Origin of the sequence: Campylobacter sp. CNRCH_2015_0338h (assembly GCF_025772785.1) — a bacterium.
Taxonomy (GTDB): Bacteria; Campylobacterota; Campylobacteria; order Campylobacterales; family Campylobacteraceae; genus Campylobacter_D.
The window spans coordinates 172,021-225,751 of sequence record NZ_JAKMST010000002.1 but is presented as its reverse complement, the minus strand read 5'-3'; the positions used below and the strand labels follow the sequence as shown (position 1 = coordinate 225,751).

The window sequence follows — 53,731 nt, the reverse complement described above, 5'->3', positions numbered from 1 at the left end:
GAAAATATAGAAGAAAATATAGAAGAAAATATAGAAGAAAATATAGAAGAAAACCCCGCCGAATTTGATTCTCTTGATGATTTACCTATGGTTGAAGAAATGAGCGAAAAAGAGATGAGTTTTGATGATTTACCTGAAGATGCTCAATTTATTGGTGAAGCAAAAGATGATGATAGTGTTACAGAAGAAAATGAACCTTTAGTAGAAGAGGTTTTTGAAGATGAAAGTATAGATGATTTTCAACCAGAAGAGGAGTTAAGCACTCAAGATAAAATAAAAGAAGAATTAGCTGCTATTGATGAATTAGATGAAGAATTTGGTGATATTGATGAGAATTTAATGAGTGATTTTGATATGCAGGATTTAAGTGAGGGTGAAAATTTACAAATGAAATCACAAGCCGATGTGAATGAGGAAAATATAGAGGAAAATATGAGTGAAGTTTTAGATGAAACGCAAGATGAATTTGCAAATTTAAACGAAAATGATATTATGTTAGCTTTAGGAGAAGAACTTGCTCCAGCTATTGTAGAAAAGAAAGAAGCAAGCAAGGTAAACACTGAAGAAAAAGCAGAGAATTTACAAGAAGATGAAATGGTAAATGAGCTTAGTAAAAGTATAGCTCAAACTATCACTTCGAGTATTACCGATGATACTTTAAAAGCAGCCTTAAAAGGCATGAAAATGAATATAAACATTAACATAAGCTTTGATGAGGATAAACATTGAGTGGTCAAATTTTAATCATCTCAGGGCCAAGTGGAGCAGGTAAGAGTACCTTGCTTCAAAGGCTTTTTAAAGAAAAAGATAATATTTATTTTTCTATTTCAAGTACAACAAGAGCTCCTAGAGAAAATGAAAAAAATGGAGTAGATTATTTTTTTATTAGCGAAGAAGAATTTAAACAAGGTATAGAAAAAGGTGATTTTTTAGAATGGGCTTTGGTACATAAAAATTATTATGGCACTTCGTTAATTCCTGTGAAAAAAGCATTACAAGAGGGTAAAAGTGTCATTTTTGATATCGATGTGCAAGGTTTTTGTATAGCTAAAGAAAAAATGCCTGAATATATTACTTCTGTTTTTATTACAACTAAAAATAAAAAAGAACTTGAAAAAAGATTGCTTAAGCGAAATACTGATAAAATAGAAGATATTAGCAAAAGATTGGAAAATGCTAGTGATGAAATGGCTTATTTGGATCGATATGATTTTTTAATCATAAATGATGATCTTGAAAAAAGCTATAGGGAGTTAGAAGCGGTTTTTGAAGCTTCAAAATTAAAAAGTACAAAACATGATTTAAAACAAATTCAAATTCAATGGAATAAAGGAGAATAAAATGCATATGCCAAGCGGAACTCAATGGTTGATTATATTACTTATAGTAGTGTTACTTTTTGGTGCAAAAAAAATTCCAGAGCTTGCTAAAGGCTTAGGAAAAGGTATTAAAACTTTTAAAGATGAAATGAATACAGAAGATGATAAAAAAATCGTTCAAGAAGATGCGCAAAAAATTGAAAAAATCAATGAAAAAGATGTTCTTGTAAAAGAAAATAACGAAGAAGTAAAAAAAGCTTAAGGCAATACATTGAAAACTTTAGTTTATAAAGAAATTAAAGAAAAATTAGGAAGAGATTTTATCTTAGAAAATCCCAAGAATAAAAATCTAGCTCATTTTGCCACGCCTTTGGCTTTTTCTTTGGCTAAAGAATTAAAGCAAAATCCTATGATAATTGCCAATGATATTGTTGCTAAGTTAAAAAATTGTGATTGTTTTGAAAGTGTAGAGGCTTTAAATGGTTATGTAAATTTTAAACTTTCAAAAACTTTTTTAAATTCTTTGGCTACGCAAGCTTTGGGCGATAGTGAAAATTTTGCAAAAGATGATAAAAAAGAGCAGAGTTTTTTACTTGAATATGTGAGTGCAAATCCGACAGGACCTTTACACATAGGACATGCTAGAGGGGCTATTTTTGGCGATACTTTAACTAGGGTTGCTAGGCATTTAGGGTATAAATTTGATATAGAATATTATGTCAATGATGCGGGTAATCAAATTTATCTTTTAGGTCTTTCTATATTACTTGCAGTAAAAGAGCATTGTTTAAAAGAGCAAGTTCAATATCCTGATGAGTATTATAAAGGCGAATATATCGTAGATGTAGCAAAAGAAGCTTTTGTTGATTTTGAAAAAGATTTCTTTGTAGAAGAAAACATTCCGCAATTAGCACTTTGGGCTAAGGATAAAATGCTTAAAATTATCAAGCAAAATTTGGCCGATGCTAAGATATTTATTGATACTTATGTGAGCGAAACAAGTTATTATAATGAATTAGAAAATACCTTAAAAGCTTTAAAAGAGCATGGTGGTACTTATGAACAAGATGGTAAAATCTGGCTTGCATCAAGTGCTAAAGGCGATGAAAAAGATCGTGTGATTATTAAAGATGATGGAAAAGGAACTTATCTAGCTGCTGATATAGTTTATCATAAAGATAAAATGAGCCGCGGTTATGATAAGTGTATTAATATATGGGGAGCTGATCATCATGGCTATATAGCTAGAATGAAAGCTGCTATGGAATTTTTAGGTCAGGATAGTCAAAATCTTGAAATTATCTTAGCGCAAATGGTTTCATTATTAAAAAATGGTGAGCCTTATAAAATGAGCAAAAGAGCAGGAAATTTCATCTTAATGGGTGATGTTTTAGAAGAGCTTGGCAGTGATGTGTTAAGATATATTTTTATTAGTAAAAAATGTGATACACATTTAGAGTTTGATGTAGATGAGTTTAAAAAAGAAGATAGCTCTAATCCTGTGTATTATATTAATTATGCTCATGCTAGAATTCATCAAGTATTTGCTAAAGCAGGTAAGAGTGTAGATGATGTTATGCATGCTAAATTTGAGAGTTTAAATGAAGATGGCATGAATCTTTTATTTGAAAGTTTAAATTTAAAAGCAGTGCTTAATGACGCATTTGAGTCAAGAGCCTTGCAAAAAATTCCTGATTATTTAAAAAATTTAGCTTCTTTATTTCATAAATTTTATAATGAAAATAAAGTAGTTGGCTCAGATAACGAAGATGAGCTTTTAAAACTTTTTGCCGTATGTGCTTTAAGTATTAAAACAGCTTTTGCGCTTATGGGAATAGAGGCAAAAAATAAAATGAATCACGATTAATTTTGGTCGTGATTTTTACTTTTTTTAATACTTCTTGTCATCATAAAGCTTTGCTCGAAAAACAAAAGCAAAGTCACACTTACTCCTACTGCTAAGGCTAGTGTTACTGAAAGTGTTGTAAAAAAATGATCAAAAAATTGAATCAAGAAATTAGTCTTTTCGCTAATATCTTCTGAGCGTATAAAAGAAATCAAATACAATATGGCCTTATATGCATAAATTCCAGGTATCATAGGAATGAGAGCGGGAAAAGCTATGATTTCAGCAGGTGTTTTAAAAATCTTAGCTAAAAATAAACCAAGACAGCCTATACTAAAAGAAGCTATAAAGGTTGCAATAGCCAAGGTTTGAAAGCCAAAATATCCCATCAAGGTAAAGCGCATGCCATGAGCTATAGCGGCTAATATGGCTGAGAGTATGAGTGTTTTAAAGGGTGGATTACACACATAAGCAAAACCAAAACCTGTTAAAGCTGCAAAAAACATATCCCAAAGTATAGAAGAATAATCAATCATCTTAAAATCCCAAAATCATTAATACCAAGAGTAGTGTAAATTCCAATGGCAATACAGCATACTAATATCGCCACACTAATAATACGACTAAGCCCCATAAGTATATGATCTTTTAAAATGTCTATAACGGAGTTTATAAAATAAACCCCAGGAATTAAATATAATATACTAGAACCCAAAGCAACATTAGCTTCTTGCACGAGTTTCAAATCCACCCCAAAAAATACAATAAAAGAAGATAAAAAAGAACAAATAATGTATTGAATTCTTAAATCAATTTTTATTCTAGTGAGTAAAACTCTTAAGCTAAAACCTACTAAAGTAGCTAAAAATACAAATAAGCAACCATAAAAATCTCCTCCAAATAGCTTGCAAAATGCTGAGTTTGCCACTGAAACTAAAAATAAATTCGCTAAAAAAGGATTTCTTGTGCTTTGTTTGAGTTTTATAAGAGAAAATTTAGCTTCTTCTAGGTTATATTTATGATCATGAATTTGCCAGCTTAATGCACTAAGTTCTAAAATAAGTTTAAAATTAATATGATTGTGCTTATTAGGTATGATATAGGTTCTTTGTATGGAATTATCATCTTTATCAAAAATATTTAGCGTGGTATGATGAAAGAAAAAATTCATGTTAATCTCATAACCATATGCATTAGCTATTCTTCCAACGCACTTTGCCACTCTTGCTGTGTAGGTTCCAGCACTTAGAAAAACACTGATGTATTCGATTAAAAAATCTGTTAAATTTTGAATAGATGGCTTTTGCATAACATTTTTCTTTGAAATAATTTTTATAAGATTTTATCAAAAATCAAATATAAAATCATATAAATTTAAATGTTTTTAGAAAATATATATTAAATTAAAGGAAATAATAAAATACCTAGCTAATGAAACTAGGTATTTAAAATTGAAATTTTAAGATATCTTTTTTCTTTTTTGGATATAGATATAAATAGCCACAATCATAGTAGCAAAAATAATACAAGCTACAATAACAAAATGCAAATATTCTTTGATTAAATCTTCATTTTTACCTAAAACATAGCCTAATATAAGCAAAATCAAACACCAAATTCCAGCCCCTAAACTAGTATAAAATATAAACTTTTTCAAATTCATTCTTGCTAATCCTGCGGGTAAAGAAATATACTGACGCAAACCAGGGATTAATCTACCACTAAAGGTTGATATCTCACCATGTTTGTTAAAAAAGGCTTCAAATTGAGCAAATTTTGCTTCATTAACTCCAAAATATTTGCATATTTTCAAAAGAACTTCCCGTCCTAAAAAATAACATAAATAATAATTAAGCAAAGCTCCTAAAAGAGCTCCAAAAGTCCCACAAAGCAGACATAGCCAAAAGTTAAGTTCGTTTTGATGGGCTAAATATCCAGCAGGTATCATCACTACTTCGCTGGGAAAAGGAAAAAAGGAACTTTCTACAAACATAAGAAAAATAATCCCCCAATAACCCCAATCTTTTGCAAGAGTGAGTAAAAAATCTATAATATCACCAAGCATAAATAACCTTTATTTTTTAAGCTAATGATATAAGCTTAGTTTTAATGTTTTAAAAATATAGCATGGCTTTTGCGCAAATGATTATTAAAATACATAAAATCAATGCAATCAAGTGAGATTTTAAAGGATCTTTTCTTTTTAAAACTTTTATAAAAAATAAAGAATAAAAAGTCAAAGCTAGCATTGTTATTAATAATAAAAGTTTGATAAATAAAAATATGCCAAAATTACTCGCAAAAAAATCCCAAAAAGAGTTAAATTCATAAAAGCTCAAAAGATAAAATCCACTTAGTAAAAGTAAGATAAAAATACCAGCAAAAATAAAAATACTTGATTTAGTATAAGCTTTTTTAATTTTATCACAATCTTCTTTGTTTGCGTGTTGATAAGCAAAGCGATAAACACATACATCAAAAAATACATAGGCTATAAAAAATACAGCGCAAATAAGATGAATACAAATAAAAATAAAATGCATAATTAATCTCCTTAAAAATCATAGCACAATTTTAAGGAGATGTAAAATTAAAGTTTTTCTAAAATTTGGATAGTTTTGATTTTATCTCCTGCTCTAATGCTATCTAGTACTTCCAAACTTTCTTTATCTTCAGGGTTAATTTGCCCAAAGATAGTATGCACTCCGTCTAAATGAGGCTGCGGGCTGTGACAAATGAAAAATTGCGATCCGCCTGTATCTCTGCCAGCGTGAGCCATAGATAAGCTACCTCTTAAGTGCTTGTGTTTTTGATCGTCACATTCACATTCTATCTCATAGCCAGGGCCACCTGAGCCTATACCATAAGGACAACCACCTTGTATCACAAAATTTGGAATCACGCGGTGAAAAACAAGCTCATCATAAAAACCATCATTGGCTAAGTTGGCAAAATTACACACAGTTTGTGGTGCTTCATCAGGAAATAATTCTAATTTCATATCACCTTTTTCGGTGCTAATGATAGCAAAATTGTATTTTTTTGCATTTTTTGTGTCGATTTTTTTAAGCATTTTTTGATCCTATTCTATATTAGTATAAACTGCTTGTACATCATCATCATCTTCTAATTTATCAAGCAATTTTTCAATATCAAGAAGTTGTTCTTCGCTAAAATTTACAGGATTGTTAGCAAGATATTCAAGTCCTGCTTTTTTAAGCACTAAACCTTTTTTTTCTATGGCATTGCTAAGCTCGCCAAAAGCAGTGTAATCACCTATAATTAGTAATTCCTCTTCATTTTGCTCAAGCTCTTCAAGTCCTGCATCAATGAGTTCAAGCTCAAGTTCTTCTAAATCTCCATCATATTTTTCAAGATGAAAAACAGCTTTATGTGAAAACATAAAAGTTAAAGAGCCATTTTGTAAAATTTCTCCACCATTTTTGCTAAAAATCGCTTTTACATTGGCCACTGTGCGTGTAGGATTATCACTCATACACTCAACAATGATTAAAGCTCCATGTGCTGCTTTTCCTTCATAGTGGATATTTTTAATATCAGCACTATCTTTTCCACTTGCTCTTTTAATAGCTGCATCGATATTGTCTTTTGGCATATTATTAGCTTTTGCAGTAGCTATGGCACTACGAAGCTTTGGATTCATATCAGGATCAGCTCCGCCTTCTTTTGCTGCTACTTGTATAGCCTTTGCAAGTTTTGGAAAAAGTTTGCTCATTTTATCCCATCTTGCTTCTTTAGAGGCTCTGCGATATTCAAACGCTCTTCCCATAAATTCTCTCTTTCTTATATTGTTTTAAAGTTAAAAGTATAAACTAAGAAGTCTAAATTTGATTTTAAAGGAGTAAAAGAGTGATCAGAAAAGCTAGAAAAGATGATGTTAAAAAATGCATACAATTGCTTGCTTTAGCAATGGATCATTTTATATACAAACTTAGTGGTTATAATGATCATCAAAAAGCCATAGAGGTTTTAGAAAATTTCTTCACTCAAGAAAATAATCGTTTAAGCTATGAAAATATATATGTTTATGAAGAAGATAGGGAAATTTTAGGTGCGATTTGTTGTTATGATGGGGCTTTGGCGGATGAGCTAGATAAGCCTTTAAATGATCATTTAGAATTTTTAGGAATCAAAGAAAAAGTTTTAAAAGAATGTGAAAATGAGTTTTATTTAGATAGTATTTGTGTGGATGAAAAAGCAAGAGGGAAAGGTATTGCTAAGAAATTGATTGAATGCGCTTTCAATGAAGCTTTGAAAAATGGTAAAAAGCTTTCATTAATCGTAGAAGATGAAAATATAAATGCAAAAATGCTTTATGAAAAAATGGGTTTTAAACTGATAAAAAATAAAATTTTTCACTCTCATAAATATGAATACAGAGAAAAAGGAGAATAAATGATTATAAAAACTAAAAATATTAATTGTCAAAGTTGTGTAAATTTAATCAAGGCTTCATTGGAAGATGAATTTGGTACTATGCAAATAAATGTTGAAACAAAAAGTATTGAGATTGATTTAAAAGCAGAGCAAGTTGAAGAGTTCAAAAAACAATTGCAAGATTTAGGTTTTGAGATAGATGAAGCATGAGTTAAAATTAAAAATAGGCAATATGACTTGTGTTAATTGCTCTAATGCTATAGAAAAAGTTTGTGCAAAAATTGATGGAGTCGAAGATGTAAGTGTTTCTTATGTCAATTCTAGCGGGGTGTTTTTGCTTAAAGATTTATCCTTGGAAGTAAAAATCAAAGAAAAAATCAAAGCTTTGGGTTTTGAGATATTACAAGAAGAGCAAAATTTATACGAGTTTAAACTCAAAGAGCTTAAAAATATGAAAACAAAGCTTATCATGAGTATAATTTTAAGCTCTATTGTGATGTATTTTGAAATGTTTGTTCAAGGAAATGTTTCTGCTTTAATTCAAATGTTTTTATCTATGGTAGCGATTTTTTATTGTGGAAAAGGTTTTTTTATCCACGCTCTTAAAGGATTAAGACATAAAAATTTAGATATGAACACTTTGATATCCTTAGGTGCCTTTACTTCTTTTGTATATTCTTTTTTTGTGTATTTTGAGGTATTTGGCAAAGATGGTTATTTGTATTTTAGTGGTGGAGCGATGATTATAAGCTTTGTTTTATTGGGTAAATACTTAGAAGAAAAGGCTAAATTTAAATCCTTAGAATATCAAAATAAATTAAAAAACATAGATATTAAAAAAGCTAATATAATCTTAGAAGATGGAAGTATAAAAAGCATACCCAGTGCTTTTGTAAAAGAAAATGATGTGATTTTAGTAAAAGAGGGCGAAAGCGTTGTTGCTGATGGGATGATTATAGCAGGTGAAGCTGAGGTTGATGTGAGTTTTTTAACAGGAGAGTTTTTGCCACTTTTAAAAAAGCAAGATGATGAGATTTTAGCAGGAACTGTGTTGATTAATGGAAGCTTAAAGATTAAAGCTAATAAAAAGGCGATTGAAAGTTCATTAGAACAAATCAAAGATCTTGTTTTTAAAGCAGGTAGTGTCAAAACACCTTTAGCAAATTTAGCTAATAAGATTTCAGCTTATTTTGTAGCTTGTATTATAATTTTATCACTTTTTGTGTTTGCTTTTTGGTATTTTAAAGAAGGAATTAATGCAGCGTTTTTACATGCTTGTGCTACGCTTTTAATCTCTTGTCCTTGCGCTTTGGGCTTAGCAACCCCTATAGCCATAGTTAGTGCTTTAGCAAATGGAGCAAGAAATTTTATCTTAGTGAAAAATCCAGCAGTGTTAGAGAATTTAGCTAGTATAAAACTTGCTATTTTTGATAAAACAGGTACTTTAAGTCAAGATGACTTAAGTGTTTATAAGCATGATCTAACTCAAGAAAATTTTCAAAAACTCACCCAAATTGAAAATTTAAGCTCACACCCAATCGCAAAGGCTTTTACTAAAGAATTGAATGTAAATTTAAATTTACAAGGAAAATTAAGTGTTTTAGTGGGTAGTGGTTTGCTTTATGAGGAAAATGAAGATAAATATTTAATAGGCAATGAAAAATTAATGTTTGAAAATGGCGTTGATATACAAAAAAGCAAACAATTTTTACAAGAATTTGAAGATCAAGCGCCTATATGCTTGTATTTTGCAAAAAATAAAATTTGTCTTGGCGGGGTTTGTTTAAAAAATGAACTTAAAAACGAAGCTAAAGACTTGATAGCAAATTTAAAACAAAAAGGTGTAAAAAGTATTATTTTAAGCGGTGATAATAAAAAAAGTGTTGCCAAAATAGCAAATGAGCTTAATATCGATGAGTATTATTCTGACTTAAAACCCGAGCAAAAGCTTGATTTTATAAAAGAAAAAATCAAAAAAGAAAAAGTGCTTTTTATAGGAGATGGTATCAATGATGCTCCTGCTTTAAATTTAGCTAGTGCAAGCATAAGTTTTTCCAAAGCAAGTGAGCTTGCTAAAAAAAGTGGAGATTTGATTTTAATAAAAGATGATTTATCTTTAATAGCTTATTGTTTTGAGCTTTCTCAAAAAACTAAAAATATCATCAAACTCAATCTTTTTTGGGCTTTTATTTACAATGCTTTGTGCATTCCTATTGCAGCAGGTTTTGTGCCATTTATAAGTCTTAGTCCGCATTTGGCAGCTTTAGCAATGTGTTTTAGTTCAGTAACAGTTGTGCTAAATTCTTTAAGATTACGTTAGGTAATTTTTAAGCAATATTTATAAGAGTTAATTCATCAAACTCCTGAAAAGGAGTTTGATTTTATAGTTCATTAACAGCACGATATGCTTGATCAATTGCTGCGTGCATATAAGCATCCCAATCAGCATCTGAATTTGCTATAACGATATTACCAAAAGGTTTTCTTGCAAGTTCTATAGTTTTTTGCGCTTCTTCACTATCATCAAAAAGACTGTTTTCTGTATATGAATAACAATGCCCCCAACGATTTACAACTATAGCCTTAATGTCTCTTTCATGGTCAAATCCAGCCGAGCCTAACATGCCTTGAAGTTGATCGCGAACGATTTTTTCATGTTCTTCAAAACTCATAGTGAATAATAAATTTCTACCCACTCTAGCTCTATCTCTTGCATCCATTCCTTCAAGGTCGATTCCTTGCATAGAAGCAAATACTAAAGGCGAGCATACCATATGAACACAAATAGGCTTTTTAGGATCTCTTGGGTGATGGTATCCTCCCATATCCACAGGATAATCAAGCTTGGTTCTAGCATAAGGCATTTTTGGTGAATAAATTTCATGTACTCCAAGTTTTATAAATGGTTCCCAGTTGCTTATAATAACATTTGTGTGTAAAAGAGAGGTTTTTACGTTTTTGCTTAAAGCATCTTTTTGATCTTGTGGCATGCTTGGTACTATGTATGGAATCATACTATTATAATTTGCCATTACAACTTTTTTAGCTTTTACTCTATAATTTTTGCCTTTATTAACATAAGTTACCAAAGCTCCATCTTTTGTGTTTTCTACATTGATAACAGTGCTGTTTAATCTTAAACGCACTTTGTTTTTAGCAAGATCAAGTTTAGAATAATCAAAATGAGCTAGAGTAACTTCATCCATATCTTTGCCTTTTTTAGATACATCAGGAATTAATCTTCTAACCATTAATCTAGCAACAGTGGCATTACCATCAGCGCAGTGGTGGATGTATGGTTCTTCCATTTCAGCTAATGCTTCTCCTTCGATTGGATCAAGACCAAGCTTGTCAAAACCAGGTAAAAATGAAGCTCTAGCATCTTCACAAGAAACAGCATCAATACCCAAAGCCAAAAAGTCATCTGTCATACCTTCAAAGAATTTTACAGCTTGTGGTGAAAGCTTAACTTTTTCTTCTAAGAATTTTTTATAGCTTGTTTTAGCCACATACTCATCTCTTTGCTCTTTTGTCAAACCTTTTAAATAGTCTTTTTCGCTTTTAAATAAAGCAATTAAATCTTTTTTATCTTTTTCATTAAGAGGAAAATCACCTATAAAAGCTTCAACACTTCTACCATTATGTCTTCCCTCAGGAATATCATCACAAATTACTTTTCTAGGGTTGCCACTTACGACTTTATCTACTCCAAATTCAGTCTTAGAAAAATACACACCCCTGCTAAGATTTAAATCAGGATAAAAATTTACATCAAAACGTTTAGCAAGCTCATCAATATCCACACCCAAAGATGATAATAAATCTACTACTTCTTTAGAATATAACGCTTTTGGTGATTGAAATGTTTCGCTACCACCATAACTTAAAATAGTACCATCTTCTAAATCTATTTCATTTCTTCTAGCATGTCCACCAAAATCATCATGATTATCAAGGATAAGAATTTTTTTATCTTTTCCAAATTTGTTTTGATAAAAACAGGCAGCTGCTAAACCACTAATTCCAGCTCCAACTACAACCAAATCATATTCTTGTTTAGGTTTGATAGCGCTAAAGTCAAATTTTTCACCATCTCTTAGCATATGTGCAAATTCATAACTTGCATTATTGCTACCCCTTAGTCCAAGCCATTTTGGAGGATAGTATTCTTTGGTAAAATCTTCGATTTTGGCTTCTTTACCATATAATACTTGCAAAGGAGTCATTCCTGCAAGTATAGTTAAAGCCATTCCATTTAAAAAATCTCTTCTTTGCATGATTGTCCTTAAAATAAGATATATCAAGTCTTATTTTAAGAATATATTTATATATTTACTCTTAAAAGTGTTTCATTTGAATACAAATTTTTATAAAAAAGTTACTTTTTTTCTCTTTTTATAATTTTTATATAGTTTAATAAGTAGAAAAATCAAGGCTAGACTTAAAGCTAAAAAATGTGGAATTTGTGGTATTTTTGCAGATAAAAAATAATGCCAAGCTACTAGCAAAAAGCAAAAATATCCAAGTTTTCTTATTTTACTCATTTTTTTAAAAAGCTTAAATGAGCTTATAAACATAAATGTGAGTATAAAAAAGCTTACAAAACCACTAAATTCTAAATTTTTACTAAAAGTATCTTTGAAAAAAAGTATTAAATTTAAATTTTTTCCAAAAGCAAAATAATTAAAAAAGTGAATCAAAGCCCAAAAAAACGCATAAAAACCTAAAAATTTAGGGTAATCTTTTGTGTGCTTATACTTTAAAAGTGAAAAAAACAGGCTCAATCCAAAAAAGATTAAGCCAAATATACCACTATAAAAATATACAGATTTTACAATATCAAATTCTTGCATGATTTGATAGATGCTAAAAACAATACTTAAAGCAAAGGCTAAAAATCCACCGATATTATAAACTTTTTTGCTCATTAAAAATTAACCTTTAAATCCATATCTTTATACAAATGTGCTACTTCTTTTTCATAGCCATTAAACATTTGTGTAGGCTTGGTGAAAAAATCTCCCAAAGGACGCTCATTTGCTTGAGACCATCTTGGATGAGAGACATTTGGATTAACATTAGCATAAAATCCATATTCTCTAGGGTTTGCTAGCTCCCATGTGGTTTTAGGTTGTTCTTTGGTAAATTCTATTTTTACAATAGATTTTATACTTTTAAAGCCATACTTCCATGGAACTACAAGACGAATCGGCGCTCCATTTTGTCCCAATAAAGGCTTTTTATACATACCCACAGCCATAAGCGTTAGTGGATGCATAGCCTCATCTAATCTTAAGCCCTCCACATAAGGATAATCAAGAGTTGGGAAAAATGAAGCTTGATCGGCAAATTGATTTTTATCAAAAAGAGTGGTAAATTTTATAAATTTAGCCTCACTTTTGACTTTGCATTTTTCTATTAAAGCACGCAATTCAAAACCAACCCAAGGCACTACCATAGACCAAGTTTCAACACAACGAAATCTATAAATTCTCTCTTCTAAAGGAAAGGCTAATAAATCTTGCATGGTTAAAGTCAAAGGCTCTTCAACTTCCCCGCTAACTTCTATTTTCCAGCCGTTTGTGTTAAAATTTTTCGCAAGCTCTACGGCTCTTTTTTTATCAGTAGAAAATTCATAAAAATTTACATAATTAGTCGCAATTTTTTCATCGCTAAGTTTTAATTTTTCATTATTAGGATCAGGAAAGAAATTTAATGCCATCAATTCAGATTGAACTAAGGCTGAACTAACTAAAGCTCCAGCACCTAGTTTTAAAAAATGGCGTCTTTTTTTATATAATTGTTCGTTTGTGATATTCATAATTTTCCTTTATAAGTTTTGTGATATTAAAACATATAAAGGAAAATAAAAGGATAATTTTTATTATATAAAAAAATATTTTTAAAAAATTATCTCACTGTTTTCAGATAGAGCAGGGTTATTTTTTGGAAATGGAGAAGTATTGGTATAATATTCTCTTTGCTTTTCATAAATTCCTTGATAAACTCCTTTTGGAATGATAAATTTTCTAGCACTATCAGGATAAAGTTCTAAATATTTTGTTAAAAATTCTTTAAAAACCGGAGCAGCGGTTCTTGCGCCACCTTCGATTTGTTTCATAGGTTTATTATCATCATTACCATACCAAATGATAGCTTCTATTTCAGGAGTCAAGCCACAAAACCACGCATCTATGCTTTTATTTGAAGTACCTGTTTTTCCAGCTATTTCAATCCCTTCTACTCTAGCATTGCGTCCAGTGCCTTTTTTAACAACATTTTGCATCATATCATTGACTAAAAAGGCTTGTTCGGGTTCGCTAATTTTTCTTTCTCCTGAATTAAATTCTACTACCATTTTGCCATTTTTATCAATTACTCTTTTAATGAGTATTAAATCTTTTTGCACGCCATAGTTTCCAAATGCTGTATAAAGTTTAGCATAGTCATAAATAGAAATTCCAAAGCTACCCAAAACTATAGATAAATCAACTGGTATATTCTCAAAGCCCATAAATTGAAGTTTATCATGGATCACATCAAGTCCTAGGGCAAGAGCTAAATTTATGGTAGCTAGGTTTCTTGATCCAGTTAATGCTTCTTTTAAGCTTATAAGCCCTAGAAATTTTCCACCGTAATTTTTAGGTTTCCAGTCTTTCTCATCTTCTTTGGTACTTTCAAAAATTCTTGAAATATCAGCAACCTTACTCATAGGAGAATAGCCCATATCAATGGCAATTTGGTATAAAAAAGGTTTAAAAGAACTTCCAGGCTGTCTTAAACTTTGAGTAGCACGGTTGAAATTACTTTTTGTATAATTTACCCCACCTACTAAGGCTAATATGTCTCCATTTTGGTGATTTGCTACTATCATAGCTCCATTAAGTGTACTTAAATTTGCATCTTTGTCTCTTTTAACTATTTCATCATAGCCAAATTTTAAAGCTTCTCTTGCAATATTTTGCACATCAAGATCTATAGCAAGCTCTATTTTATAACCACCACTTTTTAAGTCTTTAATTCCGCTTAGTTGTTTTAAAACTTCTTGAGTAACATAAGGAGCTGCATTTTGTGTTAAAGTATCATCATATACTTTTGGAATCTCTTTTAAGGCATTTTCATACTCTTCTTTAGAAATCCAACCAAGATTATACATCCTTTGTACTACGCTATTTGCTCTTGCTAAAGAAAGATCTAAATGTCTAGTAGGATCATAAGTGCTTGGAGCCTTTGGCATACCTACTAAAATGGCAATTTCTTTCAAACTAAGCTCATCTAAATTTTTTCTAAAATACCCAAGTGCAGCAGTTTTTACTCCATAATATCCATGTCCAAAGAATATGAAATTTAAATATCTTTCTAAAATTTGCTCTTTAGTTAAAGTACTTTCTATTTTATATGCAAGCAAGGCTTCTTTTAGCTTTCTACTTAAAGTACGCTCTGGGGTTAATTCTGTGTTTTTTATGAATTGTTGCGTAAGAGTGGAAGCTCCTTCCATGGTTTTTCCACCACTTCTTATGATTTTAATAGCTGCTCTAAAAATCGCATCTATATTAACCCCACCATGTTCAAAAAAGCTAGTATCTTCAATGGCTACCAAAGCTTCTATAAGTCTTGGTGGAAGTTCTTCATAAGGAGCGTAAAAGCGGTGTTGCTCGAAAACATTTGCAACTAATTTTCCATTTTTATCAAAAATTTGTGTTGTAAGAGGTGGTTTGTAATCTTTAAAGGTGTATTGATTTAAATCAGAATCAGAAAACAAATACGCAATAAATATAAAAACTCCAACTGCACACACTACACAAAAAGAAAGAAATATTTTTAAAATTTTTATCATAAAAATGCTTTCAAAAGTTCTATATTAAGCCCTAGTGCTGTACTTTGATGGCCTATGATTTTTTTAATGTATTTTTTATGAAATCCCTCGCACATCACAGCTCCGGCTTTGCCTTGATAAAGTTTTGACTCAACGTATTCTTGCATATCTTTTAAATCAAATTTATCTAAAATCAAATCACACTTGCTAAGATTAAAAATCTTTTTATCTTCTAAAACTAAAATCATCGCGCTTAAAACGCTAATGCTTTTGCCACTTTGCAAATTGAGCATATTAAAAGCCTCATTATCACTTTTAGCTTTAGTAAGAATGATATTTTGAGCACAAACTATGCTATCAGCAAATAAAACATTTTTTAAATCAGGATATTTTGCAAAAAACTGCCTTTCTTTTTCTAAAACAATTTTTTGCACATAAGAGCTTGGATTATCTTTTTTTACCAAGCTCTCATCATAATCGATAATAATTTGTTCAAAAGCGATATTTGCTTCTTTTAATAAAGCAACGCGTGAAAGCGAACTTGAAGCTAGATAAAGCATTAAGCAAGACTTTCTTCTATGATTTTCTTAGCATGATCAAGCGCTTGTTCTATTTTGCTTGTATCTTTACCGCCAGCTGTTGCAAAATCATCCCTACCGCCACCGTTTCCACCAAGTATTTGTGCAATTTCTTTTACCAAAACACCAGCTTTTAACGAAGTGTCTTTAACACCTGCTGCTATGATGATTTTGCCTTCTTTTTCTTGTAAAAGTAAAATTACCGCTTTGTTAAATTTGTTTTTAAACTCATCTATCATGGTTTTTATATCGCCACTATCTATTTTTTGCACACAATATTGAATGCCATTTAGTTCTTTAGAGTTTAATTCTGCTTTGTTTGAATTTTTTAATTCATTTTTTAAACTAGCTATTTCATTTTTTAATTTTGCCACATAGCTTAAAATATCATGAGTTTTTAACTCTTCTTTGGCTTGGTTTAGTTCTTTTAAATTTTCATTAACATAATCAAGTGCAGCTTTGCTTACTACTGCTTCTATCCTTCTAACTCCAGCGCTAACTCCGCTTTCTTTGATGATGTAAAAACTTCCTATTTCAGAGCTATTTTTCACATGGGTACCACCGCAAAGTTCTTTACTAGCTCCTAGGGTTAAAACTCTTACTTTTTCTTGATATTTTTCACTAAATAAAGCTATGGCGCCACTTTTTTTAGCTTCATCTAAAGCCAAAATTTCAATTTTAGCTTCATTTACTTGCATGATGTGAGTATTTACTAAAGCTTCTATTTGCTTTAATTCTTCTTTGTTTAGAGCTTTTGGATGAGTAAAATCAAATCTTAATTTATTATGCTCTACCAAAGAACCTGCTTGACTAATGTGTGAGCCAAGAATTTCTCTTAAAGCATGGTGTAGTAAATGTGTCGCACTATGATGTCTTGCGATTTGTTCTCTTTTTTTAGTATCTATGCAAGCTAACACTTTATCATTTGTTTTAAGATCTTGTTTTAATTTCACTTGACTAAGATTAATATCAAAGAATTTTTGTGTATCTAAAACCTCATTTTCATTGATAAAACCTATATCAGCGCTTTGCCCTCCACTTGTTGCATAAAATGGAGTTTTTTCAAGCATTAACCATGCTATATCTCCTGCCTTAGCTTCGGTTATGATTTTAAAATTTTCATCTAAAATAGCCATGATTTTAGTTTTTTCTTCATAATTTTCATAACCACTAAAAGTATTTTTGCCAAATTTTTCTAATAAAACTTTAAAGTCTCCGCTAACTGCTTTATCTCCACTTCCTTTCCAAGAAGCTTTGGCTCTATCTTTTTGTTCTTGCATAAGCTCATTAAATTTAGCCTCATCTACACTAAGATTTTTCTCTCTTAACATATCTTGGGTTAAATCAAGTGGAAAACCATAAGTATCATAAAGTTTAAAAGCTACTTCACCACTAAAAATATCTTTAGTTTTTTTAAGTTCTTCGTTAAAAATTTCTATGCCATTTTCGATAGTGCTTAAAAATCTTTCTTCTTCTAGTTTAATCTGCTCTTTGATAAATTCTTTTTTTTCATTTAAGTAAGTATAATGTCCACCCATTAACTCACAAACTACATCTACAAGCTCATACATAAAAGCTCTTTTAAGACCTAGTAAATATCCATGTCTTAAGGCACGGCGCATAATTCTTCTTAAAACATAGCCCCTACCTTCTTTATCAAAACCAACTCCTTGAGCAAGTAAAAATACACTTGATCTAATATGATCAGCGATTACTCTATAGCTAGCTCCACTTTCATAGGTATAAGTTTTACCGCAAAGTTTAGCAATACTCTCAATAATAGGCATAAACAAAGAACTATCAAAATTGCTAAATTTTCCTTCTTTTATAGCACTAACTCTTTCAAGTCCCATGCCTGTATCAATACTAGGTTTTGGCAATGGAGTAAGTGTGCCATCAGCACTTCTTTCATACTGCATGAAAACGAGGTTCCAAATTTCTAAGAACCTATCTCCATCACCACCCATATAATCTTCACTAGAATTAAAATGCTCAGCACCTTGATCATAAAAAATTTCACTACAAGGCCCGCATGGTCCAGTATCGCCCATTTGCCAGAAATTATCTTTATCGCCAAATTTATAAATTCTTTCTTTTTCTATATGTTTTTGCCAGAGTTCATATGCTTCATCATCGCTCTCATGTACAGTTACATATAGTCTTTCTTTAGGTAGTTTTAAAACTTCAGTTACAAACTCCCAAGCATAAGCAATGGCTTGTTCTTTAAAATAATCTCCAAAACTAAAATTTCCAAGCATTTCAAAGAAAGTATGATGTCTTGCTGTGTAGCCTACATTGTCTAAGTCATTATGTTTTCCACCAGCTCTTATACAAGTTTGACAACTTGTTTTACGCGGAGGATTAGGACGTGGTACTTCTCCGGTAAATATACTTTTAAAAGGCACCATACCTGCATTAGTAAAAAGTAAAGTTGCATCATCAGGCACTAAAGGGCTTGAAGGAGTGATTTCGTGTCCTTTTGACTTAAAAAATTCTAAATATTCTTTTCTTATATCCATAGATTTTCCTAGCTAGTTTTTTGCTTAAAATAATACCAAAAATACTTTAAATTAAGTAAAACTATCTTATAATCATGATTTTAAATTTACTAAGGTAATACAATGAAAATTCCTTTTATAGACTTAAATGCTCAATATAATGCTTATAAAAATGAAATCGATGAGGCTATTAGTGAAATTTTACAAAGCACTTCTTTTATAGGTGGTGCAAAATTAGAAGAATTTGAAAATAATTTAGCTAAATATGTAGGTATTAAACACGCAATAGGTTGTTCAAGTGGCACAAGTGCATTATTTTTAGCCTTGATGGCTTTGGGCGTGGGTAGAGATGATGAGGTAATAGTGCCAAGTTTTACCTTTATAGCTACAGCTGAAATGGTTGCTCTAATCGGCGCTAAGCCTGTTTTTGTAGATATTGATTTTAAAGATTATAATCTTAGTTTAGAAAAAGTTCAAAGTGCTATCACGCCTAAAACTAAAGCTGTAATTGCTGTGAGTATTTTTGGGCTTATGCCTGATATGTTTGCTCTAAAAGAGCTTTGTAAAAGTCAAAATATTGCTTTGATAGAAGATAGTGCGCAAAGTTTTGGAGCTAGTCAAAAAGGCATAAAATCATGTGCTATAGCTGATATATCTTGCACAAGCTTTTTCCCGTCTAAGCCTTTAGGTGCTTATGGAGATGGTGGAGCGATCTTTACCCAAGATGATGAATTAGCACAAAAAATAAAAATTTATTTAAATCATGGACAAGTGCAAAGATATAAGCATAAATACATCGGTATTAATGGAAGGCTTGATACCATCCAAGCAGCTATTTTAAATGTGAAATTAAAATACTTAGATGAAGAGATTAAAAAAAGAGAAGTAATAGCAAAAGTTTATGATGAAAATTTAAAAAATTGTATTTTACCGCCAAGAAAAGATGATTTTGTGAGTGCCCAGGCTCAATATAGCGTGCGTGTAAAGAATAGAGAAAAATTCATGCAAAAATTACAAGAGCAAGGTATACCTACTGCGGTGCATTATCCTTTGGGGCTTCATTTGCAAGAAGCTTTCGATTATCTTGCTCATAAAAAAGGTGATTTACCAAATACGGAGCTATTAAGTGATGAAATTTTATCCTTACCTATGAGTGCATTTTTAAAAGAAGAGCACCAAGCTAGAGTGATTGAGGCTTTTAAATGAAAATAGGGCTTATAGGCCTTGGTAAAATGGGTAAAAACCATTTAAGAGAACTTGAGCGTAATTTAAAAGTAAAAGAAATTCATCTTTATGATCCTTTTTGCAAAGATGAATTTAAACACTTTTTTCATAAAAATTTTGATGATTTTTTAGCACAAAATCTTGATGGTGTTATCATTGCCACGCCTACTCATACGCATTTAGATATAGCTTTAAAGGTTTTTCCTAAAATAAAAAATGTTTTGATAGAAAAGCCTTTGGCGTTAAATGTTGATGAAATTTTAATCTTAGAGCAAAAAGCTAGAGAAAACAAAGTCAGAGTAGGGGTGGGTTTTTGCGAGAGATTTAATCCTGCTATTTTAACTTTTAAAGAAAAACTTTTAGAAGATGAGATTATAAGTATTAATATACAAAGAATTTCGCCTTATCCGCAAAGAATAAACGATGTAGGTGTTTTAAGTGATCTTAGTGTGCATGATATTGACTTAGTTAGATTTTTAAGTCAAGAGCAAATTTTAAAAGCAAATATTTATAAAAGCTTCCATCATGATAAATTTGAAGATGAGGTAATGATAAGCTTAAAATTAGAAAATATCTTAGCAAGTATTCATGATAGCTGGAATGGACAATGCATTATAAGAAAAATCACAATTTTAGGTAAAAAACATACTTATGAGCTTGATCTTAAAAATTTTAAACTTTTTATCAATATGCAAAAAATTCCAAATTTATATGAAAACTCTCCTTTATATGCTGAGCATGAAGACTTTTTTGAGCTTTTGCAAAATGGAGTTTGTGAAAATTTAGCTAGTATTGAAGATGCTTTGAGAGTGCAAGAAATTTTAGAAGGTGTTTGATAGTGAAATATGTATTTTTTTTAAATATGGGCGGGGTTAATAAACTTGATGAATGTGAAGTTTTTTTAAAAAATATGTTTAATGATCCTTATATTTTAGGGATACAAAATGTTTTTTTAAGAAAATTTGTAGCCTTTATGATAAGAAAATCAAGATTAAAAGCTATGAAGCAAAACTATGAAAAAATGGGTGGGAAGTCCCCGCTTACCCAAATCACACAAAGTTTATGTGATAGATTAAATTCTAAAACTAGAGAATATAGCTTTGATTTTATCAGTCTTTATGTGCCACCCTTTGCAAATGAGGTTTTTTCAAAATATGATTTTCAAAAAAATGATGAAATCATTTTATTTCCTTTATACCCTCATCATTCTAAAACCACTGTAACTAGTTCTTTAGAAGTAGTGCAAAATGAGCTAAGAAGTGTCCAAAATCAAGCTAATGTAAAAATCATTGATGTTTTTTATAAAGATGAGCTTTATAATGAAATGATTATAAAGCATATTTTAGAAAAAAAGAAAGAATGTGATTATAAAACTTTGATTTTTTCTGCCCATTCTTTACCGCTTTCAGTGATTAAAAAAGGTGATTTGTATGAAAAACATGTGCAAGAGCATGTGGGTATCTTGAAAGAAAAGCTTAAAAATAAATTTGATCAAATCATTTTATCATATCAATCAAAACTAGGTCCAGTAAAATGGCTTGAACCTAATACAAGTGATATTTTAGCAAATTTAGATCAAAAAGCTTTGATTTATCCTATATCTTTTTGTATAGATTGTTCTGAAACGATTTTTGAGCTTGGAGCTGAGTATAGACACTTAGCAAAAAGTGATTATGAGCTTATTGCTTGTCCTAATGATAGTGATGAGTTCATAGAGTTTATTTTAAATTGTTTAGTTTAGAGTCAAATAAAACTCTAAATTTTAAAGTTAGTTTGGATTAGTTTTTATCGTTTTGTTCTCTATAGGCTTTAAATAACTTTCTTTTATCATAAGATTTACTGTATCTTTAAACATAGGTAAAGCACTTTGTGCAGCATAATAACTATAAGCCTTGGTGGGATTTCTCACCAAAACCCCTATGGTATAATTGTTTTTCTCATCATTTGCAAAGCCAAAAAATGAAGCATTGTAGCGATTTGAAGTATAGCCTTTCCTTTCAGCAATCCTAGCAGTTCCTGTTTTACCACCTATGATAATGCCTTGAGTTTGTGCTTTTTTACCCGTTCCTTTTTCTATAACATTGATTAAAATTTGTTGCATTTCTTTGGCAGCTTTACTTGAAAGAATTTTTTCTTTTTTAACTTCATCATCAAGTTTTATTAAACGCCCATCTTGATAAATTTTATTTGCAATTTGTGGTGTGATATAAATTCCATCATTGTTAAATACATTATAAGCAGCTAGAAGTTGCATAAAAGTTGTTTTTAAGCCATAACCATAACTTAATACAGATTTTTCTACTTCTCTTAACCTTTTTGGATTTGGTATTTCTCCTTTTTGTTCATATGGAAGATCAATACCACTTCTTTCTCCAAAACGAAAAATTCTAAGTCCTGAGATGATTTCAAGATTGCTTAATCTTTGGGCGATTTTAATCATACCGACATTTGAAGAGTAGGTGATAACTTCTTCCATGCTCATTTTATCTTTTTTATGATCATCACGTATAGTAAAACGACCAAGTTTATATTGACCACCTTGGGTGTTGATGATTTCATTGACTTTGATTTTATCAAGCATTAAAGCAGTGGTAAATATAAAAGGCTTTATAACAGAACCCGCTTCATAGCCATATTCTATCGCACTTGCATTAAGCACAGATAGATCTTTTCCGCGATTTTGCGGATCATATCTTCTTGAGCTAGCAAGGGCTAAAATTTTTCCACTTTTACTTTCCATAATTGCAACTATAATTTCATTAGCTTTTAGATCTTCATTTCTTTTATCAATAGCCTTTTCTAAGCCTTTTTGAAGTTTTAGTGAAATATTTAAGTATAAATTGCAACCATCTATTTTACGCTTTTCATAAGAGTGTAAATTTAGGATAATATTGCCACCTATATCTCTTAAACCTTGGATTTTTGCATTTTGTAAAGGGCTTAAGCATTCATTGTAGTATTTTTCTAAACCTTTTATGCCGACATTTTTAAAAATTTCGCTTTTTTCATCCATATAAGTTCTTGTGTAGCCTATGATAGGAGTAAGTGAGTCTTTTGGCATATACACGCGATCTTCTTTGTGTTCTATGATATCAAGTCCTCTTGTTTCAACTCTGCCATTGTTATTTGTAAAAGACTTAAAAAAGCCTTGAGTATAAAGCTTTTTAGCTAATTCTTTTAAATAACTTGCATCTTTTGAATTAATATCTTGGAGTAAAATAAAATTATAACTTCTTCTTTTTTTTGCAAGCATTCTTTTTTTGATATCTTGCATTTGCTCATCGCTTGCACCACTATAAATTTGAAAAAGCGTTAAGAATAATTCTTTTTTATCAGGATTTAAACTTCTTAGATCAATCTCTGCTCTATAAATTTGCCTACTTGAAGTTACTGTAAAATTATCGCTTGTGATGATATTACCTCTAAGAGCGGAAAAATATTGTTCTTTTTGGGTATTTGGTATATGGCGTTTTGAGGTTAGAAAAAAAGTAGAAAGTAAAAACAAGGCCATAAAAAACAGAGCCATACAAAAAGCAAAAGCTACCTTTGAAACTCTATTTCTAATGGTGTTTGAAAGCATATATTAAATTTGAGTTCTTGAAATTTCTTTATATGCGTTTATAGCCTTATTTCTAACTTCAAGCATAAATTTCATACTTGATTCAGCTTTGCTAATAGCAATTGCTGCTTGGTGTAAGTCTTTTACTTCACCTGTTGCGATGTCTACCATAGCAGCTTCAGCTGTTTCTTGAGTTTTATTAAGGTTATTAATAGAATTTTTTAATAAGCTTGAAAATTCATCACCTATATTATTTGAGTTGTTATTATTTTTATTGTTAACATTGTTAAATTGATTTATACCATTAATAGTGTTCATTTATTAACCTCTTAGTAAGTCTATCGCACTTTGTGCTATGGTTTTAGTGCTTGTAAAAGCGCTTACATTTGCTTGGTAAGCTCTTGTTGCTTCTATTAAATCGGCCATTTCAATGACAGGGTTTATATTTGGAAAAGCAACATAACCTTGTTCATTCGCATCTGGATGAGATGGATCAAATTTCATACGAAAATCTTTATCATCTCTTACAACCTTATCAACTACTACGCTCATTATAGCAGGTTTTGCATCTTTTTGCGAAGCAGGATCATTTAAAGGATTTTCATATTCTAAAAAATTATTATCTTTAGCGATTTGTTTATTTAGTAATTCATTAAAATCAGTCGCTTTAAAAATTACTTCTCTTCTTCTATATGGACCGCCTTCTGCTGTTCTAGTAGTGTTTGCATTAGCTATATTTGAGCTAATTACATTCATTCTAAAGCGTTGAGCGCTAAGTCCGTATCCGCTAATATCAAAATCACTTAAATAAGCCATTGTTTTTCTCCTAGCCTAATTTAGAGCTTGTTTCTATGATGGTTGAAAAAATATTACTTTGTCTTCTTAAAACACCATCTAAAGCAGTAATCATCATAGTATTTTTACTCATTTCAGTAGTTTCTACATCAAGATCTACTGTATTTGCATCATTTCTTGCTAAATGCCCATCTCTTAAATAAATGGTTGATTTATTAGGATCTGGAAATTTCCAAGGTTTTTGATGATTTGCATTTGTACTTGCTAATTCAAGCTCTTTGGTATCTTTCTTTTTAAAAATTTCATTTGCTCTATTAACTAAAGCAGTTTCAAATTCTATATCTCTTGCTTTATAAAAAGGAGTATCAACATTTGCAAGGTTAGAATTAATCATTTGACTTCTTAGGTTTCTTCCTGCTAAAGCATCAACAATAAGTTCTTTTGATTTAAAAGGGCTTATCATAGTTTTTCCTTTAAAATAAAGCTTTTATAGACTAAAAGCAAAAATCATTCCAAAATATTTATGCAATTTTGTTTATCTATAAGTATATCTTTTTATAGTAAATTTTCGAAATTTTTAAAGCCACTTTCAAGCGAAACTTTTTTTTCTAGTGTTTTTAAAAAATCTTTTTTTGTCATTTCTTTAGCGCCCATAAATTTTAAATGCTCATTAGGCACTTGACAATCTATTAAAAAATCATATGGTTTTAAAAGCTCACAAAGTCTTATTAGGGCTACTTTTGAGGCATCTTTTTTAAGACTTATCATGCTTTCGCCAAAAAATATTTTACCTATGATAAGTCCATATAAACCGCCGATTAAAACATCATTTTCATAAACCTCAACACTATGAGCTAAATTTTGCTCAAAAAGCTTTGTATAAACTTGTATAAATTCTTGACTTATCCAAGTTTTTTTTCTTTTTGCGCAATGACTTATAAGAGAGTTAAAATCAAAATCAAGTCTTATTTCATAAGTTTTTAAAGCTTTTTTTATGCTTTTTTGTATACGCACTTCATCGGGTAAAAGCACCATTCTAGGAGAAGGGCACCACCAAGTAACAGGATTACTAGTCCATGGAAAAAGCCCTAGACGATAAGCATGAGGTATAAAGTCTACTTCTAGCTTTTCGCTAATAAAAACAGGCGCATCATCAGGACTTTTTAAAAGTTTAGAATACAAATTCGATTTTTTCATTTTTGGAAAGTTTGAGTTTTAATTTACCACCATTTTTTAATTTTCCAAACAAAATCTCATCGCTTAATCTCTCTCCTAATTCTTCGGCAATAATGCGTTTTAATAATCTGACTCCAAAATCTTTATTATTGGTTTTTTTAGCAAGAAATTCTTTTACTTTTTTATCAGCTTCTATGGTGATATTATTTAAATTTTTCGCCATTAAATCTAGCTCTTTTTGGACGATTTGTTCTAAAATTTCTTGATTTAAGTCATTAAAATGAATGATTTTATCAATACGGTTGATAAATTCAGGCGCAAAAAAATCTTTTATGGCTTTATTGCTTTTTTCTTTATCGCTGCTTAAAAAACCAAGCTCATTACTTTCTTTTAAGCCTAAATTGGAGGTCATAATGATAATAGTATTTTTAAAATCAGCTTTTAATCCACTATTATCCGTTAAACTTGCATTATCAAAAATTTGTAAAAAAGTATTAGTTAAATCAGGATGAGCTTTTTCTATCTCATCAAATAAAACTACGCTAAAAGGATTTTTTCTAATACTATTACTAAGCAAGCCACCATCTTCATAGCCCACATAACCTGCTGAAGTTCCTATGAGTTTGCTCACATCATGTTTTTGTGAGTATTCACTCATGTCAAATCTTTCAAGATTAAGATTTAAAATTTGTGCTAAATTTTTCGCAAGTTCGGTTTTACCAACCCCGCTTGAACCGGTAAATAAAAACACGCCTTTTGGGGTGTTTTTACCTTTTAATCCTGCATAGCTTTGTTTTAAAATAGAACATAAAGCTTTAATAGCTTCATCTTGCCCAAAAATGTTTTGTTTTAAATCATGCTCTAAGTTCTTAAGAATTTTACCTTGATCACTTTCATAAATTTTATGAGAATGCGTCATCTTTGCTAAAGTATTTTCTAAATCTTTTACTTTTACTATTTTTTTACTTTTTTTATCTTCTAAAGCAAAGCTTGCACCAAGCTCATCGATTAAATCAATCGCGCTATCTGGTAAAAATTTATCATGTAAAAATTGTTTTGCTAATTTTATACTTGTTTGTAAAATTTCATCACTGATTTTGATTTTGTGAAAATTTTCATATTTGCTTTTTAAGCCTTGTAAGATTAAAAAACATTCTTCTTCGCTTGGCTCATCTATATCAATTTTTGCAAATCTTCTACTTAGGGCTTTGTTTTTATCAAAGGTGTTTTTATATTCTATAAAAGTAGTTGCTCCTATGCATTTGATGTTGCCATTACTTAGTGCAGGTTTTAATAAATTTGACATATCTGCATGACTTTCATTACTTGCGCCAGTTCCTACTATGGTGTGAATTTCATCTATAAATAAAATAGCATTAGGGATATTTTCTAATTCTTTTATGATATCTTTTAATCTTTTTTCAAAATCACCCCTGTATTTTGTCCCTGAAAGCAAGCTCGCCATATCAAGACTATAAATTTTTGAGTTTTTTAAATGTTTTGGTACTTTTTCTTCAGCTATAGCTAACGCTAGTCCATCTATAATGGCACTTTTACCAACACCTGGCTCACCAACTAAAATAGGATTATTTTTTTTGCGACGGCTTAGAATTTGCATCATTCTTTCAAGTTCAAATTTCCTACCTATAACAGGATCTATTTTGCCTTTTTTTGCAAGCTCAACTAGCTCTATGGTATGGGTTTTTAAATTTTCAAATTCAGCATTTTGTAACAATTCTTTTATTTTTTCTTCTTCTATTAGGTGCTTTTTTAAGATATTATAAGAATAAGCTTTTTCTTCTTTGCAAAGTGCAATGATAAAATCAATCACACTTGTTTGATTTTTTGCATTTAGCTTGTGTAATATATTTTCCAAGATCACAGAAAAAATAGGTTCTATTTCTTTTTTTAAAATTTCGTTATTTTTAGCCAAGTAGTTTTTTAACTCATTTTCAAAGCCTTGTAAATCACCATCTCCGATTTCTTCAAGCAGATTTTTAAAGTCATTACTAAGTTTAACTAAAGCAAAAAGTAAATGCTCACAAGTGATAAATTCATGATGATTGATAAAGCTTAAATGTCTTGCATTTGGTATAAATGAGTCAATTAATTCTTTATATTTCATTGTTCTTCTATCCTTGTTTGGAGTGGAAAATCATTGTTTTTTGCTGCCATGTCAACTTGCTGTTTTTTGCTAAGTGCAATTTCTTCTGTGTATATGCCACAAACTCCACTTCCTTGATGATGGATTTCAAGCATAATTGCACTTGCTTTTTCAAAATCATGATGAAAAATATTCATTAAAATTTCAATTACAAAATCCATAGTGGTAACATCATCATTTAAAAGCAAAACCTTAAACATTTTAGGTTCTGCTAGTTTTTGTTGCTCTAAAATTTCACTTTTTAGACCCATTTAATATCCTAGTAATATCTTCTTGCATAATCTCAGTAGAAACTTTCCCAAGATAATATTTCACATAATTTTTTGAGTCTTTGTTCCAAAAGTCTGTTAAATCTTGATAAATACCATCTTTTAAAACTACTTTAAAAGGAAGTTGCTCCATGCTTTGATAGTTGATATCTTTTAAAGCTTGTGCGACAATTCTATCATTTTCTTTAGAATTGCTTAAAAAATAATATGCCCCATATTTAATAGCAAAATCTTTTACAGTTTGATCGCTTACATTTTCAAAATGACTAAGCCCCATGATGATAAAATTATCTGTATTTTTTTGCCACAAGCTTGTTAGATGGGTAGCTTCTTCTTGGCAAGGTGTGCAAAAGGTTCCAAAAAAATCAAACATTAAAATTTTATTCTCTTCACCCTTTACCACAAAACCATTTTGTGTCCTTACTAATGTTTTTTCGCCGCCATTGACACTTTTTAAAAGAATTTCATCGCCTATTTTATACTCAGCAAATGCAAATTCGTTTTCGATTTTTTCTTCACTTGAGCAAGCATTTATTAAAAATGCAAAAGCAAATGTAAAAAATAAATAAGTAATTTTTTTCATCAAAATCCTTTTTTAATAATGATTTTTCATAGCAGTTCTTGCCTCAAGATCTGCTTGTTTTTTCTTTAAACTTTCTCTTTTATCGTGTAAGTTTTTTCCTTTAGCTAAGGCTATTAAGACTTTTGCTTTATTTTTTTCATTAAAATAAAGTTCTAATGGCACTATAGTAAAGCCTTGAGTGCTAATTTTACCAAAAAGCCTATCGATTTGCTTTTTGTGCATTAAAAGTTTTCGTGCGCCTTTTTCATCATGCTTATAAAAAGAATGTGTAGTACTAAGATGAGAAATATGAGCATTAAGTAAGAAAATTTCACCTTTGATAGTACGCACAAAAGAATCTTTTAAATTTGCTCTACTAGCTCTTAATGCTACCACTTCAGAACCTTTTAAAACAATACCTGCTTCAAATTTTTCCAAAATTTCATAATCAAAAAAAGCTTTTTTGTTTTTTACTATAGTTTTTTTCATCATTTAGCCTTAAAAACTCCACTTCCACTTCCACTTAAAAAATAAGCCTCATCAAGAAAAGTTTGCATTTTAGGATAAATTTTTACACAAGGAGCAAATAAGTCGTTTAAATCAGTATTTTTATACTCTAAAATTTCACTTGTTTTAAGTGTTTTAAGTGTTTTGGACAAATTTAAATTTGCTGTTAAATCATATGAGTTTTTATCAAATGCTTTATATACTTTTGCACTTGAGCATTCAATAGTAGGAAAAGTAAAATCAAGTTGAGTAAAATCATCTTCAAAATATTCTACAATCTCGCCACACCCGCTAACATTTGCACTATCATATCCACTTAAAAAAAAGATTAAATCAGAACCGAGTTTTTGGCAGATTTGTTCAAGTTGTTGTTGGTTAAGTTTTAAATTTAAAGCTTCGTTGATCATAAGCAAAAATGTCACTGCATCGGTGCTACTTCCACCAAGGCCTCCGCCTATGGGAATGTTTTTGATAAGTTTTAAACTTTTGTCTTTAAAAAAATCATTTAATTCATTAGAAAATCCTAAATTTTCTAATTCTTTATAAGCTTTATGTATGATGGTATCTTGAGTAAAATTTCCAGTGATTTCAAACCCTTCTTTGGTTTTTTCATCACTAAAGCTTAACTCATCAAAAATATCTCTTAATAAAACAAAGCGTGATTGTAATAAATGATAAGATCTTGAGTCAATTCCTATGATTTTTAAAAAAATATTAGCTTTTGCGTAAGCTTTCATTTTTTAAGCTTTTTACTCAGATCATCAAGTTTTATCGTTTCATCACTAATTGCATGTAAATTTTCACTTTTTACTTGCTCGATAAGCTCTTTGCGTAGTATCATTAAAGACTTTGGAGCTTCGATGCCTATTTTAGCATAGCCTTTGCCTGTTTGAACTACTTTGATTTCTATATCATCTCCGATTTTTATACTTTCATTTTCTTTTCTTGATAAAATTAACATTTTAATACCTTATTTAAATAATATTGCACTTGATTATCTTGGATAGAAATGATAGAAAAAAAATCTTTTTCTTCTAAAATATAGCTACCTTCTTCTTGAATTTCCAAATCGTCCAAAAATATTTTTTGTCCATTGTGTAATTTTTGGGGGTATTTTATCGTATTTTTTCTAAGATTTAAATAAGCTAAAGGATTTAACTCTTTTTCATTTTCGTAAAAAAACTTTCCCTCACTTAAGCGCTCTAATGAGCTTAGCGTGGCTTTAATACCAAGTTTTCTGGCAAATAATTCACAATAAGAGCGTATATAAGAACCCTCACTAACTGCTATTTCTATAGTCAAAAAAGGATGGTTGTAATGTAAAATTTTAGTATAAAAAATTTCCATAACACAGGGCTTTAAATTGACTTCAAAACCTCTTTTTGCAAGCTCATAAGAGCGTACTCCATCTATTTTTTTTGCACAAAATGCGGGTGGGGTGTAGGTGATTTTACCTAAAAGTTTATTTTTAATTTGTTCTAAAATTTGCTCATCAAAAGCATTTATAAGATTGATTTCTTTGATATTTTGATTATCAAGACTTAGTGAATGTACGCCTAGCCAAAGTGTTGCTTTATAAACCTTTGGATTTTTATCAAAAAAGCGAAAAAGTTTTGTGTATTGATCAAAGGCTATGAGTATAACACCTTTTGCAAAAGGATCAAGTGTTCCTGAAAAACCTGCTTTTTTATTTTTATATTTTTTCTTGAGTTTACCTAAAAAAGCATTAGAACTCATTCCGCTTGGTTTGTAAGCTACAAAAAGTTTATTCATATCACTTTTTCCACAAAACTTGACATTATCATTCTTTCTATGCCTCCAAAATTAATTGTGAGTTTTTCTTCAGCTCCTATTTTACTTACCCCAGTGACTCTGCCTATGCCAAAAATTTTATGTTTGATTAAATCGCCTTTTTTATAGCAATTTTTTTGATGATCTAGTGTTAATTCTTTTTTGATTACATTGCTCTCGCCAAAAAATCTACTTTTTTCTAATCTTGTGCGACTTCCTTTATAAAATCTAGAATTAGCATAGCTTAAATAAAGTTTTTTCTTGGCTCTAGTGATTGCTACATAAGCAAGTCTTCTTTCTTCTTCTATATTGCTGGATTCGCTAGTGAGTGGGAAAAATCCTTCTTCTAAACCTATGATAAAAACATAATCAAACTCAAGTCCTTTGCTTGCATGAATACTCATAATACAAATACTTTCTTTATCAAGTCCATCTTGCTCATTAAGTAAAGAAATTTCATTTAAAATATCATCTAAGCCATTATAATTTCCATGAGTGATTTTATCTTTTAAGTTAGCATAAAGTTCATCTATGTTTAAAAGTTTATCTTCACCTTCTGGGTTATCTTTATAAAATTCTTTGATTTTAAATTCTTCTTCTAAGGCTAAAATCATTGCAAGCAAATCATCTTTTTCTTTGATTTTGTGTATGCTTAGTATGAATTTTTCTAATTCTTTGTCTGTTTTTTTGCTAAAAAATCCACTTCCTTGCAAAGCACATAGGCTTTCAAATAAAGACAAATGATTTTCTTTGGCATAATTTTCTAGCTTTTCTAAACTTGCATTACCAAAATTTCTTTTAGGGCGGTTGATAATGCGTTTAAAAGAATAATCATCATTTAAATTTGAAAGTAATCTTAAATAAGAAATGATATCTTTAATCTCAGCTCTTTCATAAAAACGAATTCCACTTAGCAATTTAAAAGGAATTTTTTCTTTACTAAAAGCTTCTTCAAGAGCGCGAGATAGGGCATTTACTCTATAAAGTATGGCTATTTCACTAGGATTAATCCCTGAGTTTAAAAGTTTTGAAACTTCTCTTGCAACCTTAAAACTTTCAATTTTTTCATCATCATTTTGCAAAATTGTAATTTCTTCGCCCTCATCTTTGGTGCAAATTAAAGTTTTTCCTAGTCTTTTTCTATTATGCTCTATAAGCTCATTTGCAGCTTGCAAAATAGCGCTAGTTGAGCGATAATTTTGCTCTAGTTTGACTAATTTTACATTATTAAATTGCTCTTTGAAATTTAAGATATTTTCTATTTTAGCCCCGCGCCAACCATAAATACTTTGATCATCATCGCCCACCACGCAAATATTTTCATGAGACGTGCAAAGTTTTTTTAGAATTTGATATTGTAAGGCATTGGTATCTTGATACTCATCTACTGTTATATAAGTATATTTTTGACTTTGCTCTTTTGCAAATTGTTCATCTTCTAAAATTTTATTAGTTAGCATGAGTAAATCATCAAAATCCATAAAATTATTTTGGATTAAAAAATGCTCATATTGCTCATATAAATGAATGATTTCTTCGTAATTTTTGTTTTTTTCGTCTTTTAAAAATTCTAATTCTTTGCGTATTTCTTGAGCGCTTTTGCTTTGATTTTTAAAATTTGAAATATAAGCACCTATGCTTGCTAAAGAGCTTTGCAAATTTTCGCTAGCTAAATCTTTTAGTATTTTCTTTTTATCATCTGTATCAATAATGACAAAATTATTTGCTCTATTAATTCTTTCGCTATAAAGTCTTAAAAATAACAAGCCAAATTTATGAAAAGTACATAAAAGGGGATTGTGTAAATTTTGATCTTGTAAAAGTGCTAAGGCTCTTGTTTTCATTACATTAGCAGCTTTATTTGTAAAGGTTAGTGTGAGGGTATTTTGCGCAGGAATGCCTACATGATCGATTAAATAGGCAAGTCTAGTGGTAATGGTTTTAGTCTTTCCACTACCTGCACCTGCTAGTATCAGCATAGCTCCATCAATATGCATGATAGCTTCTTTTTGACTATCATTTAAACCTTTAAAAAAACTCATTTTTTAAATAAATCTTTATTGTTGGGATTATTTAAAAAAGCATTCATGGATTTTTCTTTTAATTTTTGATCATTTTGCTTTTTGAAATAGTTTGAAAAATTAACAAAAATGATATTATCTTCAACTTGAATTTGAGTAATTGCCCCTAAATCCACTTTCACAAAGGTTGCAAAATCATCAGGCCCAAAACCTGCATGAAATTCTATATGTTCATTTGTTAAAACTATGGATTTAAAAGTATAGCCACCAAGAGCAAAAAGACAATAAGGATTTTTACTCACTACATCTAATTCTGGTGGCAAAGGAGGTTCGAGTGTAACAAATTTAGTATTTACAATGATATTAAACTCAATATCTTCTTGGATTAAAATTTGCAAACACTCATAAATGCTTTTTTGCATTAAACTTATAAAATTTTTATTATTTAAAATTTTATCAATCATTGCTTAGCCTTAAAAATTCATCTACTAGTGTTCTAACTTGCTCTAAGCCTATATTCCAAAACTCATCACTTTCTATATCAAAGCCAAACATAGCTACAAGTTCTTTTGGACTTTTACTTCCCCCGCTACTTAAAAACTCAATATAAATTGAAGTAAAATCAGGACATTTACCACTTTTGTATAGACCATAAAGCGCTAAAACTAAAAGTTGTGCATAAGCATAAGCATAGCAGTAAAATGGAGAGTGTATAAAATGCGGTATATAAGAATACCAAAGGCCATAATTTTTGGTTAAAACTACGCTATCTTGAAACATTTTTTTTGATTCTTCAAGCCAAATTTCACTTAGTTCTTGAGCGCTTAGTTCTTCTTTTTTAGCATGAAATCTGCGTTCAAAAGTAGTAAAATTAATCTGTCTATAAAGAGTAGCAAAAATATCTTCAATCTTTACCGCATATAAAGATAAAAGCTCTTCTTTGTTTAAATTTTCTTTAATATAATCAAAAATCAACATTTCTGCAAACACTGAAGCAGTTTCTGCTGTAGTTAGTGGTGTATCTTGATTTAAAAAACTTACTTTATAAGAAAGTTTTTGATGTATAGTGTGACCTAGCTCATGTGCTAGGGTGAAAAGATCACGTCTTTGGTTAGTATAGTTTAAAAGTATGAAAGGATGGCTTAGTGGTGTACTTGAGTGAGAAAAAGCACCGCTTTGTTTAAATTCTTTAGGGTAAACATCAATCCAATTATTCTCAAAAGCTTCTTTTGCTATCATATAAAAATCTTTAGAAAATTTTTCAAAGGCTTTTAAAACTATATCTTTTCCTTGATCAAAATCAACTTGCATTTCTTTTCCAATAGGCGCATAACGATCATAATCTTTTAACTTTTTATACCCTAGAATTTTTTTCTTTGCATTGTAAAATTTAGAAACGATATCAAAGCTATTTTCGCTAGCGCTAATAAGCGCATCAACACTTTTTTTAGAAATTTGATTTCTTATATGTCTTGGAGTTTCAGGACTTTCATAGGATCTTAACTCGCAAATACTAGCAAGTTCACTTTTAATCATATTGAAAATATATACTAAAAGTTTGTTTTGCTTTTTTAAAGTTTTACTAAAGCATTTTGAAGCTTTTTTTCTAATGCTTCTATCTTTATCATAAAGCTTGCTTAGAATTTCTTCCTCGCTTAATTTTTGCCCTTCAAAATTAAATTTTAAAGCACTAAATGTCTCATCAAATAATCTTGCAAATGCATTTGAGCCTGTACTTGATAGAGCTAAGATGACTCTTTCTTCTTTTTTGGAAAGATTGTGTTTTTTGTGTTTGATAAGATTGTTTAAATAAAACTCATAATCTTTGCAAAATGTGATGAAAGTTTTACTTTTTTCTTCTTTTAATTCGCAAAATTCAAGGTCAAAAAATAAGAGATTTTCTTCTATTTTTTTACTTAAATTTTCATATTTTGCATAAAAAGCACCTTTTGTGGTATCTTGAGCAAAATTTAAATACACATAGGTTAGTATGTGAGAAAGTTTTAAGATCAATTCTTCATAATTTTTTAAAGCTTGTAAAAATTGCTCATTGCTTAAACCATGAAGATTATTTTCATATTGTTTTTTAAATTCACAAGCTTTTTCTTGGGTTTTTTGTAAAAAAAGATTTAATTCTTGCTCATCTTTAAATAATATACTTAAGTTCCAATTTTGCATGATTTTAGCTTTCTAAAATGAGTTTTTTTAATACAGCCATTCTAATGGCAACACCATTTTTAACTTGAGTTAAAACCTTACATCTTTTATCAGCCATTACTTCATCGCTAATATCAATGTTTCTATGCACAGGGCCTGGGTGCAAGATAATGAGATTTTTATCTTTTATTAAATTTTTACTAATGCAAAAATCATTTGCGTAATCTTTAAGCGATGCATAGGTTGGAATATTGTGTCTTTCAGTTTGTGTTCTAAGACTCATGATAATATCAACATCATCAATGATTTCTTTTAATTTATTTGTTTTTTTAATAGGATAATTTGGCATAAAATGAGGTGGGGCTACTAGGGTGATATCAATACCAAAACGAGGTAATAATTCTAAATTTGAAGCAGCAACGCGTGAGTTTTTAATATCTCCTACTATGGCTATTTTTTTACCTTTGACATTATAATCAAAATGTTCCATTATAGTAAAAAGATCAAGTAAGGCTTGGGTAGGATGAGCATGTTTGCCATCGCCTCCATTAACTATAGGACAATGAGTATAATTTGCTAAAGTATGAGGCACACCTGAGTTTTTGTGTCTAACTACAATAGCACTTGGTGCCATTGCATCTAAATTCGCAGCAGTATCAAAAAGTGTTTCACCTTTACTTGAGCTACTTCTTGAAACATCTAATTTTAAAACTTTAGCACCCAGTCTTCTTGCAGCTGTTTCAAAGCTTGATTGAGTGCGTGTTGAATTTTCAAAGAAAATTGTTGTGACACTTTTTCCTTCTAAAAATGTACGCGGTTTTTCATCTAAAAATTCTTTTGCTTCTTTAAATAAAGCCAAGATTTCATCATTGTTAAAATCTTTTGTAGTGATTAAATGTCTCATAAGCCCTCCTTAAATTTTTAAATTAAGCTCATTATCTGAACAAATGGCGCTAAATAAAACGTCTGTTGAACTATTTAAAGCTGTTTCAACGCTATCTTGAATAACCCCTATGATAAAACCAACCGCAACTACTTGCATAGCTATGTCATAATCAATATTAAACAAAGAGCAAGCAAGTGGTATAAGTAAGAGTGAACCTCCAGCAACCCCGCTAGCTCCACAAGCTGCAAATGCAGCTAAAACACTCAAAAGCATAGCTTGCAAAAAATTTATTTCAATGCCTACTGTGTGAGCTGCTGCAAGACTTAATATAGCAATGGTTACAGCTGCTCCTGCCATATTAATCGTAGCTCCTAGTGGAATGGAGATACTATATAAATTATTATTGATATTTAATTTAGAGCAAAGTGCCATATTTACAGGGATGTTTGCTGCAGAACTTCTTGTAAAAAATGCAAAAACAGCACTATGTTTTAAGCAAATAAAAATCAAAGGATAAGGATTTTTCTTCGTATAAGCAAAAACAATTAAAGCATTAATCACAAAGGCTACAAAAAACATGGTTAAAACTAAAATTATTAATAATTTAATATAACTTAAAAGTCCTGCTGCTCCTGTTTGGGCAACTGAATTTGCTACAAGTCCAAAAATTCCAAAAGGAGCAAGCTTGACTATAAATTTAACGATTTTTAACACACCTTCGTTGATATCGGTAAAAAGTTGTTTTGCGTCATTTGAGCAATGCCTTAGAGCAAAACCCCCACCTATAGCCCAAGCTAATATGCTTAAATAATTTCCTGAAGATAAAGCATGGATAGGATTATCTACTATTTGAAAAAGTAAGGTTTTAAATACTTCGCCTATGTGTGCAGGGCTTGTAGTGGAAGCTTTTTCAATATCGGTTAATACTAATTCTATGGGAAAGACAAAGCTTATACTAACCGCGCTTAAAGAAGCTAAAAAAGTTCCAAATATATATAAGAAAATGATATGTTTTATTTTCTCACTTCCATGATTAAATTCTTTTGTGCAAATAGTTGTTAAGATTAAGATAAAAACCAAAATTGGCGCTATAGCTTTTAAAGCTCCTGTAAATAAAGCACCAAAAATATTTGCAAAAATAGCTAAATCTTTAGAAAAAACACCTACTAAAATTCCTAAAATAATACCTATGCAAATTTGTAAAATAAGATTTCCATCTTTATAGCGTTTGATTGCACAAGAAAATAAACTCATTTTTTACCTTTTTTGTAGTGATAAATTTTTAATTTATTCTAACAAAGTAAAGCTTAAATAAGCTTTTTTATTTTTAAGCTAGCTTATGTTAAAATAAAGCTAGAATTTTTATGATAAGGAATATTAAAAAATATGTATTTGTTTACTTCTGAAGTTGTTAGTGCAGGACATCCTGATAAATGTGCTGATATTATAGCTGATTCTATAGTGGATGCTTTTTTAACTCATGATAAAGATTCAAGGGTTGCTAGTGAGGTTTTTGTAGCAGGAAATAAAGTAGTAATTGGTGGTGAAATTAAATCAAAACATAAACTAGAAAAACAAGATTATGAAAATATTGTAAAAAAAGCTCTAGCAGATATTGGCTATGATGGGCATCCACATTTTAGCAAAAAACAATGTTTACATCCTGATGATTTAGATGTAATGGTATTTTTAAATGAACAAAGTCCTGATATCAATCAAGGTGTTGATCAAGAAGATGGAGAGATTGGAGCGGGTGATCAAGGGATAATGTTTGGTTTTGCAAGTAATGAAGCAAAAGAATATATGCCAGCAGCTATTTCTTATGCTAGAATGCTTTGTGATAAAGTATATGAGTTTGCAAAAAACAATCCTGATAAACTTGGAGTGGATATTAAAACTCAAGTTACGATTGATTATGTAAATAAAGAAAATTTTGAAAATTGCAAACCTCAAAGTATCCATACTATTGTAGTTTCAGCTCCTTGTGTTGAAAGTATGAAAATAGAAGATTTAAGAGCTTTGGTGATGGATTTGATTTTGGATTCAAATTTACCAAAAGAGCTTTTTTGCCCAGAAAAAACAAGAATTTTAATCAACCCAACGGGAAAATATGTAAATCACAGCTCGTTACATGATAGTGGTTTAACAGGAAGAAAACTTATAGTAGATAGCTTTGGTGGTTATGCTCCAATAGGCGGAGGAGCACAATCTTCTAAAGATTATACTAAGGTTGATAGAAGTGGGCTTTATGCAGCAAGATGGCTTGCTAAAAATATCGTAGCCGCAGGTCTTGCTAAAAAATGCATAGTGCAGCTTTCTTATGCTATAGGTGTAGCTAAACCAACTTCTGTTAGTGTGGATTGTATGGGGACAAACACAAGATTAAATGATGATATTTTAAGTGATTTTGTGATGAAAACTTTCCCATTAACTCCAAATTGGATTAAAAATAAATTCAATCTTGATAAACCAAGCAAAGATACTTTCATGTATGCTAATGTAGCTGCTCGTGGTCAAGTAGGTCAAGCTGATTATCCTTGGGAAAAATTGGACGCTCTTGATGAATTTAAAGCATTATAAAATGAAGCTTTTAAGCTTCATTTTGCTTTAAAAGTTTTTCTTTTATCTTTAAAATCAATATCTCTTTTGATTTAATTACAGCATTTTCTTTTCCATTAACTGCATGATATATACTTACATTATAATTATTTGCATAAAAACGCATTAGAAAATTTTGTAATTTATACTCACTTGAAAAATTAAACCAAGCATTGTTTGAAATGGCTATGATGATCTTTGAGTGCTTGTAAAGTTTTTCTTTAGTTGCTTCAAAGCAGATAGCATTAGTGATGAGTTGATTATTTAGAGTGTATTGATTTAATTCCTTTCCTTTTGAAAATTCATCAATATTTAAAAGATATTTTTTAAAAAAGGTTTTAAATATAGGAATTTCTTCTCCAAAAGGTACAAGATAGTGTTTGTTAAAAACTTGTATGTTGCCATTGTTAAATACATAAGTGCTATTATATAGATGATTAGGTGTGGTGCTTATAGCACCTGTGATGATGATGATTGGTTTTGATAAATCTTTTAAAGCTTGCAAATAACTTGGAGCTTTATTTAAAGCAAAGGCAAAAGCTGTTTCAGGAAAAATAATTGCTTCTTTGCCTTCTTTTATGGCCTGATTGATTTGATAAAATATATCTTTAGAATGAGTTTGTAAATTTTCTTGTATGAATTTTTGATCTTGGGAGATATTAGTTTGAATTAATTTATAGTCTAAATTTAGTGTTTGTGGTTGTTTTTGATTATACTGAGCTCCGATTAGAATAAGGATTAAAATGATTGCTATTTTATAATATCTTGAAATGTATTTTTCATAATAAAAATAAGCAATCAAAAACATAGCTATAATGCCTTGATAACTTGCATCAAAGATTCCATATACGCTTAAAACACCCCAATTTAGCCAATCAAATCCAAAAGGATGAACAAAACTAAGTAAAAAAATTCCACAAAGTCTTAAAAAATCATATTTAAGAAAAAAACATACTAAAAATAATAATCCATAAATTAATCCGATTAAGATAATTTCTAAAGGAATTAAATAAGCTAAATCAAAATAAATTGATGATAAAGCTATCCACCAAAACCATAAAATTCCTACAAAAAATCCGGTATAAAAATATCCTATTTTACTTTTATTTCTTAGCAATAAAATCAAACCATATATACTTAAAAAAGGTGAAATAAATTCAAAAAGTAAATTTTCAAAAAAAGAAAAATAAATAAAATTTGACAATAAAAGTGCAGAAAAAAAGGCTTTTATTATTTTAAAAGTGGTAGAATTAGAATTTATGAATTTTAAAAAAAGGGGAAGAAATGGCAGAAAACGGAAATATTTGGACTTCATTGTTGCCTCTCATTGTGCTTTTTGCGATTTTTTATTTTTTGGTTATCAGACCACAACAAAAACAAGCAAAAGACCACAAATTAATGGTTTTATCTTTAGAAAAAGGAGATAAAATCATCACAAATGGTGGGATAATTTGCGAGGTGGTAAAACCAGAAGAGGATTTTATCAAAGTTAAGCTTAATGATGAAAATGTAGTTGTAAAAATTTCTAGAGATTTCATAGCAAAGAAAATTGATGCGTAGTGGAAAAATTACTTATAGAAGTATTATTTTCTTTGTAGTTTTTCTTATAGGATTAATTTTTTCCATACCTTCTTTTATGCAAACCCAAAGTGGTGCTAAGATCAACCTAGGACTTGATTTGCAAGGTGGGTTGCATATGTTATTAGGTGTAGAAGTAGAAGAGGCGGTTAAGTCAAAGGTTAAATCTATAGCCTCTTCTCTTAGTTATTCTATCAATAAAGAAGATATTATTGTTGATAAAATCAAAGTAAATGATACTAGTATTGAATTTAGTTTATTAGATGAAAATGATATAGCTAAGGTTGATTTGTTATTAAAAGACATTAAAGGCTTGGCTATTACACACGAAAATTTACACTACACACTTTCTTTAACCCAAGAAGAAATTAAATTAACTCATGAACAAGCTATTTTACAAGCTGTAGAAACCATTAGAAACAGACTTGATCAATTTGGCCTTGCAGAGCCAAATGTAGCAAGATCAGGTGAGGATAAAATTTTAGTCGAACTTCCAGGTATTAAAACTGCTGCAGATGAGGCTAGAGCTAGAGAGCTTATCGCAAAAGCTGCACATTTGCAATTAATGGAAGTAGATGATGTTAGAATGGATCAGGTAAATAATCTTACTCCAGCTCAAGCTGCTGAATATGGAGACTTGATTTTTGAAGATGCAAAAAATCCTCAAATTAAATATCTAGTAAAATCTATACCTATTCTTGATGGCTCTATGTTAACAGATGCAAAAGTAGGCTTTGCACAAAGTAATAATCTTCCTGTGATTAATTTTACCTTAAATTCAGAAGGTGCGAAAAAATTTGGAGATTATACTGGGAATAATGTAGGTAAACGCTTAGCTATAGTTTTGGATAATAAAGTATATTCAGCTCCAAGAATTAATGAAAGAATAGGCGGGGGTAGTGGCCAAATTAGTGGCAGTTTTACTGTTGAAGAAGCTCATGATGTGGCCATTGCTTTAAGAAGCGGGGCGCTTTTAGCACCGGTTAAAATGCTTGAAAAAAGAAGCGTTGGACCATCTTTGGGTGCTGATAGTATTAAAATGAGTATGATAGCCTTAGCAGGTGCTTCTATATTAGTTATTGCATTTATGGTGATGTATTATGGTATAGCAGGAATTTTTGCTAATATTGCTTTAGTGGCAAATATTTTAGTGATTATTGCTGTAATGGCTATGTTTGGAGCAACTTTGACTTTACCTGGTATGGCAGGACTTGTACTGACTGTGGGTATGGCAGTAGATTCTAATGTTATTATTAATGAAAGAATTAGAGAATTGTTACGAGAAGGTGCTAGCATAAGGCAAAGTGTTGAAAATGGTTATAAGCATGCAATGAGTGCGATTTTAGATTCTAATATTACTTCGCTTATTACTTCAGTGGTGCTTTATGCTTATGGAACAGGTGCGGTAAAAGGTTTTGCGGTGACTTTGAGTATTGGGATTTTAGTTTCGATGATTACTTCTATTGTTGGAACTCATGGTATGTTTGAAATGTTTATGAACCGTATGGAAAAAAGCAATAACACAAGATTATGGTTTGGATATAGGAGACCTTAATGCAATTTTTTAGTCAAAAACATGTTTATGATTTTATGAGAATGAGATTTGCAGCCATCTCTTTGTCTTTTATTTTATTTTTTGGTTCTATTTTTATCCTTTTTACTAAGGGTTTGAATTTTGGTATTGATTTTACCGGTGGAACTTTGGTGCAACTTCAATATGAGCAAAAAGCTCCTTTGGCTGAAATTCGCAAAGCTTTAGCTATTAATGAAAATTTAAAAGGTGCTAGTGTTACTGAATTTGGTAGTGCTAATGAAGTGATTATTCGTTTTTCAGGAAGTAGCGATAGTTTAGGAAGTGATATTGGAGTAAGTATTGCAAATTTATTAAAAGATACAGGTAAATTTGAAGTGCGTCGTGTGGATGTAGTAGGTCCAAAAGTAGGAGATGAACTGCGCAATAAAGGTCTTATGGCGGTTGGAATTTCTTTGATTGCTATTTTGATTTATTTGGCAGTAAGATTTGAATGGCGTTTTGCTATGGCTTCTATTGTGTGTGAAATTCATGATATAGTCATTACTTTAGGTGCTATTGCATTGTTCGAAATAGATGTAAATTTAGATATTTTGGCGGCTGTTTTAACCGTACTTGGGTATTCTTTAAATGATACGATTATTATTTTTGATAGGATTAGAGAAGGTGTTAAAACAAGTAAAAATTCAAAACTTGATTTAATTATTAATGAATCAGTTTCAGCTACTTTATCAAGAACTACTTTAACAACGGGTTTAACTTTAATTACTGTTGTAGTGCTTTATTTTTTTGGTGGATCTATGATAGAAGGTTTTGCTCTAACTATGATAGTAGGTATTGTAGCAGGTACTGCAAGTTCTATATTTGTAGCAAGTCCAGCACTTTTATGGTTTAAATTTAGTGTTGCGCAGTATCGTCAAAAAGAATTAGAAAAAGTTAAGAAAAAACAAGAAAAAGAGAAATTAAGAGCGATGTATGAAAAAGGAACAGTGTAAAAATGAATTGGGGTAAGGTTATTTATATCTTTTTTGCTCTAATGAGCTTAACTACAACCGCAGGATTTTTATATGATCAAAATGAAGTTGCATTATTTATTGCAGCTTGTGTGAATTTAATTTCTACTTTATTGAAAATTGGAGTTAGAAATTTCTTAGCAGCTGAATTATTTGCTAGTTCTTTGGTGGCTGATTTGCATTTAATTCCAGCTTTTGCTTTAATACAAATTAATCCAGAAGCTAATGTTATGGTTTATACTTTAGCAATTGGTGCTTTGATAGCTAATATCTTTTCAATGATTTTAGTTATAGTTGATTCAGTAAAAAATCAAGAAGAAAATTAGGAGTTAAAATGGCATATGAAGCAGGTAAAATAGAAAAAAAATGGCAAAAAATTTGGCAAGAAAAAGAATATTTTGAACCAAAAGATGATTTTTCTTTACCAAAAAAATACATTTTATCTATGTTTCCATACCCAAGTGGTAGAATTCATATGGGACATGTGAGAAACTATAGCATAGGTGATGCTATGGCTAGGTATTATAGAAAAAAAGGTTTTAACGTCTTACATCCTATAGGTTTTGATAGTTTTGGTATGCCTGCTGAAAATGCTGCGATTAAACATGGTATCCATCCTAAAAAATGGACTTATGAAAATATTGATTATATGCAAAATGAGCTTGCTTCTTTGGGCTTTTCTTTTTCCAAAAAGAGAATGCTTGCTACTTCTGACCCTTTATATACTAAATTTGAGCAAGAATTTTTTATTAAAATGTATGAAAAAGGACTTGTTTATACTAAAGAAGCCGAAGTTAATTGGTGTGAGAATGATAAAACAGTTTTAGCAAATGAGCAAGTTGAAGATGGCAAATGTTGGCGTTGTGGACATGAAGTCATTAGAAAAAAAATGCCAGGATATTATGTAAAAATCACTGCTTATGCAGATGAATTATTGCAAGATCTTAAAAAATTAGAAGGAAAATGGCCAAGTCAAGTTCTAACTATGCAAGAAAATTGGATAGGTAAAAGCACAGGGCTTAGTTTTGATTTTGATATAGAAGAAAATGATAAAATCAGTGCAAAAAAAATCAATGTTTTTACCACAAGAGCTGAGACTATTTATGGAGTATCTTACATTGCTTTAGCACCTGATCATGAAATAGTAAATGAATTAATTGATAAAAAATTACTAGATCAAGATGTTATAGCTAAAATTCAAAATATACAAAACCAAACACCGCGCCAAAGACAAGCCGCGCCAAAAGAAGGATATTTTTTAAATCTTTATGTAATCCATCCACTAAGTAAAGAAAAAATTCCTTTATGGGTGGCTAATTTTGTTTTAAGTGATTATGGTAGTGGGGCTGTTATGAGCGTGCCTGCTCACGATGAAAGAGATTATGAGTTTGCAAAAACTTATAATTTGGCTATAAAAAAAGTAATTTATAAAGATGAAAATGACGCACAATGCTACACTTTAAAAGAAGGCGTTTTAACTAATAGTGGCGAATTTGATCAATTAGAATGCAATGATGCTAGAGAAAAAATTAGTTTAAAAATTGAATCTTTGGGTATTGGTAAAAAGGTTACCAATTTTAAAATTCGTGATTGGGGTGTTTCTAGACAAAGATATTGGGGAGCTCCTATACCAATGATTAAGTGTGATTCTTGTGGCATAGTTCCTCAAAAAATAGAAAATTTACCTATTACCTTGCCTGAGGATGTGGTGATAAATGGAGAAGGAAATCCGCTTGATAAGCATGAAACATGGAAAGAGTGTGTTTGTCCAAAATGTGGTAAAAAAGCACAAAAAGAAAGCGATACTTTAGATACTTTCTTTGAAAGTTCTTGGTATTTTGCGCGTTTTGCAAGTGATGATAAAACATGGCAAGAAAAAGCAGTAGATGAAAAAAGTGTTAATTATTGGATGAATGTTGATGAATATATTGGTGGGATTGAACATGCGATATTGCATTTACTCTATGCTAGATTTTTCCAAAAAGCACTTAGGGATTTGGGTTATTTAAAAGATGATGAGCCTTTTAATAGACTTTTAACCCAAGGAATGGTCACTAAAGATGGTGCTAAGATGAGTAAGTCTAAGGGGAATGTGGTTGATCCTGATTATATTATAGAAAAATATGGAGCAGATAGTGCAAGATTGTTTATACTGTTTGCTGCACCACCTGCTAAAGAACTTGAATGGAACGATAGTGCATTAGAAGGTGCGTTTAAATTTATCAATAGGCTTTATGAAAAGGCTATGAGTTTAGAATGTGGAAAATTACAAGAAATTGATCATCAAAGTTTAAATAAAGAAGAAAAATATGCTAGATTAAAAGTATATGAAGCTTTGAAAAAATCTTTCGAAGTTTATGAAGAAAGCTTTGCCTTTAATACCTTAATAGCTGCATGTATGGAGGCTTTAAATGCTTTAAATGCTATAAATCATAAAGAAGTTTCAAAAGAAGCTTTTTATATTATTTTAAATATCTTAGAGCCTATCATCCCTCATGTTTGTTTTGAACTTAGTGAGCATTTATTTAAATGTGAAAATTTTAAAGTATTAAAAATAAAAGATGAGGTTTTTATAAAGGATAGCTTTAATATAGCTATTAGTGTTAATGGTAAAAAAAGAGCACAGATTGAAATAAATTCAGAAGCTAAAGAAGATGAGATTTTAGCTTTAGCTAAAGAAAATGTCGCAAAATGGCTAGAAGGAAAAACTATAGTAAAAGAAATTTATATTGACAAGAAATTAGTAAATTTGGTGATTAAATGAAAAAATATCTAGTGTTGTTTTTTGCTTTTTTCATCATAGCTTGTGGATATATTCCCTCTTCGCAGATGGCAAGTAGGGTTTTGGGTGAAAATGTATTTTTAAAAATCAATATTAGCAAACAAGATCCTGAAAACAGTGTTTACATAACAGACATTCTAAGAGAAGCCATGCTTAATAAGCTTGGTAGAAAAATCACAGATGAGTATAATGCAGATAGTTCTATTATAGTCACGATGAAAAAGTTAGAATTTCATCCTATGGTTTATGATAAAAATGGTTATGTGATTAATTATAAAGCAGAGCTTTATTTGGAGTTTGTGTTGCGTTATAAAAATGGCAAGGAAGAAATTGTAAATACTAAAGGAAGTTATAATTTTGATATTAATCCAAACTCTATCATCAGTGATCAAGCAAGATTTGAAGCGATTAAAAATGCATCAAGTGAAGCTTTTGATGAATTTGTTTCTATTATAGCTATTAGGGGTTATAAATAAAATGGCAAGTCATATCAATGAAATTGCAAAAGAAACATTGATAAAACTAAAAGAGCGTAAGTTATATCCAACTCCTGAAAATTATAGCGAGGTGTTTGAAGAGTGTGCTAAAAAAGCGGGAGTGATGAGTTCAAATAAAGCCAGAATAGAAAAATACACCAATCTTTTAGATGATTCTTACAAGCAAGAATTAAAAGGAAAAAGTATTCGAACTATTGATGAGTTTTTGATGTTTTTAGTCTCTAGGCTTAATAGACAGGTAAGTAGAAAATATGAAGATGTTTATGCTTTGCTTGGCTTAATCATTCAACAACTTAGTATTAGTAAAGATAAAAAAATCAAAGAGCTTGCTCAAATTACTCAACACAGATTATCCCAAGCTATGGATTTAGAAACCATATATCTTTTAAGAGCTAAATGGAAAGAACTTGAAAAATCTTATGAAGATGGAGAACTTTTAAAAAAATTAGAAGAATTTAATATCCGAGCTTTTTTGGATTTTCATGCTTTAATAGAAAAACTTATCACTATGCTAAAAGAACGTTCTTATGAAAAACAAGCTGAACTTTTACTAGCTTCTTTAGAACCTTTATTTGGTGAGAGTAAAGAAGTAGAGCAATTTAAGCAAAAATTAAAAGAAAATCCTAGATTGATTGCTAGAAAAGAATTTGCGCATGAATATTGTTTGATGCTACAAAAAAAAGAAGCAATAGATAAATACTACATACAAAAAAATCTTTCTTTTTTCAATCAGCATTTAGAAAGCCTAAATGAAATGGTTTCAAAGCTTTATGACAATAGCCAAGAAGATGTGAAATTTATTAATGCTTTAACTAAAGATGAAAATGGTAATGTGCAGATTAATTTTGATACATTAAAAGATAAGCTTTTGTATGCAAACGAGCAAATAGCTCAAATTAAAACTCAAATTCAAGCTACAAGCGATGATGAGCAAAGAGAACAATGGAGTCTTGCTCAAGAGCTTAAAAAACTTGATGAAAATTATAAGCTTTATGCGGTTAATTATGCTTTATCTTTCTTTAAAATCAATAATATAGAACATGTTATTAATGCTTATGGTATTGATAGTTTTAAGGCAATTAGTGGAAAGTTTAAAAAGATACTTAAAGATTTATGTAAAGATATGGGTGAAATTTGGATTTTAGATGAAAGTTCTTATTTAATTGTTTTTCCGGGTAAAAGCTTAGAAGATGCTCAAATCTTTACGGAAAAAGCTTTGAAGCTTATAGATGATTATAAATTTATTTATAAAGAAGAAGTAGTTAGACTTGTTTTATCATCTTCTTGTATAGAAAAAAAAGAATTTCCAGATGGCGATATTTTAAAAGAATTAATGCAAAAAGCTTAGTATGAAATTCCAGCAAACACTTTCACAAAAAACCATGCATGTGCAAAAAATCAGTAGATTTTTTATGTTTAGTATGTATGAAAAATATAAAAAATTTATCCCAAAAACTAAAAATATTCAAATTATTGGCACTAATGGCAAAGGAAGCGCAGGTAGATTTTTAGCCCTTTTACTCTTAGAGCAAGGATGTAAAGTAGGGCATTATACAAGTCCACATATTTTTGAATTTAATGAAAGATTTTGGTTAAATGGAAAAATTACAGGCAATGAGCTTTTAGAAAAAGCACACGAAGAATTAGAAAGTGTTTTTTTAGATGATGTGAAAAAACTTAGCTATTTTGAGTATGCTACATTTTTAGCATTTTTTGTTTTTAAAGATTGTGATTATGTGATTTTAGAAGCTGGAGTAGGTGGAGAGTACGATGCTACAAGTGTTTTTGAGATAGATTTTAGTATTTTTACTAAAATAGGTTTTGATCATCAAGATTTATTGGGTAAAAACTTAGATGAAATAGCAAGAACAAAATTAAAAGCCATGAGTGCTAAAGCTTTAATTAATCATAAGCAAGAAACAAAAGTATTAAATTTGGCTCAAAAAATAGCAAAATTAAAACAAGCTAGTTTAGATATTAGTGCGTTAGATGAAAACAAGGCTATTTATCCTTATGTGCAAAAATATATTCAAAAATATAATTTAGCAACTTTTTTAAAAGATAATCTTTTTTTAGCCTTAGAAGCTTTTTCTAAAATTTGTGCCAAAGATGAAAAAGAATTGATTTGCAGCATTAGTAATTTGCCAAAACTTGATTTAAAAGGAAGGTGTGAGCAAATAAGTCAAAATATTTTTGTTGATGTAGGCCATAATGAAATGGCAGCTTTAACTTTAGCTGAAATTTTCAAGGAAAAAAAAGTTCATTTAGTTTATAATTGCTTTTTAGATAAAGATTCTTATAAAATTTTAAGAGCTTTAAAGCCTATAATAAAAATAGTTGAAATTTATGAATATGAAAGCAAAGACAGACCTTTAGCAGGCTCTGTTTTGCTAGAAAATTTAGAAAAATTAGATATTGCTTATCAAAAATTTGAACAAATAAAAAAAGATGAGTTGTATTTAGTTTTTGGTTCTTTTGTATTGGTAGAAAAATTTTTAAGAGGCTATAATGAAAGATAAATTTACGCTAACTATCACAGATGTAAATGGTTCTAGACATTTTTTATTAAGTCAGATCATAAAAAAAGTAATTATTTATTTTACTACTTTTGTTTTTGTTGTTATAGTTTTGGGTGCTTTATATATTAATTATTTAGCAGATAAGCGTTCAGAGCTTTTAAAAGAGCAAGAAACATTGTCAGCAAAAAATACTAAATTATTTTCTCAAAATGAAAGTATGCAAAAAAGTTTAGAGGAAAAAACAGCCTTATATGATGAACTCCAAACTCAACTTGCAGATATTGAAGAAAATTTAGGTTTAAAGCAAGATGAGGGTTTGGATATACCAGAAAGATTGGAAAAAGTTAAACTTACTAACGATCAAGCCTATTTATTTTTAACACAAATTCCAAATGGTCATGTGATAGAAGATAATGGAGTCACAGGTAATTTCGGATGGCGTCATCATCCTATATTAAATAAAAAAGAGTTTCATCCAGGTATTGATTTAAGAGCAGCTTTAAATACTCCTATTTATGCACCGGCAAATGGAGTGGTTGAGTATGCTGCATATAGTAATAATGGTTATGGTTATTCAGTGATTTTGATCCATAATTTTGGCTTTAAAACGGTATATGCACATATGATGCGCAAAGATGTTGTTAAGGCAGGGCAATTTGTAAAAAAAGGTGATTTGCTTGGATATACAGGAAATACCGGTCTTTCTACGGGACCACATTTGCATTATGAAGTTAGATTTATTAATAAACTTTTAGACCCTAAAATTTTTATAGATTTAAACCGAAAAAATTATGAACAAATATTTGATAAAGAAAGGAGAGTTCCATGGCAATCTTTAATAAAGGCTCTATTGCTACAGTATCCGAAACTACAGTCATTTCAAACGGAGCAAAAATAGAAGGAAAATTTTATTTTGACTCTATGCTTCATTTAGATGGAGAGATTACAGGTGTGATTGATTCTTCTAATGTGATAGTAATAGGTAAGAGTGGTGTTTTAAAAGGACAAGTTAAGGCAAGTAAGATAGTGATTAATGGGATTTTTGAAGGAGAAATGCAAGTTGATTCTTTGGAAATTTTATCCGGTGGTGTGCTTAATGGTAATATCATAGTTAAACAATTAAGCATTGAAAATGGTGGGAAATTTAATGGAAGTAGTAAAATAATTGAAAAAGATGAAGAACTTGCAACTATTGATGTGAGCATAGAAAATTCAGAAAATGCAAGCTAAATTATATGAATATTTATTAAGTAACAAAACTGAGTTAATAGTTTGTGAGAATGATAAAGAAGCAGATGAGTTAGCTCAAGTTTGTTTATTTTTAAATTTAAAAACTTTCGTTTTACCTGATTTTAGAGCAGAATTTGGTAGTGACTTGCGCTCTTTTTCTAAAGAGCTTTTTGAAATTTGCAAAGTTTTAAATGCTTATCATAAAGAAGATGAAAATAAAATTTTAATTTCTCCTATAAAAACAATTTTGCAAAAACTCCCCGGGAAAAAGCATCTAAAAAATATTATTCTTAAAAGAAATTCACTTCTTGCTTTAGAGAAATTTAAAGAAGAAATTTTACATAGTGGGTATGAGTTTGTAGATATAGTTCAAGATAAGGGTGAAGTTTCAATACGCGGAGATATTATAGATATTTTTGCAATTAATGAAGAACAACCTTTTAGAATTTTGCTTTTTTCAGATGAGATAGAAAGTATAAGATATTTTGATATTCATACACAAAAATCAATCCCAAATGAACTTTCAAAAATTGAGATTTGCCCATTTTTAAGTGCTTTTAATCAAGAGCAATATGAAAATTTACAAGAAAAAATTCAAAATTTTCAAAGTCAAAGCATTATCAATGATGTTAATTCTTTGGGTTTTTGGTGTGTTGATGATTTTTGTGATTATTTAGATTTAAATTTTGTGAGTATAAAAAATTTTGATATAAATGATTTTGAAGAAGATATTAGTAAAATCAATCAAAATATTTTACCTGAACCAAAATTTTATAAAGATTTAGTAAGTTCTTATAATTATGATTTTTTTACTTTTCACAAAGATAAAAAAATTACTATTTTGGCAAAAAATGAAGCTTTGTTTAAAGCTTTAAATTTACAAGAATTTTCAAATATTAAATTAAAAATATCTCAAGAAAGAATCAACCTAATCACTCAAGATGAGCTTATCATATCTTTAAATAAAAAAGAAAAAAGTAAAAGAGTTAGAAAAGCAAGTTTGGTAATAGATGAGCTTAGGGTTGGGGATTTTGTTGTGCATGAAGATTATGGTGTAGCTAAATTTTTAGGTCTTGAGATTATTATAATTGCAGGAGCAAAAAAAGAATTTGTAGCTCTTGGGTATTTAAATAATGACAAGCTTTTATTACCTGTTGAAAATTTGTATATGATTGATAAATATATCGGTGCAAGTGGTGGCGTGCCTTTACTTGATAAGCTTGGAAAAGGAAGTTTTCTAAAAATCAAAGAAAGATTAAAAGAAAAATTATTTGCCATTGCTTCAAATATAGTTTCTTTAGCAGCGGCTAGAGCTTTGATAAAAGCAAAAGAATTAAAAATTTCTCAAGAATTACAAGATGAATTTATCAATAAAGCAGGATTTTTTTATACTAAAGATCAAAGTCAAGTTTGTCAAGAAATCACTCAAGATTTAAAAAGTTCTCAAGTAATGGATAGGCTTTTAAGTGGTGATGTGGGCTTTGGTAAAACAGAAGTTGCTATGAATGCTATATTTACTTGTGTAAAAAGTGGCTATACGGCTTTGTTTTTTGTGCCAACTACTTTACTTTCAGCCCAGCATTTTAAAACCTTAAAACGAAGATTTGACTCTTTTAATATAGCTGTTTTTAAGCTAGATCGTTTTACTAGTGCTAAAGAAAAAAAACAAGTTTTGGCATTTTTAAAAGAAAATAAGCCTTGTGTAGTGGTTGGAACGCATTCTCTTTTAGGGGTTGAGTGTGAAAATTTGGGTTTAGTTGTGATAGATGAGGAGCATAAATTTGGTGTAAAACAAAAAGAAAAACTCAAAGAATTAAGTAAAAACTCCCATATTTTATCTATGTCAGCAACGCCTATACCAAGAAGTTTAAATCAAGCTCTTAGTTCTTTAAAATCATATAGTGTTTTACAAACTCCACCTGAGGATCGTTTGGATGTGCGTACCTTTGTTAGAGAAAGTAATGACGCTTTGATTAAAGAAGCTATTTCTAGAGAATTAAGAAGAGCAGGACAGATTTTTTATATACACAATCATATAGCAAGTATTGATGGGTGTAAAAAATATCTTTTAGATTTATTTCCGAATTTAAAAATTTTAATCTTGCATTCTAAAATTGATGCTAAAACTACTGAAGAAGAAATGATTAAATTTGAAAATAAAGAATATGACTTATTGCTTTGTACTTCTATAGTTGAAAGTGGTATTGATTTAGCAAATGCAAACACTATCATAGTGGAAAATTCAGACCGCTTTGGTATGGCTGATTTGCACCAACTTAGAGGAAGAGTAGGACGTAGTGCTAAGCAAGGGTATTGTTATTTTTTGATTGAAGATAAGGAAAAAATCACAAAAGATTCTTTAAAAAGACTTACGAGTTTGGAGAGTAATTCTTATTTAGGTTCAGGAAGCGTGCTTGCTTACCATGATTTAGAAATTCGTGGTGGTGGAAATTTATTAGGCGTGGATCAAAGTGGACATATAGAGCAAATTGGTTATAGTTTATATCTTAAAATGTTAGAAGATGAGATTAATAAGCTAAGTAAAAAAGAAGAAATTAAAGAGAAAAAAATAGATCTAAAGCTTAATATCAATGCCTTTTTAAATAGTGAGTATATTGGTGAAGATCGTTTGAGATTAGAGCTTTATAGAAGACTTAGTAAATGTATGAGTGTTAATGAAGTTTATGAGATAGAAAGTGAGATGAATGATCGTTTTGGCAAGCCTGATATTTTTACTAAGCAGTTTTTGGATTTAATCATTATAAAAATTTTAGCTAGCAAGCATTATAAACTAGTGAGTAATTATGAGCAAAATATTTGTTTAGTAAAAGATGATGAGAGTAAGGAAGTCATTAAGGCAAAAAGTAAAGACGATGATGATGTGATCGAGGCTATTTTGATGCATTTAAGAAAGAGTGAAAAAGCATGAGCGGATATGAAATTTTTAAAGCTTTAGTTAATGCAAATATCAACTATAACGATTTTGAGTGGCTAGAAAATAATACTTTAAGCGAGTTTGAAATTTTAATTTCTGTGGTTTTAACTCAAAATACAAACTGGAAAAATGTATTAAAAGCTTTGATAAATTTAAAACAAGCAAATATTACTAAGATAGAAGATTTATTAACTTTAAGCACTCAAGATTTAGCACTTTTAATAAAGCCAAGTGGATTTTATAATACCAAGGCAAAATATATTAAAAATTTCACTCAAAAATATTTTCAAAATTTTAATTCTTTTGAACTTTTTAAAGAAGAAGTAGATAGAGAATGGCTTTTAGGTATTAAAGGCTTGGGTCAAGAAAGTGTAGATGGAATTTTAAATTATATATGTAAAAAAGAAGTTTTAGTAGTTGATGCTTATAGTGCAAAAATAGCTAATTATTTAGGCTATGAGTGTCAAAGTTATGATGAATTAGCAGATTTTTTAAAAAAAGGCATAGCTAAAAATCAACAAGAATTATGTGTTTTACTAAAAAAAGAATGTAAACTATACGAGCTTTATCAAATTTTTCATGCTTTAATTGTTTCTTTTTGTAAAACACACTTTCAAGGTAAAAAACTTTCAGCAGATGGTGCGCTTATTTTAGATCCTTTAAAATTTTAAATTTATTTTTTATTTAAAAAGTTATTTTTTTTACGATTAAAGTGCTATAATGTATTTAACTTCATAAAAAGGAGAAGTAATGAATACAAGTATAGTTGGAAAGCAATTTGAGCTAACTGAGTCTATAAAAGAGTATGTGGAAAAAAGCTTTGATGCTTTAAGTAAATATGGCTTAGATGTGATTTCTGCACGTTGTGTTATAAGCGCTGATGAAAGGCATGGAAAGAAAGGATTTTGGGCTGAATTTAGCATTAACTTAGCTGGTATTAATACAGTGGTTGTAAAGCAAAAAGATAAAGACTTATATGCTGCTATAGATTTAGCTATTGATAGAATTTCTAAGGTTTTAAGAAGATTACATGATAAAAATATTACTCATAAGCATCAAGATGAGATAAAAGAAAATTTAGTATTGCCAAGTGTGATTGAGGAAGATGAGATAGTTCCAACAGAACTTGAGCTATATAAACCTTTAGAAATTGAAGAAGCACTAGAAAAGCTAAAAGTAAGTAAGGATATATTTTTAGTTTTTAATGACATAGATGCAAAAATGAGGGTACTGTATAAGAAAAAAGATGGTAAATTTGGTTTATTTTAAAAAATCTAGCCTTTTTAAGGCTAGATATATTAGAAGAGTTTGTTAAAAATTTTATCTATTGCTTGATCTACTTTTTTACCTGTGTTTTTAGCACCATCACTAGCATTTCCACCTATTGTATTAACAATAGAATTTACAACACTTTTTGTATCAAGACTTACTTTAGGATCTTGTGTTGTTCCTTTTATAATTCCTTTGAAATTTGCTCTATCA

At 29.9% G+C, this 53,731-nt stretch carries 54 protein-coding genes and 1 pseudogene (1 of these 55 cut by a window edge); 24 read left to right on the top strand and 31 right to left on the bottom strand.

Features of this window, described 5'->3' with window-relative positions; translation table 11 throughout:
• The 4 genes and pseudogenes from L8X30_RS02485 to argS form a co-directional block, all read left to right on the top strand.
• Window positions 1-729: pseudogene (locus L8X30_RS02485) on the top strand (hypothetical protein); the annotation flags it as partial.
• Window positions 726-1,340, top strand: coding sequence for a guanylate kinase (gene gmk / locus L8X30_RS02480; RefSeq protein ID WP_263663070.1), 615 nt, complete (start codon window positions 726-728; stop codon window positions 1,338-1,340). The pseudogene L8X30_RS02485 and the gene gmk, both read left to right, overlap by 4 nt.
• 1 nt (window position 1,341) lies before the next feature.
• The gene (locus tag L8X30_RS02475; RefSeq protein WP_039618758.1) at window positions 1,342-1,581 is read left to right on the top strand and encodes a twin-arginine translocase TatA/TatE family subunit; all 240 of its coding nucleotides are present in this window, start codon (window positions 1,342-1,344) and stop codon (window positions 1,579-1,581) included.
• Window positions 1,582-1,590: 9 nt separating this feature from the next.
• Window positions 1,591-3,186, top strand: coding sequence for an arginine--tRNA ligase (gene argS, locus L8X30_RS02470; RefSeq protein ID WP_263678816.1), 1,596 nt, complete (start codon window positions 1,591-1,593; stop codon window positions 3,184-3,186).
• On the opposite strand, the gene L8X30_RS02465 is transcribed toward argS, so the two are convergent.
• The 6 genes from L8X30_RS02465 to L8X30_RS02440 all read right to left on the bottom strand — a co-directional run bounded on the left by L8X30_RS02465 (window position 3,183) and on the right by L8X30_RS02440 (window position 6,955).
• Window positions 3,183-3,701: a threonine/serine exporter family protein gene (locus L8X30_RS02465; protein ID WP_039618755.1), complete on the bottom strand. Its 519-nt coding sequence runs from the start codon at window positions 3,699-3,701 to the stop codon at window positions 3,183-3,185. The two genes, argS and L8X30_RS02465, sit on opposite strands and share 4 nt — an antisense overlap.
• Window positions 3,698-4,474, bottom strand: coding sequence for a threonine/serine exporter family protein (locus L8X30_RS02460; protein ID WP_263678815.1), 777 nt, complete (start codon window positions 4,472-4,474; stop codon window positions 3,698-3,700). Before L8X30_RS02460 ends, L8X30_RS02465 begins: the two co-directional genes overlap by 4 nt.
• A gap of 150 nt (window positions 4,475-4,624) precedes the next feature.
• Entirely contained in the window at window positions 4,625-5,230 is a 606-nt protein-coding gene (locus L8X30_RS02455; RefSeq protein ID WP_263678813.1) for a DedA family protein, read from the bottom strand.
• Window positions 5,231-5,279: 49 nt separating this feature from the next.
• Complete coding sequence (locus tag L8X30_RS02450) at window positions 5,280-5,708, bottom strand: trehalose-6-phosphate synthase (RefSeq protein WP_263678811.1); 429 nt, start codon at window positions 5,706-5,708, stop codon at window positions 5,280-5,282.
• A gap of 47 nt (window positions 5,709-5,755) precedes the next feature.
• Window positions 5,756-6,238, bottom strand: coding sequence for a peptidylprolyl isomerase (locus tag L8X30_RS02445; protein ID WP_263663075.1), 483 nt, complete (start codon window positions 6,236-6,238; stop codon window positions 5,756-5,758).
• 9 nt (window positions 6,239-6,247) lie between these two features.
• Complete coding sequence (locus L8X30_RS02440; protein WP_214098152.1) at window positions 6,248-6,955, bottom strand: YebC/PmpR family DNA-binding transcriptional regulator; 708 nt, start codon at window positions 6,953-6,955, stop codon at window positions 6,248-6,250.
• Between the two features lie 80 nt (window positions 6,956-7,035).
• Between L8X30_RS02440 and L8X30_RS02435 the strand changes: the two genes are divergently transcribed.
• The 3 genes from L8X30_RS02435 to L8X30_RS02425 are packed head-to-tail and all read left to right on the top strand — an operon-like array spanning window position 7,036 to window position 9,883.
• Window positions 7,036-7,581 (top strand): GNAT family N-acetyltransferase, encoded by a 546-nt coding sequence (locus L8X30_RS02435; RefSeq protein ID WP_263678810.1) that lies wholly within the window; start codon window positions 7,036-7,038, stop codon window positions 7,579-7,581.
• A complete protein-coding gene (locus L8X30_RS02430) occupies window positions 7,582-7,773 on the top strand; it encodes a heavy-metal-associated domain-containing protein (protein WP_263663078.1) in 192 nt (63 codons plus the stop codon).
• Entirely contained in the window at window positions 7,763-9,883 is a 2,121-nt protein-coding gene (locus L8X30_RS02425; protein WP_263678809.1) for a heavy metal translocating P-type ATPase, read from the top strand. Before L8X30_RS02430 ends, L8X30_RS02425 begins: the two co-directional genes overlap by 11 nt.
• A gap of 61 nt (window positions 9,884-9,944) precedes the next feature.
• On the opposite strand, the gene L8X30_RS02420 is transcribed toward L8X30_RS02425, so the two are convergent.
• The 6 genes from L8X30_RS02420 to alaS form a co-directional block, all read right to left on the bottom strand.
• Window positions 9,945-11,840, bottom strand: coding sequence for an NAD(P)/FAD-dependent oxidoreductase (locus tag L8X30_RS02420; RefSeq protein WP_263678808.1), 1,896 nt, complete (start codon window positions 11,838-11,840; stop codon window positions 9,945-9,947).
• A gap of 90 nt (window positions 11,841-11,930) precedes the next feature.
• Window positions 11,931-12,491, bottom strand: coding sequence for a sulfite oxidase heme-binding subunit YedZ (locus L8X30_RS02415; RefSeq protein ID WP_263678807.1), 561 nt, complete (start codon window positions 12,489-12,491; stop codon window positions 11,931-11,933).
• A complete protein-coding gene (gene msrP, locus L8X30_RS02410) occupies window positions 12,491-13,384 on the bottom strand; it encodes a protein-methionine-sulfoxide reductase catalytic subunit MsrP (protein WP_257396805.1) in 894 nt (297 codons plus the stop codon). Before msrP ends, L8X30_RS02415 begins: the two co-directional genes overlap by 1 nt.
• A gap of 81 nt (window positions 13,385-13,465) precedes the next feature.
• Window positions 13,466-15,397: a PBP1A family penicillin-binding protein gene (locus tag L8X30_RS02405; protein ID WP_263678823.1), complete on the bottom strand. Its 1,932-nt coding sequence runs from the start codon at window positions 15,395-15,397 to the stop codon at window positions 13,466-13,468.
• A complete protein-coding gene (maf, locus tag L8X30_RS02400; protein WP_263678806.1) occupies window positions 15,397-15,939 on the bottom strand; it encodes a septum formation inhibitor Maf in 543 nt (180 codons plus the stop codon). The genes L8X30_RS02405 and maf overlap by 1 nt, the downstream gene beginning before the upstream one ends.
• Window positions 15,939-18,476 carry an alanine--tRNA ligase gene (gene alaS, locus L8X30_RS02395; RefSeq protein ID WP_263678805.1) on the bottom strand — a complete coding sequence of 846 codons (2,538 nt, stop codon included), beginning with the start codon at window positions 18,474-18,476 and terminating at the stop codon, window positions 15,939-15,941. Before alaS ends, maf begins: the two co-directional genes overlap by 1 nt.
• Window positions 18,477-18,584: 108 nt before the next feature.
• On the opposite strand from alaS, the gene L8X30_RS02390 reads away from it, so the two are divergent.
• From L8X30_RS02390 to hemH, 3 genes are read left to right on the top strand one after another with little or no spacing between them, the layout of a single operon-like run.
• Window positions 18,585-19,661, top strand: a complete 1,077-nt coding sequence (locus L8X30_RS02390) for a DegT/DnrJ/EryC1/StrS family aminotransferase (protein ID WP_263678821.1) — start codon at window positions 18,585-18,587, stop codon at window positions 19,659-19,661.
• Entirely contained in the window at window positions 19,658-20,515 is an 858-nt protein-coding gene (locus L8X30_RS02385) for a Gfo/Idh/MocA family protein (RefSeq protein WP_263678803.1), read from the top strand. Before L8X30_RS02390 ends, L8X30_RS02385 begins: the two co-directional genes overlap by 4 nt.
• A gap of 2 nt (window positions 20,516-20,517) precedes the next feature.
• Window positions 20,518-21,420, top strand: coding sequence for a ferrochelatase (gene hemH, locus L8X30_RS02380; RefSeq protein ID WP_263678802.1), 903 nt, complete (start codon window positions 20,518-20,520; stop codon window positions 21,418-21,420).
• A gap of 27 nt (window positions 21,421-21,447) precedes the next feature.
• On the opposite strand, the gene L8X30_RS02375 is transcribed toward hemH, so the two are convergent.
• The 17 genes from L8X30_RS02375 to sstT form a co-directional block, all read right to left on the bottom strand.
• Window positions 21,448-23,259 carry a peptidoglycan D,D-transpeptidase FtsI family protein gene (locus L8X30_RS02375; protein ID WP_263678801.1) on the bottom strand — a complete coding sequence of 604 codons (1,812 nt, stop codon included), beginning with the start codon at window positions 23,257-23,259 and terminating at the stop codon, window positions 21,448-21,450.
• A 3-nt stretch (window positions 23,260-23,262) separates the two neighbouring features.
• On the bottom strand, window positions 23,263-23,556 hold the full coding sequence (fliE, locus tag L8X30_RS02370; RefSeq protein WP_039668591.1) for a flagellar hook-basal body complex protein FliE: 294 nt from the start codon (window positions 23,554-23,556) through the stop codon (window positions 23,263-23,265).
• 3 nt (window positions 23,557-23,559) lie between these two features.
• Window positions 23,560-24,054 carry a flagellar basal body rod protein FlgC gene (flgC, locus tag L8X30_RS02365; protein ID WP_039618718.1) on the bottom strand — a complete coding sequence of 165 codons (495 nt, stop codon included), beginning with the start codon at window positions 24,052-24,054 and terminating at the stop codon, window positions 23,560-23,562.
• Between the two features lie 10 nt (window positions 24,055-24,064).
• A complete protein-coding gene (gene flgB / locus L8X30_RS02360; RefSeq protein ID WP_039668590.1) occupies window positions 24,065-24,496 on the bottom strand; it encodes a flagellar basal body rod protein FlgB in 432 nt (143 codons plus the stop codon).
• A 92-nt stretch (window positions 24,497-24,588) separates the two neighbouring features.
• Window positions 24,589-25,230 (bottom strand): leucyl/phenylalanyl-tRNA--protein transferase, encoded by a 642-nt coding sequence (gene aat / locus L8X30_RS02355; protein ID WP_263678800.1) that lies wholly within the window; start codon window positions 25,228-25,230, stop codon window positions 24,589-24,591.
• Complete coding sequence (locus L8X30_RS02350; RefSeq protein ID WP_263678798.1) at window positions 25,205-27,334, bottom strand: AAA family ATPase; 2,130 nt, start codon at window positions 27,332-27,334, stop codon at window positions 25,205-25,207. Before L8X30_RS02350 ends, aat begins: the two co-directional genes overlap by 26 nt.
• Window positions 27,331-27,624 carry an ATP-dependent Clp protease adaptor ClpS gene (locus L8X30_RS02345; RefSeq protein ID WP_263663090.1) on the bottom strand — a complete coding sequence of 98 codons (294 nt, stop codon included), beginning with the start codon at window positions 27,622-27,624 and terminating at the stop codon, window positions 27,331-27,333. The genes L8X30_RS02350 and L8X30_RS02345 overlap by 4 nt, the downstream gene beginning before the upstream one ends.
• Complete coding sequence (locus tag L8X30_RS02340) at window positions 27,608-28,225, bottom strand: thioredoxin domain-containing protein (RefSeq protein ID WP_263678797.1); 618 nt, start codon at window positions 28,223-28,225, stop codon at window positions 27,608-27,610. Before L8X30_RS02340 ends, L8X30_RS02345 begins: the two co-directional genes overlap by 17 nt.
• 12 nt (window positions 28,226-28,237) lie before the next feature.
• Complete coding sequence (smpB, locus tag L8X30_RS02335) at window positions 28,238-28,693, bottom strand: SsrA-binding protein SmpB (protein ID WP_263678796.1); 456 nt, start codon at window positions 28,691-28,693, stop codon at window positions 28,238-28,240.
• Window positions 28,693-29,448: a 4-(cytidine 5'-diphospho)-2-C-methyl-D-erythritol kinase gene (locus L8X30_RS02330; protein ID WP_263678795.1), complete on the bottom strand. Its 756-nt coding sequence runs from the start codon at window positions 29,446-29,448 to the stop codon at window positions 28,693-28,695. The genes smpB and L8X30_RS02330 overlap by 1 nt, the downstream gene beginning before the upstream one ends.
• The gene (csrA, locus tag L8X30_RS02325) at window positions 29,445-29,672 is read right to left on the bottom strand and encodes a carbon storage regulator CsrA (protein WP_012661763.1); all 228 of its coding nucleotides are present in this window, start codon (window positions 29,670-29,672) and stop codon (window positions 29,445-29,447) included. The genes L8X30_RS02330 and csrA overlap by 4 nt, the downstream gene beginning before the upstream one ends.
• Window positions 29,666-30,484, bottom strand: coding sequence for a tRNA pseudouridine(55) synthase TruB (gene truB / locus L8X30_RS02320; RefSeq protein WP_263678794.1), 819 nt, complete (start codon window positions 30,482-30,484; stop codon window positions 29,666-29,668). Before truB ends, csrA begins: the two co-directional genes overlap by 7 nt.
• Window positions 30,481-32,544: an ATP-dependent helicase gene (locus L8X30_RS02315; protein WP_263678793.1), complete on the bottom strand. Its 2,064-nt coding sequence runs from the start codon at window positions 32,542-32,544 to the stop codon at window positions 30,481-30,483. Before L8X30_RS02315 ends, truB begins: the two co-directional genes overlap by 4 nt.
• Window positions 32,541-32,987, bottom strand: a complete 447-nt coding sequence (locus L8X30_RS02310) for a hypothetical protein (protein WP_074691700.1) — start codon at window positions 32,985-32,987, stop codon at window positions 32,541-32,543. Before L8X30_RS02310 ends, L8X30_RS02315 begins: the two co-directional genes overlap by 4 nt.
• Entirely contained in the window at window positions 32,980-34,701 is a 1,722-nt protein-coding gene (locus L8X30_RS02305) for a M3 family oligoendopeptidase (RefSeq protein ID WP_263678792.1), read from the bottom strand. The genes L8X30_RS02310 and L8X30_RS02305 overlap by 8 nt, the downstream gene beginning before the upstream one ends.
• Window positions 34,702-34,705: 4 nt before the next feature.
• Window positions 34,706-35,584, bottom strand: a complete 879-nt coding sequence (locus L8X30_RS02300) for an aspartate carbamoyltransferase catalytic subunit (RefSeq protein WP_263678791.1) — start codon at window positions 35,582-35,584, stop codon at window positions 34,706-34,708.
• Window positions 35,585-35,593: 9 nt separating this feature from the next.
• Entirely contained in the window at window positions 35,594-36,820 is a 1,227-nt protein-coding gene (sstT, locus tag L8X30_RS02295) for a serine/threonine transporter SstT (protein WP_263678790.1), read from the bottom strand.
• Window positions 36,821-36,952: 132 nt separating this feature from the next.
• Here sstT and metK point away from each other — a divergent pair, with 132 nt between their 5' ends.
• Window positions 36,953-38,146, top strand: a complete 1,194-nt coding sequence (gene metK, locus L8X30_RS02290; protein ID WP_263678789.1) for a methionine adenosyltransferase — start codon at window positions 36,953-36,955, stop codon at window positions 38,144-38,146.
• Between the two features lie 10 nt (window positions 38,147-38,156).
• Here metK and L8X30_RS02285 read toward each other — a convergent pair whose 3' ends face one another.
• A complete protein-coding gene (locus L8X30_RS02285; RefSeq protein ID WP_263678788.1) occupies window positions 38,157-39,479 on the bottom strand; it encodes an apolipoprotein N-acyltransferase in 1,323 nt (440 codons plus the stop codon).
• Between L8X30_RS02285 and yajC the strand changes: the two genes are divergently transcribed.
• From yajC to hpf, 13 genes are all read left to right on the top strand, one after another.
• Window positions 39,449-39,724: a preprotein translocase subunit YajC gene (gene yajC / locus L8X30_RS02280; RefSeq protein ID WP_012661754.1), complete on the top strand. Its 276-nt coding sequence runs from the start codon at window positions 39,449-39,451 to the stop codon at window positions 39,722-39,724. The genes L8X30_RS02285 and yajC overlap by 31 nt on opposite strands.
• Window positions 39,717-41,297 carry a protein translocase subunit SecD gene (gene secD, locus L8X30_RS02275; RefSeq protein WP_263663100.1) on the top strand — a complete coding sequence of 527 codons (1,581 nt, stop codon included), beginning with the start codon at window positions 39,717-39,719 and terminating at the stop codon, window positions 41,295-41,297. The genes yajC and secD overlap by 8 nt, the downstream gene beginning before the upstream one ends.
• A complete protein-coding gene (secF, locus tag L8X30_RS02270; protein ID WP_039618682.1) occupies window positions 41,297-42,268 on the top strand; it encodes a protein translocase subunit SecF in 972 nt (323 codons plus the stop codon). The genes secD and secF overlap by 1 nt, the downstream gene beginning before the upstream one ends.
• Before the next feature lie 2 nt (window positions 42,269-42,270).
• Window positions 42,271-42,612, top strand: a complete 342-nt coding sequence (locus tag L8X30_RS02265) for a DUF6394 family protein (protein ID WP_039618681.1) — start codon at window positions 42,271-42,273, stop codon at window positions 42,610-42,612.
• A gap of 8 nt (window positions 42,613-42,620) precedes the next feature.
• Entirely contained in the window at window positions 42,621-45,050 is a 2,430-nt protein-coding gene (gene leuS / locus L8X30_RS02260) for a leucine--tRNA ligase (RefSeq protein ID WP_263678787.1), read from the top strand.
• Window positions 45,047-45,544, top strand: a complete 498-nt coding sequence (gene lptE / locus L8X30_RS02255; RefSeq protein ID WP_039668573.1) for an LPS assembly lipoprotein LptE — start codon at window positions 45,047-45,049, stop codon at window positions 45,542-45,544. The genes leuS and lptE overlap by 4 nt, the downstream gene beginning before the upstream one ends.
• Window position 45,545: 1 nt before the next feature.
• Window positions 45,546-46,913 carry a hypothetical protein gene (locus L8X30_RS02250; RefSeq protein WP_263678786.1) on the top strand — a complete coding sequence of 456 codons (1,368 nt, stop codon included), beginning with the start codon at window positions 45,546-45,548 and terminating at the stop codon, window positions 46,911-46,913.
• A 1-nt stretch (window position 46,914) separates the two neighbouring features.
• The gene (locus L8X30_RS02245) at window positions 46,915-48,084 is read left to right on the top strand and encodes a Mur ligase family protein (RefSeq protein ID WP_263678784.1); all 1,170 of its coding nucleotides are present in this window, start codon (window positions 46,915-46,917) and stop codon (window positions 48,082-48,084) included.
• The gene (locus tag L8X30_RS02240; RefSeq protein ID WP_263678820.1) at window positions 48,071-48,982 is read left to right on the top strand and encodes a M23 family metallopeptidase; all 912 of its coding nucleotides are present in this window, start codon (window positions 48,071-48,073) and stop codon (window positions 48,980-48,982) included. The genes L8X30_RS02245 and L8X30_RS02240 overlap by 14 nt, the downstream gene beginning before the upstream one ends.
• Entirely contained in the window at window positions 48,910-49,314 is a 405-nt protein-coding gene (locus tag L8X30_RS02235; RefSeq protein WP_263678782.1) for a bactofilin family protein, read from the top strand. The genes L8X30_RS02240 and L8X30_RS02235 overlap by 73 nt, the downstream gene beginning before the upstream one ends.
• Window positions 49,304-52,243: a DEAD/DEAH box helicase gene (locus L8X30_RS02230; protein ID WP_263678780.1), complete on the top strand. Its 2,940-nt coding sequence runs from the start codon at window positions 49,304-49,306 to the stop codon at window positions 52,241-52,243. The genes L8X30_RS02235 and L8X30_RS02230 overlap by 11 nt, the downstream gene beginning before the upstream one ends.
• Window positions 52,240-52,920 (top strand): endonuclease III domain-containing protein, encoded by a 681-nt coding sequence (locus L8X30_RS02225; RefSeq protein WP_263678778.1) that lies wholly within the window; start codon window positions 52,240-52,242, stop codon window positions 52,918-52,920. The genes L8X30_RS02230 and L8X30_RS02225 overlap by 4 nt, the downstream gene beginning before the upstream one ends.
• A gap of 79 nt (window positions 52,921-52,999) precedes the next feature.
• On the top strand, window positions 53,000-53,518 hold the full coding sequence (gene hpf / locus L8X30_RS02220; protein WP_263678776.1) for a ribosome hibernation-promoting factor, HPF/YfiA family: 519 nt from the start codon (window positions 53,000-53,002) through the stop codon (window positions 53,516-53,518).
• A 29-nt stretch (window positions 53,519-53,547) separates the two neighbouring features.
• Here the strand turns inward: hpf and L8X30_RS02215 are convergent, their stop codons facing one another.
• Window positions 53,548-53,731: the end of a hypothetical protein gene (locus L8X30_RS02215; protein WP_263678774.1), read on the bottom strand. It continues 2,360 nt past the right edge of the window; 184 of the gene's 2,544 nt are visible here — the last part of the coding sequence; the start codon falls outside the window, past its right edge; the stop codon is at window positions 53,548-53,550.

What these genes read in the sequence shown, in the direction of transcription:
- L8X30_RS02475 (WP_039618758.1), top strand. Translation starts at nt 1,342, where the DNA reads ATGCATATGCCAAGCGGAACTCAATGGTTGATTATATTACTTATAGTA.
- L8X30_RS02465 (WP_039618755.1), bottom strand. Translation starts at nt 3,701, where the DNA reads ATGATTGATTATTCTTCTATACTTTGGGATATGTTTTTTGCAGCTTTA.
- L8X30_RS02460 (WP_263678815.1), bottom strand. Translation starts at nt 4,474, where the DNA reads ATGCAAAAGCCATCTATTCAAAATTTAACAGATTTTTTAATCGAATAC.
- L8X30_RS02455 (WP_263678813.1), bottom strand. Translation starts at nt 5,230, where the DNA reads ATGCTTGGTGATATTATAGATTTTTTACTCACTCTTGCAAAAGATTGG.
- L8X30_RS02450 (WP_263678811.1), bottom strand. Translation starts at nt 5,708, where the DNA reads ATGCATTTTATTTTTATTTGTATTCATCTTATTTGCGCTGTATTTTTT.
- L8X30_RS02445 (WP_263663075.1), bottom strand. Translation starts at nt 6,238, where the DNA reads ATGCTTAAAAAAATCGACACAAAAAATGCAAAAAAATACAATTTTGCT.
- L8X30_RS02440 (WP_214098152.1), bottom strand. Translation starts at nt 6,955, where the DNA reads ATGGGAAGAGCGTTTGAATATCGCAGAGCCTCTAAAGAAGCAAGATGG.
- L8X30_RS02430 (WP_263663078.1), top strand. Translation starts at nt 7,582, where the DNA reads ATGATTATAAAAACTAAAAATATTAATTGTCAAAGTTGTGTAAATTTA.
- L8X30_RS02425 (WP_263678809.1), top strand. Translation starts at nt 7,763, where the DNA reads ATGAAGCATGAGTTAAAATTAAAAATAGGCAATATGACTTGTGTTAAT.
- L8X30_RS02420 (WP_263678808.1), bottom strand. Translation starts at nt 11,840, where the DNA reads ATGCAAAGAAGAGATTTTTTAAATGGAATGGCTTTAACTATACTTGCA.
- L8X30_RS02415 (WP_263678807.1), bottom strand. Translation starts at nt 12,491, where the DNA reads ATGAGCAAAAAAGTTTATAATATCGGTGGATTTTTAGCCTTTGCTTTA.
- msrP (WP_257396805.1), bottom strand. Translation starts at nt 13,384, where the DNA reads ATGAATATCACAAACGAACAATTATATAAAAAAAGACGCCATTTTTTA.
- maf (WP_263678806.1), bottom strand. Translation starts at nt 15,939, where the DNA reads ATGCTTTATCTAGCTTCAAGTTCGCTTTCACGCGTTGCTTTATTAAAA.
- alaS (WP_263678805.1), bottom strand. Translation starts at nt 18,476, where the DNA reads ATGGATATAAGAAAAGAATATTTAGAATTTTTTAAGTCAAAAGGACAC.
- L8X30_RS02385 (WP_263678803.1), top strand. Translation starts at nt 19,658, where the DNA reads ATGAAAATAGGGCTTATAGGCCTTGGTAAAATGGGTAAAAACCATTTA.
- L8X30_RS02375 (WP_263678801.1), bottom strand. Translation starts at nt 23,259, where the DNA reads ATGCTTTCAAACACCATTAGAAATAGAGTTTCAAAGGTAGCTTTTGCT.
- fliE (WP_039668591.1), bottom strand. Translation starts at nt 23,556, where the DNA reads ATGAACACTATTAATGGTATAAATCAATTTAACAATGTTAACAATAAA.
- flgC (WP_039618718.1), bottom strand. Translation starts at nt 24,054, where the DNA reads ATGGCTTATTTAAGTGATTTTGATATTAGCGGATACGGACTTAGCGCT.
- flgB (WP_039668590.1), bottom strand. Translation starts at nt 24,496, where the DNA reads ATGATAAGCCCTTTTAAATCAAAAGAACTTATTGTTGATGCTTTAGCA.
- aat (WP_263678800.1), bottom strand. Translation starts at nt 25,230, where the DNA reads ATGAAAAAATCGAATTTGTATTCTAAACTTTTAAAAAGTCCTGATGAT.
- L8X30_RS02350 (WP_263678798.1), bottom strand. Translation starts at nt 27,334, where the DNA reads ATGAAATATAAAGAATTAATTGACTCATTTATACCAAATGCAAGACAT.
- L8X30_RS02345 (WP_263663090.1), bottom strand. Translation starts at nt 27,624, where the DNA reads ATGGGTCTAAAAAGTGAAATTTTAGAGCAACAAAAACTAGCAGAACCT.
- L8X30_RS02340 (WP_263678797.1), bottom strand. Translation starts at nt 28,225, where the DNA reads ATGAAAAAAATTACTTATTTATTTTTTACATTTGCTTTTGCATTTTTA.
- smpB (WP_263678796.1), bottom strand. Translation starts at nt 28,693, where the DNA reads ATGAAAAAAACTATAGTAAAAAACAAAAAAGCTTTTTTTGATTATGAA.
- L8X30_RS02330 (WP_263678795.1), bottom strand. Translation starts at nt 29,448, where the DNA reads ATGAAAGCTTACGCAAAAGCTAATATTTTTTTAAAAATCATAGGAATT.
- csrA (WP_012661763.1), bottom strand. Translation starts at nt 29,672, where the DNA reads ATGTTAATTTTATCAAGAAAAGAAAATGAAAGTATAAAAATCGGAGAT.
- truB (WP_263678794.1), bottom strand. Translation starts at nt 30,484, where the DNA reads ATGAATAAACTTTTTGTAGCTTACAAACCAAGCGGAATGAGTTCTAAT.
- L8X30_RS02315 (WP_263678793.1), bottom strand. Translation starts at nt 32,544, where the DNA reads ATGAGTTTTTTTAAAGGTTTAAATGATAGTCAAAAAGAAGCTATCATG.
- L8X30_RS02310 (WP_074691700.1), bottom strand. Translation starts at nt 32,987, where the DNA reads ATGATTGATAAAATTTTAAATAATAAAAATTTTATAAGTTTAATGCAA.
- L8X30_RS02305 (WP_263678792.1), bottom strand. Translation starts at nt 34,701, where the DNA reads ATGCAAAATTGGAACTTAAGTATATTATTTAAAGATGAGCAAGAATTA.
- L8X30_RS02300 (WP_263678791.1), bottom strand. Translation starts at nt 35,584, where the DNA reads ATGAGACATTTAATCACTACAAAAGATTTTAACAATGATGAAATCTTG.
- sstT (WP_263678790.1), bottom strand. Translation starts at nt 36,820, where the DNA reads ATGAGTTTATTTTCTTGTGCAATCAAACGCTATAAAGATGGAAATCTT.
- metK (WP_263678789.1), top strand. Translation starts at nt 36,953, where the DNA reads ATGTATTTGTTTACTTCTGAAGTTGTTAGTGCAGGACATCCTGATAAA.
- yajC (WP_012661754.1), top strand. Translation starts at nt 39,449, where the DNA reads ATGGCAGAAAACGGAAATATTTGGACTTCATTGTTGCCTCTCATTGTG.
- L8X30_RS02285 (WP_263678788.1), bottom strand. Translation starts at nt 39,479, where the DNA reads ATGAAGTCCAAATATTTCCGTTTTCTGCCATTTCTTCCCCTTTTTTTA.
- secD (WP_263663100.1), top strand. Translation starts at nt 39,717, where the DNA reads ATGCGTAGTGGAAAAATTACTTATAGAAGTATTATTTTCTTTGTAGTT.
- secF (WP_039618682.1), top strand. Translation starts at nt 41,297, where the DNA reads ATGCAATTTTTTAGTCAAAAACATGTTTATGATTTTATGAGAATGAGA.
- L8X30_RS02265 (WP_039618681.1), top strand. Translation starts at nt 42,271, where the DNA reads ATGAATTGGGGTAAGGTTATTTATATCTTTTTTGCTCTAATGAGCTTA.
- leuS (WP_263678787.1), top strand. Translation starts at nt 42,621, where the DNA reads ATGGCATATGAAGCAGGTAAAATAGAAAAAAAATGGCAAAAAATTTGG.
- lptE (WP_039668573.1), top strand. Translation starts at nt 45,047, where the DNA reads ATGAAAAAATATCTAGTGTTGTTTTTTGCTTTTTTCATCATAGCTTGT.
- L8X30_RS02250 (WP_263678786.1), top strand. Translation starts at nt 45,546, where the DNA reads ATGGCAAGTCATATCAATGAAATTGCAAAAGAAACATTGATAAAACTA.
- L8X30_RS02245 (WP_263678784.1), top strand. Translation starts at nt 46,915, where the DNA reads ATGAAATTCCAGCAAACACTTTCACAAAAAACCATGCATGTGCAAAAA.
- L8X30_RS02235 (WP_263678782.1), top strand. Translation starts at nt 48,910, where the DNA reads ATGGCAATCTTTAATAAAGGCTCTATTGCTACAGTATCCGAAACTACA.
- L8X30_RS02230 (WP_263678780.1), top strand. Translation starts at nt 49,304, where the DNA reads ATGCAAGCTAAATTATATGAATATTTATTAAGTAACAAAACTGAGTTA.
- L8X30_RS02225 (WP_263678778.1), top strand. Translation starts at nt 52,240, where the DNA reads ATGAGCGGATATGAAATTTTTAAAGCTTTAGTTAATGCAAATATCAAC.
- hpf (WP_263678776.1), top strand. Translation starts at nt 53,000, where the DNA reads ATGAATACAAGTATAGTTGGAAAGCAATTTGAGCTAACTGAGTCTATA.